A 56,077-nucleotide genomic window follows, 5' to 3' on the forward strand; every position below is an offset into this window, starting at 1 on the left:
CCAAGCGTCCTCGCCATCCTCATGCAGATGCACGCCTTTGACACCCGATAAAAGCGCCACCGCTTCTGGATTGGGGCGATCAAGGCACAGATGCACCTCCGCCGCGCCCATTTCCAAATGATGCCCGGCCCAAGCCGCCAAAAGCGACGCCGGTTCATCGGCCATCGCGACAACCGCCCAAGACACCATCTTCACCCCCGAAATGCCTTACTGAAATGTGAGCCGATTCCGTTACCGCAAGCAAGACGAACCACATTTTGCATTTTGTGATCACAGTTCCAAAAGGCGTGATCACAAAACCGAATTTCTTCGCACTTCGCCTAGCTTTTGCGCATTTATCATTTTGTTACATGCGGTGAATGTGCCACACCAAGGTCAAAGAAAACAGCGTGGGAACCAAGCCATGAATATTCACGAATATCAGGCCAAGCAGCTCCTCAAGAGCTACGGCTGCCCGGTCTCGGAAGGGCGGGTCGTGCTCAAGGCCGACGAAGCGAAATCGGCGGCAGGGGAGTTGGACGGCCCGCTTTGGGTGGTGAAGGCCCAAATCCATGCGGGCGGTCGCGGCAAAGGCCATTTCGTTGAGCCCGAAGCCGGCGAAAAAGGCGGCGTGCGCTTGGCGCGTTCGGTGGCCGAGGCCGAAACCGAAGCCCGCAAGATGCTGGGCCGCACGCTGGTCACGCACCAAACCGGCCCGGCGGGCAAACAAGTCAACCGTGTCTACATCGAAGAAGGCTCGGACATTGAGCGCGAGCTTTACCTCGCCCTTCTGATCGACCGCAAAACCTCGCGCGTGTCTTTTGTCTGCTCGACCGAGGGCGGCATGGACATCGAGGAAGTGGCGGCCTCGACCCCTGAAAAAATCCTGTCCTTCTCCGTTGATCCGGCCACCGGCCTGAGCGATTTCCACGGCCGCCGCATCGCCTTTGCGCTGGGGCTGGAAGGCGTGCTGATCAAACATTGCGTCGCGCTGATCAAAAAGCTCTACAAAGCCTTCCTTGAGAAGGACATGGAGATGCTGGAGATCAACCCGCTGATCGTCACCACCGACCATCACATCAAGGTGCTCGACGCGAAACTTGGCTTTGACAACAACGCCCTTTACCGCCAGCCCGATATCCTTGATCTGCGCGACGTGACCGAAGAAGACCCGAAAGAGCTGGAAGCCTCGCGGTTCGATCTCAACTACATCGCGCTCGATGGCGAGATCGGCTGCATGGTGAACGGCGCGGGCCTTGCGATGGCCACGATGGACATCATCAAGCTTTACGGCTCGGAACCGGCCAACTTCCTTGATGTCGGCGGCGGCGCCACGAAAGAGAAAGTGACCGAAGCCTTCAAGATCATCACCTCCGACCCGAAGGTGAAAGGCATTCTCGTCAACATCTTTGGCGGCATCATGCGCTGTGACATCATCGCCGAAGGCGTGCTGGCGGCGGTGACCGAAGTGGGCCTGAAAGTGCCGCTGGTCGTGCGCCTTGAAGGCACGAACGTCGAACTCGGCAAAGAGATCATCGCGAAATCCGGCCTTAACGTGATTGCGGCCGATGATCTGGCCGACGGTGCCAAGAAGATCGTGGCAGCGGTGAAAGGCTAAGGCGAAAGCGCGCATGGAAACGAAAATTCTACCGACAAAGAAACTGGGGACAGCCGAACTGATGTTTGGCCTCACCATCTTTGTCTTGGGTCTTCTTCTCGCCCTGAACATCATCGCACTGCGCGGCGCAAGCCGCTCGGATGCAGAGATCATGACCGTGATCGGTTTGGTGTTCATGGCGATTTCCATGCCCCCTTTGCTTTTGGGACTGCGTCAAAAGCTACGTCCGGCAGGCATGCTCCTGAGCCCGACGGGTTTCCACGACCGCCAGGTTACCAAGCGGGAAGTTCCGTGGAGCGCGTTGAAGGAAATACGTTTCGACACCCACGCCAAAATGGGGCGCATCGTATTTCTGAAGGTTGATCACCCTGCCTTTTCGCAAGCTGGCATCCGCATCTCGGCTTGGTTGGCGGCCTACAACAAAGACAAAGGTCTGGGCTACTCAGGCCGTAGCGTTGAAGGCACCGTCGACGACTTCGCCCACGAGCTTCATGCCTACGCGTCTCAAGCGCTTGGCCAAACGAGATAAACCGCGGGCTGCATCTGGCCCGAGAGAATTAGGATCAAGGCGCATGTGTCGCCGATTTCATAGGGAGAACGCCACATGGCAGTCCTCGTAAACGAAAACACCAAGGTCATCTGCCAAGGGTTCACCGGCAGCCAAGGCACCTTCCACTCTGAACAAGCCATCGCCTATGGCACCAAAATGGTTGGCGGCGTGACGCCGGGCAAAGGCGGCTCCGAGCACCTCGGCCTGCCGGTCTTCAACTCGGTCCACGAAGCCAAGCACGTTACCGGTGCCGATGCGACCGCGATCTACGTGCCCCCGCCCTATGCGGCGGACAGCATCCTTGAAGCGATCGACGCCGAGATGGAACTGATCGTTTGCATCACCGAGGGCATTCCGGTGCTCGACATGATGCGGGTGAAACGCGCGCTGGTGGACAGCAAATCGCGCCTCATCGGCCCGAACTGCCCCGGTGTGATGACGCCCGACGCCTGCAAGATCGGCATCATGCCCGGTTCGATCTTCAAGCGTGGCTCGGTCGGCGTGGTGTCGCGTTCGGGCACGCTCACCTATGAAGCCGTGAAGCAAACCACCGACGTGGGCCTTGGCCAATCCTCGGCGGTGGGCATCGGCGGCGACCCGATCAAAGGCACCGAGCATATCGACGTGCTTGAGATGTTCCTCAATGACCCGGAAACCACCTCGATCATCATGATCGGCGAAATCGGTGGCTCGGCGGAAGAAGAAGCCGCCGAATTCCTGATCGAGCAAAAGAAAAAAGGCCGCTGGAAACCGACCGCGGGCTTCATTGCCGGGCGCACCGCCCCTCCGGGCCGTCGCATGGGCCATGCCGGCGCCATCGTCTCGGGCGGCAAAGGCGATGCGGAAAGCAAGATCGAAGCCATGAAGAAGGCCGGGATCGTGGTGGCCGATAGCCCCGCAACGCTGGGCGAAGCGGTGCTGGAAGCGATCAAGAAGGGCTAAGGCCCACGGGGTCGCGGTTGCCAAGGAACCGCGACCCCGCTCGTTACCGCCAAGCGACCTTAGGCCGTTTCGCCGTATCGAGTGCCTCGGTTCACCGAGGATCAAAGGCCGGACGCGGTCAGAAACGGGAGGTTCGAATGAGATCGCACAAGATGATGGGCACCGCCCTTCTGATCAGCCTGTCGCTCGCCGGATGCGGCACCGCCAATTATGTTGGCGTGTCTGATACCACGGGTGCGACGATGGATGGCCGCGGTCAGGTTCTGCCCTCCGCTTATGGCCCGATCACCACCTACCCGATCGTGACGACGCAAAAAGTTCCGCAAGGCACCACGCCCACCGGCTCGACCGGCTATGCAATGGCGAATTCGGCGCGCAGCAATGCGACCATCGTCGATGGCACCGCCGCGACCTGTGGCCCGGAAAATGCAGGCGGCAATTATGACATTGCCTGCGCACAAGCCGCAGGTCTGCCGAGCGCCGCCTATCCCTATCGTAACTGATCTTTGGAGCCGTAATGCCCCGCCTTTTGTCGGCCCTTCTGGCCGCTCCCCTGATGCTAACTCTTGCGGCCTGCGACGATAGGCCGTGTTGCACTGCGCCCAGCGCAGCAGGGGCGATGGCGCCGCCGATTCCGGCGGGACGTCAGTCAAAAGTGGATTTCGAGGCATTGACCGGCATCCGCTCGGACGCGGTGGCCGCCATCACCGGCACGCCGAATGGCAGCTACGTCTATTACGACCCATTCGCAGCGCCGCCTGCCGCCGTGGAGGCCGCGCCCGCGCATCTGTGTGCGCAGCACGGAAAAGCGCTCAAAGAGAGCTATATCACCGAACCCGAAGACCATATGCCCGGCATGAAGGTGCTCGTCATCACGTGCCAATGACACCGAATTGTCGCGGCGCATTCCGCGCCGTGACGCCCACAGCCCCTCAACCCGATCTCGCAAGGATCATCAGATGAACGATCACTCTCCGAACGACCAGCTGCATGCTTCGTCCTTCCTGCAAGGGGCGAATGCAGATTATGTCGAACAGCTTTACGCCAATTACGCCAATGACCCGAATTCGGTGGACCCGGCTTGGGCAGCTTTCTTTGCCTCGCTGGGGGACAGCGAAGTAGATGCAAAGCGCTCGGCCCATGGGCCGAGCTGGGCGCGTGCCGACTGGCCGCCGAGCCCGGAAGATGATCTGACCGCCGCGATGACGGGCGAATGGCCGATGCCGGTCGCGCCGAAAGAAACCAAAGCGGCGAGCGAAAAGATTGCCGCAGCGGCGAAAGCAGCGGGCGTTGAAGCCTCGGAAGAGGCGATCAAGCGCGCCGTGCTCGATTCCATCCGCGCGCTGATGATCATTCGCGCCTACCGGATCCGGGGCCACCTGATTGCCGATCTGGACCCGCTCGGCATGCGCGCGGGCGACCCCCATCCGGAACTGGACCCGCGGTCTTACGGTTTCACCGATGCCGATATGGATCGCCCGATCTTCATCGACAACGTGCTCGGGCTGCAAATCGCCTCGATGCGCCAGATCATCGACGTGCTCAAACGCACCTATTGTGGCACCTTCGCGCTGCAATACATGCACATCTCCAACCCCGAGGAAGCGGGCTGGCTGAAAGAGCGTATCGAAGGCTACGGCAAAGAAATCCAGTTCACCCGTGAAGGCCGTCGCGCCATTCTCAACAAGCTGGTGGAAGCCGAGGGCTTTGAGAAGTTCCTGCATGTCAAATACACCGGCACCAAACGTTTCGGCCTTGATGGGGCCGAGGCGCTCATTCCGGCGATGGAACAGATCATCAAACGCGGTGGCGCGCTCGGTCTGAAAGAGGTCGTCATCGGCATGCCGCACCGGGGCCGGTTGAACATCCTCGCCACGGTGATGCAAAAACCCTATCGCGCGATCTTCCACGAGTTTCAGGGCGGCTCTTACAAGCCCGATGATGTGGATGGTTCGGGCGATGTGAAATACCACCTTGGCGCCTCGTCGGACCGCAGCTTTGACGGGCAAACCGTCCACCTGTCGCTAACCGCGAACCCCAGCCACCTTGAGGCGGTGAACCCGGTGGTTCTGGGCAAGGTCCGCGCCAAGCAAGACCAACTCAACGATGACCCGCGCACGCAAGTGTTGCCGGTGCTTTTGCACGGCGATGCGGCCTTTGCAGGCCAAGGCGTTGTCGCCGAATGTCTCCAGCTTTCGGGCATTAAGGGGCACCGCACCGGCGGCTGCATCCACATTGTTGTGAACAACCAAATCGGCTTCACCACGGCGCCGCACTTCTCCCGCACCTCGCCCTATCCGACGGATATCGCCCTGATGGTGGAAGCACCCATTTTCCACGTGAACGGCGATGACCCGGAAGCGGTCGTGCATGCCGCGAAAGTGGCGACCGAGTTCCGCCAGAAATTCGGCAAGGACGTGGTCATTGATATGTTCTGCTACCGTCGCTTCGGTCACAACGAAGGCGATGAGCCGATGTTCACCAACCCGGCGATGTATAAAAACATCAAAGGCCACAAGACCACGCTTCAGCTTTACACCGAGCGTCTGGTCGCGGACGGGCTGATCCCCGAAGGCGAAATTGACGATATGAAAGCCGCCTTCCAAGCGGTGCTGAACGAGGAATACGAGGCCGGCAAACAGTTCCGCCCGAACAAGGCGGACTGGCTCGATGGCCGTTGGAAGCACCTTGATCGGCAAACTTCGGATTACGATGCTGGCGTGACCCCGGTGTCGCCCGAACTCTTTGCCGAAGTGGGCAAGGCGCTGACCACCTACCCGGAGGATTTTGAAATCCACCGCACCGTGGCACGCCAACTCGAAGCCAAGAAAGCCATGTTCGAAAAAGGCGAGGGCTTTGACTGGGCCACCGCCGAAGCATTGGCGTTCGGCACGCTATTGGCCGAGGGGTTCCCGGTGCGTTTGGCGGGCCAAGACTGTGCGCGTGGCACCTTCAGCCAACGCCATTCGGCGCTGATCAACCAATCCACCGAAGAACGCTATTACCCGCTCAACCACATCAAACCCGGTCAGGCGAAATACGAAGTCATCGACTCGATGCTGTCGGAATATGCCGTGCTTGGGTTTGAGTATGGCTATTCGCTGGCCGAGCCGAACGCGCTGACGCTGTGGGAAGCACAGTTTGGCGATTTCGCCAACGGCGCGCAGATCATGTTCGACCAGTTCATCAACTCGGGCGAACGCAAATGGCTGCGGATGTCGGGGCTGGTTTGCCTCCTGCCGCATGGGTTTGAAGGCCAAGGGCCGGAGCACTCCTCGGCGCGGCTGGAGCGTTTCTTGCAGCTTTCGGCGGAAGATAACTGGATCGTCGCCAACTGCTCAACGCCCGCGAACTACTTCCACATTCTGCGCCGTCAGATTCACCGCAACTTCCGCAAACCGCTCATCTTGATGACGCCGAAATCGCTTCTGCGTCACCCGCTGTGCACCTCTAAGGCCGAAGATTTCACCACCGGCTCGTTCTTCCGGCGCGTGAATTGGGATGATGCCGATGGCCAACATCACGGCAATTCGGAACTGACGCTCAAACCCGATGCCGAGATCAAACGCGTCGTGATCTGTTCGGGCAAGGTCTACTATGATCTGCTGGCCGAACGCGACAAACGCGGGCTCGAAGATGTCTACATCCTGCGGCTTGAACAATTCTATCCGTTCCCGGCGCATTCGATGGTGACCGAGCTTGGCCGCTTCAAGGATGCCGAGGTGATCTGGTGCCAAGAAGAGCCGCGCAACCAAGGCGGCTGGACCTTCGTCGAGCCGAACCTTGAATGGGTTCTGTCGAAAATCGGCGCCAAGCACGGCCGTCCGCGCTACGCGGGCCGGGCGGGCTCCGCCTCTCCGGCGACCGGTCTCGCCTCGCGCCACAAGGCCGAGCAAGACGCGCTCGTCAACGACGCGCTGGAGGGCTGATATGACCGATGTTCGTGTCCCCACGCTTGGCGAAAGCGTCACCGAGGCCACCGTGGCCACTTGGTTCAAAAAACCGGGCGAGACGGTCAATGCCGACGAGATGCTGTGCGAGCTTGAAACTGACAAGGTGACGGTCGAGGTCCGCGCCCCCGAAGCCGGGGTGCTGGCCGAAATCGTGGCCGCAGAGGGCGAGACGGTGGGCGTGAACGCCCTGCTTGCCACGCTGACTTCCGCAGGCGCCGGTGCGGCGCCCGCGCAACCCAAATCCGAAGGCAAGGCTGTCCGGGAAGAAGCCACGCCGGTTACTCAAGAGGTCAAGATGACGGATGTAATGGTGCCTGCGCTGGGCGAAAGCGTGTCGGAAGCCACCGTTTCCACCTGGTTCAAGAAAGCTGGGGACAGTGTCGCGCTGGATGAGATCCTGTGTGAGCTTGAAACCGATAAAGTCTCGGTCGAAGTGCCCTCCCCCGTGGCAGGCACGCTGAGCGAAATCCTTGCCGGTGAAGGCGAGACCGTGGCCGCAGGTGGCAAGCTGGCCATCGTCGCCGAAGGCGCGGGCGGCGCGGCTCCGGCCCCGCAAAAAGCTGCGGCCCCGGCGGCGGCCCCGGCCCCGGCTGCGGGCGGCAAAGATGTCGAACATGCGCCCGCCGCGAAAAAGGCGATGGCCGAAGCGGGTCTTTCGCCCGATCAAGTCACCGGCACGGGCCGCGATGGCCGCATCATGAAAGAAGATGTGGCCGCCGCCGCTGCAGCGACCCCGGCGCCCGCCCCCGCGACCACGCAAGTCTCGATCGCGCCGCCGCCGGCTTCGGTGCCGCGCGCCCCGGTGCCTGCCGAAGACGCCGCGCGCGAAGAACGGGTGAAAATGACCCGCCTGCGCGCCACCATCGCGCGCCGCCTGAAAGACGCGCAAAACACCGCCGCGATGCTGACCACCTATAACGAGGTGGATATGTCGGCGGTGATGGAACTGCGCAACGCCTACAAAGACCAGTTCGAGAAAAAGCACGGCGTGAAACTGGGCTTCATGTCCTTCTTTGTGAAGGCCTGCTGCCACGCGCTCAAAGAAGTGCCCGAGGTGAACGCCGAAATTGATGGCGGCGACATCATCTACAAAAACTACGTCCATATGGGCGTGGCTGTGGGCACGCCGTCGGGGCTTGTTGTGCCGGTGGTGCGTGATGCCGATGCCAAAGGCTTTGCGACGATTGAAAAAGAGATCGGCGCACTGGGCAAACGCGGCCGCGATGGCAAGCTGACCATGGCGGAAATGCAAGGCGGCTCCTTCACCATCTCGAACGGTGGCGTTTACGGCTCGCTGATGTCGAGCCCGATCTTGAACCCGCCGCAATCGGGCATTTTGGGCATGCACAAAATCCAAGAGCGCCCGATGGTGATCAAAGGCCAGATCGTGATCCGCCCGATGATGTATCTGGCGCTGAGCTACGACCACCGCATCGTCGATGGCAAAGGCGCGGTGACCTTCCTCGTGCGCGTCAAAGAAGCGCTCGAAGATCCGCGCCGCTTGCTAATGGATCTCTGATCTCACGCTCAGGGGCGGCCCCGCGCCGCCCCTTCTTTTCCACCCCCTTCGACTTGGTGAAAATATCCTCGGGGGGTCTCGGGGGGCAGACAGCCCCCCGGCGCGATCAGTCAAAAAGGACGAAACCCATGGCAGAATTCGACGTTATCGTGATCGGCGGCGGCCCGGGCGGCTATGTCTGTGCCATTCGCTGCGCCCAATTGGGGCTCAAAACCGCCTGTGTCGAGGGGCGCGGTGCGCTTGGCGGCACCTGCCTCAATGTGGGCTGCATCCCCTCCAAGGCGCTGCTTCATGCCACGCATGAACTGCATGAAATGCATGAGAACTTCGACAAAATGGGCCTCACCAATGCCAAGGTGAAGGTCGATTGGGCGAAGATGCAATCTTACAAACAAGACGTGATCGACGGCAACACCAAGGGCATCGAGTTCTTGTTCAAAAAGAACAAGGTCACCTATCTGCAAGGCTGGGGCTCGATCCCGGCGGCGGGTCAGGTGAAAGTCGGCGACGAGGTGCATTCGGCCAAGAACATCGTCATCGCAACCGGGTCTGAGGCCGCAAGCCTGCCCGGCATCGAGATTGACGAGCAAACCGTGGTCACCTCCACCGGTGCGCTGAGCCTGCCGAAAATCCCCAAATCCATGGTGGTGATTGGCGCGGGCGTGATTGGGCTTGAGCTTGGCTCGGTCTACAAACGTCTTGGCGCCGATGTGACTGTGGTCGAATATCTCGACGCGATCACCCCGGGCATGGATGCCGAGGTCGCCAAAGGCCTGCAAAAGATCCTCACGAAACAGGGGCTCAACTTCGTTTTGGGCGCCGCCGTGAGCGGGGTCGAAAAATCGAAGAGCAAGAACACCGTCAAATACACCCTGCGCAAAGATGACAGCGCCCACGAGATTGAGGCCGAAGTGGTGCTGGTGGCAACGGGCCGCAAACCCTTCACCGGCGGTTTGGGGCTTGAGGCGCTCGGCGTTGAGATGCTGCCGCGCGGTCAGGTGAAAACCAACGACCATTGGGCGACCTCGGTCCCCGGCCTCTATGCGATTGGCGATGCGATTGTGGGCCCGATGCTCGCCCACAAGGCCGAAGACGAAGGCATGGCCGTGGCCGAAGTGATTGCGGGCAAACATGGCCATGTGAATTACGACGTGATCCCCGGCGTCATCTACACCACGCCCGAGGTTGCCTCGGTCGGCAAAACCGAAGAGGTGCTGAAGCAAGAAGGCCGCGCCTATAGGGTGGGCAAGTTCTCCTTCATGGGTAATGGCCGCGCGAAAGCGGTGTTCCAAGCTGATGGGTTTGTGAAACTGCTCGCAGATGCGACGACGGACCGGATTTTGGGCTGCCACATCATCGGCCCCGGCGCGGGCGACCTGATCCACGAGGTTTGCGTGGCGATGGAATTTGGCGCCTCGGCCCAAGACCTCGCGCTGACCTGCCACGCCCACCCGACCTATTCGGAAGCGGTGCGCGAAGCCGCCCTTGCCTGCGGCGACGGCGCGATCCACGCGTAAAGATCGAAGGGCGGCCTTGCGGGGCCGCCCCTCATTACAAGGTCACGTTATGAAACGCTTTTTTATTCAGACCTTTCTGACCGCTTCGCTTGTTGCAAGCCCCGGCGCGGCGCAAGACCGGGTTCAAGCCTATCTCGATATGTTTGACACTTGGTGCCTGTCGCGGCTTCAAGACCCAACGCAGGATTGGGAAGCACACTACCCTAAGGCAGGGCACGGCGTTTCGTCCCATTTCGAAGTCAACAACATTCCCCAAAGCACCTACAAGCGCGTTTATGAGCCGTTTGGTCTTGCCCTTGAGCAGGAAAAACATACCTGCAGGGTCAGCGAAGAGGACCCAAAATTCACTCTGCAAGAGGGCATCGCCCTGCAAGATGGGCTTACGCGGCTCATGGCACGCCGTTACCCGGACCTTCTGGTGCAAGACGACCGAAGTTTGTCGGCGTTTGATCTTAACCGGACATGGACAGATGGCCCTGCCAGAACAGAGAAAGCCCATTGGGGCGTGATCTATCTGAAGTTCGGCGGCGACCTAGAGGGAACCAGCACAACCCTCGCCCTTCCCCGCGGGAGCGGGCTTTAGTCGGTTTTCCCCAACGCGGCGGCTTCCATCTGCGCTTCGTGTTCGCGCCGCAGCGCCTTGCGCAGTTCCGCCGCTTTCCAGCGCAGCTTCTCGGTTTCGTTTGCAGGTTCAAGCGGCGGCACCGGCACGGTTTTGCCCGCCTCATCCACCGCCACCATGGTGAAATAGCAGCTGTTGGTGTGGCGTCGCGTGCCCTCGCGGATGTTTTCCGCCTCCACCCGGATGCCAATCTCCATCGACGAGCGCCCAGTGTGGTTCACGCTGGCGCGAAACCGCACCAATTCGCCCACATGGATCGGCTCTTTAAAGATCACTTGGTCGACCGAGATCGTCACCGCGTAGCGGCCCGAATAGCGCGAGGCGAGCGAGAACGCGACCCTGTCGAGCCAGTTGAGCAGCGCGCCGCCGTGCACCTTGCCCGAGAAATTGGCAAGATCGGGCGTCATCAGCACCGTCATTTCAAGCGTTTTGCGTTCTTCTTCGGTGAGCGTGTTGGTCATGGCTGCCTCGCAATTCAAGCGGCCCCTGACTAACCTGCCGCTGTCAAACTTTCTACGCTCGATCCTGCGACCAAGCGTCTAACCCGCCAGATGGCGCAAGCCTTGCGTCACATCGGTGCGCACAGCCAGCCGCAGGCCCGGCTCATCGCCGGCACGCAACGCGGCCAGAATCAACCGGTGATGGCGCGGCGGCTCGTTGCGGGGCACCTTGTCGTAAAGGGCGCGCATCGTGGGGCCAAGCTGAAGCCAGACCGTTTCAAGCACCGCCAGCATCGCCGGGGCCTGCGCGCGCAAATAAAGCGTGCGGTGAAATTCCAAATTGGTGCGGATAAAACTTACCGCATCCGCTTTTGCAACGGCTTCGGCATTGGCGGTGTTGATCGTGGCCAAGCGGTCAATCAGCGCAAGGTGCGCGCGTGGCAGGGCACGCGAGGCCAGTTCCGGCTCTATCAGCGCGCGCAGCGCCGCCAATTCCTCGATCCGTTCATTGGTGAGTTCTGGCGTTGCCACCCGGCCAGAGGACGACAGCGTCAAAGCCCCTTCCGCCACCAAGCGCCGCAATGCCTCGCGCACCGGGGTCATGGACAGGCCGAATTGCTTGCCAAGACCGCGCAACGTCAGCGCCTGGCCGGGCAACATCTCCCCCACCAAAATTTGCTGGCGCAAGATCCGATACAGCCGATCATGCGCTGCCGCTTCCGCGGGCAAAGGTTTGGTGGGGCGTGGCAGGGTCTCAGACATGCGCCTTTGTGATCACAAACGCGGCACTCGTCAATGTGACCCAGCGTCCCGCGTCACTCTCGCAGCCGGATCGCCTGCAAGGCGCCGCCATGTGCCTTCAGCCAAGCTCGATGCGGCGCGTAGTCGGGCATGAGCCGCGCCACCACCGCCCAAAACGCCGGAGAATGATTCATCTCCGCCAAATGCGCCACCTCATGCGCGGCGACATAGTCGAGCACCTCGGGCGGGGCCATAATCAACCGCCATGAATAGCTCAGCGAGCCATCCGCCGCGCAAGAGCCCCAGCGCGAGCGCGTGTCGCGCAAGGTGATCCGCTTGAAGGGCCGCCCGAGCACCTTGGCATGACGCTCTGTCGCTTCTTGCAGGCGCATCCTTGCGCAATGCTTCAAGAAGGTCTCAAGCCGCGCGCCGAGGCGTTCTTCCCCACCCGGCACCAAGAGCCGGTCGCCCTCCACCTTTGGCGCGCGCAACCGGGCCTCTTCAATGCGCAGATCCCGCCCCTCAAAAGGAAGTGTCTCGCCAAAGCCGGGACGCCGCACCGAGGGCAACTTTTCCAGCGCCCCACGCAGCCAAGCGCTTTGCCCTTGCGCAAAGGCCACCGCCTCCGACATCCGTGCCCGCAACGGCATGGTCAGCGTCACCGCGCCATCAATCCGGCTCACCCGCAACGAAAACCGCCGCGCCCGGGTCGAGCGGCGCACCGCCACCATCACGCCGGGCAGATCGGGCAAAACAAGCGAGTTGTCGGTCATTTGAGAGCAGCTTTGAACAATTGGAACGCGAAAAGGCTTTGACACCCCGTTGCGGTTGTGGCAATCGGCTGCGACTCTGTGCGAACGAGCCTGCCAGGAGACTTCCATGCCGAAAGAGGAATGGGGCGTCAAGCGCCTCTGCCCGCATTGTGCGAGCCGGTTCTACGATCTGACCAAGGACCCGATGACCTGCCCGGTTTGCGGCAACAGCTTCACGCTGGAAAGCCTGACCGCTGCGGGCCGTGGCCGTGTGATGGTGGCCGATAAAGCCGCGCCGCGCGAAACCGAGGTTGATGTCGAGGATCTGACCGAAGACGATCTCGATGATGATAGCGGCGACGTCGATCTTGACGACGATCTGCTTGAAGATGACGAGGACGATAACGTCTCGCTCGATGACATCGCTGATGTCGCGAGCAATGAAGATGAGAGCTGAGCCAAGCGGCCAAGCCATCTGACGAACAGGGCGCAAGGGCAACCTTGCGCCTTTTTCTTTGCCACATGGGACGCGCTGCGGGGTGATGAAAAAAATTCTGTGCCAGCGCCGAAATTCCTCTTGCGCCCGCCCGAGCCTCCCCGTATAGACCCCCCACGCAAGACGCACAGCGGATTGCAGACCTCACGGTGGGGCCATAGCTCAGTTGGGAGAGCGCTTGAATGGCATTCAAGAGGTCAGGGGTTCGACTCCCCTTGGCTCCACCAATTTCACATACATTAGTGAAATCAAGCACTTACGCGGTCATGCTGACCATGCTGACCGCCCCATGCTGACCAACTCTGCTTGAAGCCTTCCTGCTCATTGGACGGTTCTTCCCGAGGCCGCAGACGCGTCCACGACTCACGCTAGATCGCATCTTATTAGCCGCTGCGCGAGGCTCCACGCTGTCCGAGATGCGCGTAGCGATAGAGCGAAGACCCCGCACCTCCGAAGCGCACAGGCTGCCCCCTTGGCGGCATTGCAAACGAACCGCCGGGTGGCCCTTGTCGCGCCCGCTCCGGTGCCCGCAAAGGCTTCGCTGGGTCCGCGCGCAGCTTTAACAGATTGACGCCCCCACGAAGAGTTTCGGCCAGAACTTCTCGCCCCGGCCCATGCCTTCAATGACCGCCAGCGCCCACAGGCTGCCCCGTGAGCGCCATCGCCGACAAACCCGAGCCACGCCAAGGCCATCCGAAGATGGTCCCCAGCGCGGCCCGAGCGGTCACCCTAGCGGGGTTCGATGTATTGCACCGATGCGGTCTCAGTAGCCGCGTTCACGCGCAAGGGCAGCTTCTGCGCCCCGTGCTTCACGATAGGCGCGCGTGTCGGCGGCTTCATTGAACGGGTTGCCGTTGTGGCCACGCAGCCAAGTGAAGGTGACGTTCCGCCCAGCGGCAGCCGCTTCCAACCGTTCCCACAGGTCGCGGTTCTTCACAGGCTTCTTGCTGGCAGTCATCCAGCCCTTGGCCTTCCAGCCCGGCAGCCAATCATTCATGCCGTTGGGGACGATGTTGGCGTCCGAGAACACGGTGATCGGTTCATCCGTGACTTTGCCGAGGCTTTCAAGCGCGACACAGGCAGCGGTCATTTCCATTCTGATGTTGGTCGTGTTGAGGTCGCGACCGCCGCGTTCCATTTGCTTGACGATGTCGCCCGCCGCAGTCCGGCGCAGGATGATTGCCCCGTAACCGCCCGGTCCGGGGTTCCCGACGGCAGAGCCATCCGGGTAGATTTCGATGCGGGTCTGGCTGTCCTGCGGCAAGGCCCCGGCGGTGATGTTTTGCATGTTCATTTGGTTTTCCTTTGGATGTGTTGATCGGTTCGCCCAAGGGCGTCAAAGAGGGTCGAAAAGGGGAGCGATCTGGCACCCCATAGAAACTAGCATTTTGCTAGGTCTAGGGTTCAGAACGCGTCGTCGGTGTCGGGAGTGCGAAGGTCTTCGTGTTCGTCGGCGAACTCGTCGCGTTCGGCGAAGAGGTAGTCCGTCATGCTACGCAGGCGCACTGGTCCGAAGGCGTAGTTCAGCGCCTCGGCTGCGATTGTTTCATCCTGTAGCGTCAGCTTTCCCATCGCTTGACGCAGCTTCTCGCCAGCATCGACAATCAAAGCGTTGCGGGCTTCGTCGGTCATCTCGGACTGCTCTTCCCGGTCAGGAAGTTCATCCACTCGATCTCGCGACCAATCCCCCGTTGGCTCACTTCCAGCTTCGCGCATCACGCTCAACCGCTTGCGCATGTTGCCAACCGTGCGGGCTGCCACGCCCCAAGAGCGGGCGATTTCCGGGATGGATGCGCGCTTGCCCGGCAAACACACGGTGCGCCATGCGCCGTTGGTCCGCTCCTGATTGTTCAGCGCGATTGAGACCCGAGAGTTCGCCTTCCCGGCCCGCGTTGCGGCTTGCTGCGGTGTTCCTTTGATGATCGTTGCGGGGATGACAGCATCGGTGCCCCGTGCGGTCGCGTAAGCGTTCAGCCTGTGGTTCCCGTCAAGGAGGACCAAGCGGCCTGTTTCTTGGCCTTCTGCGTCGGTTTCCTGCCAAAGCAAAATCGGGTCGAGTTCTCCCATCTCTCGGACAAGGCGGGCTAGGTCGCGGACGTGCCAATCGTAGATGCTCGTCTGCCGAAACTGGAAGTCAGAGCTGGTGGAAATTTCGCGGGGACGAATGAAGCGGACGGCGTCAACGTCGGCGGGAGTGAGGGCATGCGGAGGCAGTTGCATGTGGTTTCCTTCTGGTGGGGGCGTGTTTGCGTTGTGTTATGGCTAAGGGTGGGGTTATTGCCGCACCGCCCCCGCAGAAGGCTTATGCGCCCCACTTCTCCAACGCCTTCACGGCCTCGTCGGGATTGTCGATCACCCGCCGTACCGCGCCCCGTGACAGGCCCAGTTCCTTCGCGATGGCCAGCGTTGCGACCCCGTTCCGGTTCATCTCAAGGATGCGTTCAAGCGTCGGGCGGTCATAGCTGGGCTTGCGTCCGCGATAGGCGGTGATGTTTTCCCGTGCAGCGGCGATGCCTGCGCGCTGGGCTTCCTTGATCGCTTCCGCCTGTGCCTGTGCCGTTGCTGCCATGAAGGCAATCAGCGCATCTCTCACGGCTTCCTGCATGGGGTCCGTTGTGGCCCCGTCAAAGGTCAGCCCATTGATGACAGTGCGGATGACCACGCCCTTGCGCATGAAGTGGCGGATGGTGTCGGTCACGTCCTGATAGTTCCGGCCCAGCCGATCAACCCAGCGCACGACAAGAACGTCGCCCCGGCGCAGCACATCAAAGAGCCGCTTGCCTTCTGGTCTGTCCGCCAGCGCGGTGCTGACGCCAGAGACGCCATGATCGGCGATGACCTCGTCAATCTGAAACCCGGCGCTCTCGGCCTGCGCCTTCTGAATGTCGATGTTCTGTTCCACGGTCGAGACGCGGGCGTAAAGGATGGTCGCCATGAGATTTCCATGTGGCTACAAAGGTGATGGCTTTTGATAAGGTGGCCGCTGAATCATGTCAACAATCAACGGCCACATCTTTGCGGCCAATACTGGGTGGCCCTTAAGGTACACCCTAGCGGCCCATCAACAGGACCAAGAGACAGACAAGCCGGGAAGGTCGAGGATGCCCGCTCCTTTGCCCTCGCGGGTGATGCCGTAATAGGCGGCGGGCGCTGTCTCGCGCTGGGCGAAGACCTCGAACCGACCGAGGCGCAGGGACAGATGAGAACGGGAAGCGTCAAAGCTGAACGTCACGGGGCTTACTCCTGATGATTAGGCCGAGGGACTGCCCCGGCCATCGCCTTAGTGAGTCCCTGCCAGAAAACTGTCAAGCCATTGAAAACATACACATATGAAACATTCTCGCGCATGGATAGAGTGCCGAGACCCCCACCCCGCCGGGGGATACGCGCAGGCGTCAGATATCCATCTCCGGGTCACAGAAATCTGCGACGGAATATTCCGAAGCCCCGTCTTGCGGATGGTAGGCAGCACCTCGCGGGTCACCCAATCTTGGAAGGGCTTGGCCTCGGCCTTGTCGCTGCGCATGACCAATTTGTAGAGGGCACTCTCGGACAAGAGAGCCAAGTGAGGCTTACGCCCTTCGAACAAAGAAGACAGCGCGTCTGGCGCGCTTACTTTCTTAAAGACCTTTGTTTCTTGGTCTTCTAAGAAGGCACGGGCGCTCACCCCTGTCGTCTTACCGAACAGCAGGACATAGATATCAACCGCCACGAACCACGGCTCACCTTCGAGTGTCACCACGCGCACCTTCTGACCATTGAAGGTGATGGGGGAGATGGCCGCTTCGGGTTCCGCAACGGGGGCGGGCAATCCAAGCCAAACGTTTATCCGATATGGTCACATCGTACCGCGCGATGAAGTCGACGACTTTTTCAGGTGAGCTATTGAAGGAAGCCCCCCAACTGCAAATGCCAAGCGCTATAGCATCTATCAGATCAAGCAGATTGAAGGGCTTCTCGGTGTCGCCCTTTAGCGGTGGCTTCGTGCCACGCTCGGCGATATATGGCGCTATGCGCGCAACCTCTCCTTTGATAACTCTTCTAGAGTCGAGACTGGTCATGTGGAGTACGGCGTTTCGGTACTCCCAAAGCTCTTCCGGTGTTAATCCAACAAGGGACAGATCGCAGTAACGCGAAAGCCAGTCAGCAAAGTTCCCCCGCACATCGCCGAACTCAACGAAGGCGAGAGTATCAATACATGACATGAGTAGCTTAGACGCTGAGACGTAGTGCCCAGCGTTAAAAAGCACTCTAATGGCGTCGAAAAAATCGTCGTTAATCAGCCTGTCAAAGTGGAAAACTGGCCCATCGGTGTACTCAACAAGGTAGTCGGGCATATGCCCCTCCCGCCCAAAGTCCGTAACATCCTCTCCGCGAAGCGGGCCGGGGCCGCTAACTTGGTCCCATAAAGGGACGCCGTCCAAAACAGGCGTGAGGCAGTAAAGGAAGCTCCTTCTAGGCGCATTCAGTACTGCTACTATCGGGTCAAGAAGCGGCTCCGCGCCATTGATGCGAAGCTGCGCCCTCCATTGCTCTGGCGTAAACTGCCGAGGAAGATCGTATCGCCTTGCTCTTAAAAGGTCGGTGGTTATTTGCGACCTCAGGAAATCCGTTTTCTCGGCGTCCGAGCCTGAGCGCTTATGGAACCAAACACCAAGTTGCCGGGCTACACCTCTTTCGAAATAGACAAAGAAGTTGAATATCCGCTCGTTTAAGACCGACACATTGCTCCCTCCCTCCCCGATACGTGCCCGAGCATATTCCATATGGAGACCTAAGTCCGGGCGAATTGCAAAGGCGCACATCTGCGCCCCCGCCCCTCAGCCCACCTTCACGGCCTCCACGCATTCCCGCATCTGTGCCCCTGACGAGGCCGCGATGTAGGACGCGCGGGTGACGTTCTTCTTGTCGGGAACGTGGCCGATCACGTCCTTGATGACAGCTTCCCGGATGCCCGCCCGGTCGGCCTTCGTGGCGAACCAGCGGCGGGCCGAGTGGAAATTGACCAGCGACCGCCGCACCCCTTCCCGCTTGTCATCCACGCCCACAGCCTCACGCCACCGCTTGAACCGCTTGCCGTAGGTATCGCCGGGGTTGGGTTGGTCGGCGAGTTCGTGGAACAGCCATTCCTTTCCGCCTTTGCCCCGTCTGCGGCGCTCAACGATTTCCATGAGGTCGGGGTGAACGGGCACCTTGCGGGCCGCTGCGTCGGTCTTGCCTTGCTGAATGTCGAAGACCAGCCCTGCGCCGCTTTCCCCCTCGCGCACTTCCTCAACCCAGAGCGTCAAAACCTCCGCCTGCCGCATACCCGAAAGCAGGCTGATTTTCAGCACATCGCGCATCAACTCTTCAAATTCAGCATTCAGCGGGAAAGGCTTATCAAGCAACGCCGCCACTTCGTCATCAGTGAAGGGGCGCTCGGTTTCTTGCCGGGAGCCACGCTCGACCCGCTTGCCGCGTTTCTCGATCTGTTGGCCGTTCCAAGGCCATCCCATGTCGAGGCTAACACCTTGCGGCAGCGTGACGTGCCCGCGCTGTGCCAAAAACTTCCAATACGAACGCAGCGCGCTTAGGTGTTTCGTCTGCGTCGCCGGGTGCATCGGGTCGATGACTTCGGAAACGTACCGCCCAGCACTGCGCCTATCGACCCGGCCAAGCTTCACCCGCTTTTCGCGGCACCATTGGGCGAACCGTCCGATCAACCCGCGCCGCTCGTTCACTGTCTTCTCAGCAAGGCCCGCTTTGGTGAGGTACTCGTTCAAGTGGTGGTCAACATCGACCCGCCCAGCATAGGCGTCGTAGAAGGCTTTCCGCTGCGAAGGCTTGAGAGCATCGGCCTCCGCCTCGGCGGCAAAGGCGATCAAATCGGCCTCCTCCTCGTCAAAGGCTTCCGCAAATGCAGCACGCGACAAAGCCCCACGCTCCGCAGCCGACGGGGCCAGCTTCACGGGCGCGAAACCGGGCAACTCAAGGGCCGTTCTGGTCCCCGAGGCGATCTGCCGAAACTGCAAGCTCGTCGCGGCTTCGAGGTCATCTCGCAGGCGCTTCGCGCGCACCACATCGGAGGTCTGCAAGTTCACAAGAAGCCATTCCCTATCGAGGGCCAAACGGGCCGCTTTGGGCACCTGTCGGCGAAACCACCAACTGTTCCCTCTCAGCTTCAACAGGCGCTCCGCGCCCTTGCTGCTTTTGCCCGCCATGACCGCTCCAAATCCCATGCTGACCAACGCATGCTGACCACTCCATGCCCCGCAAGGCACTGAACATCAATAGAAAAAGGGCGCAAAGACGATTTGGTTACTCCTCCCCTTGGCTCCACCAAATCTCCTCATAGATCAACAAGAACAATAACTTGCTGAAAATGAAGAGCTATTTTCCAAGGGTGCTACGCTGAGGTGTTACAGTGGAGCGCCTTACGAAGATGCCAGGACACACCCGACTGTACCGTCGCGGAGCCGTCTACTACCACCGCGCAGCCGTCCCCACAGACATCGCCGCAACCTATGGCAAGCGAGAAGAAACCTTCTCCCTGAAAACACGCGACTACGCAGAAGCTGTTCGCCGGGTCAGGATTGTGCACTCTCATCGCCAAGCGCATTTCTTAGCCTATATTAGCCTTGACGTTTGAGCGCCGCGCTTCGAGAACATCTTGGCACCGCGCGTTGGATCAGGGATAGGCCGATGAAGTTTCACTTTCCAATCGTCATCATCGACGAGGATTTTAGGTCTGAAAACACGTCCGGCTTTGGCATTCGCGCTTTGGCCCAAGCCATCGAAAAAGAAGGCTTTGAGGTGCTGGGCGCGACGAGCTATGGCGATCTGTCGCAATTCGCGCAGCAACAAAGCCGCGCCTCGGCCTTTGTCTTGTCGATCGACGATGAAGAGTTCACCCCCGGCCCGGACCTTGATCCGGCGGTTTTGAACCTGCGCAATTTCATCGAAGAGGTCCGCTCGAAGAACGAAGACGTTCCGATCTACATCTACGGCGAAACCAAAACCTCGCGGCACCTGCCAAACGATGTGTTGCGCGAGTTGCACGGGTTCATCCACGCTTTCGAGGACACGCCCGAATTTGTCGCCCGCCATATCTTGCGCGAGGCGAAGAACTATCTCGAATATATCCAGCCGCCCTTCTTCAAGGCGCTTTTGGATTACGCCGAGGATGGCTCCTATTCATGGCATTGCCCCGGCCATTCCGGCGGGGTCGCCTTTCTGAAATCGCCGATCGGGCAGATGTATCACCAGTTTTATGGCGAGAACATGCTGCGCGCTGATGTCTGCAACGCGGTGGAAGAACTCGGCCAGTTGCTCGACCACAATGGCGCCATTGGAGAGTCTGAGAAGAACGCCGCGCGGATTTTCAACGCCGATCATTGCTACTTCGTCACCAATGGCACTTCGACCTCGAATAAGATGGTCTGGCACCACAATGTGGCTCCCGGTGATGTGGTGATTGTTGACCGCAACTGCCACAAGTCGATCTTGCATGCCATCGTGATGATTGGGGCGATCCCGATCTTCTTGAAACCGACCCGGAACCATTGGGGCATCATCGGGCCGATCCAGCGGTCCGAGTTTGAGCCCGCGGCGATCAAGGAAAAGATCCGCTCGCATCCGCTGCTGAAAGGCATTGATCCCGAGACGGTCAAGCCGCGCATCCTCACACTCACGCAATCCACCTATGACGGCGTGCTCTATAACACCGAAGTGGTGAAAGACCTGCTCGACGGCTATGTCGACACGCTGCATTTTGATGAGGCTTGGCTCCCCCACGCCGCTTTCCACCCGTTTTATGGCACCTATCACGCGATGGGGCGCAAGCGGGCTCGGATGAAGCATTCGGTGACCTATGCCACGCAATCGGTGCACAAGCTGCTCGCCGGGATCAGCCAAGCGAGCCACATCTTGGTGCAAGACAGCGAAGAGACCAAGCTCGACCGGCATCTGTTCAACGAATCCTACCTGATGCACACCTCCACCAGCCCGCAATACTCGATCATCGCAAGCTGCGATGTGGCGGCGGCGATGATGGAGCCGCCGGGCGGCACGGCGCTGGTGGAAGAAAGCCTCGCAGAGGCGCTCGATTTCCGTCGCGCTATGCGGCAAGTCGACGAAGAATACGGCAACGACTGGTGGTTCAAGGTCTGGGGGCCGGATGAATTGTCCGAAGAAGGGGTCGGCCGCGCCAAGGATTGGGAGCTGAAAAAGACCGACAGTGAGGCGGTCGAAAGCTCTGGCCAAGACGCGTGGCACGGCTTTGGCGATATGGCCCGCGGCTTCAACATGCTTGACCCGATCAAGGCGACGATCATCACGCCCGGCCTGAATATCGACGGGCGGTTTGAGGAAAGCGGTATCCCGGCGTCTATCGTTTCAAAATACCTCGCCGAACATGGCGTCGTGGTGGAAAAGACCGGGCTCTATAGCTTCTTCATCATGTTCACCATCGGCATCACCAAAGGCCGCTGGAACACGCTTCTGGCCGCGCTGCAGCAATGCAAGGACGATTATGATCGCAACCAGCCGCTTTGGCGGGTGATGCCCGAGTTCTGCGCCAAACAACCCCGGTACGAACACATGGGGCTGCGCGATCTTTCGCAGCACGTTCATGAGCTTTATGCCAAATATGATGTGGCGCGGCTCTCGACCGAGATTTACCTCGGCGATCACCATCCGGCGATGTCGCCCACCGAAGCGTTTTCCCATATCGCACGGCGCAAGACCCAGCGGGTGCCGATCGACGAGTTGGAAGGCCGCGTGACCACGAGCCTCGTAACGCCCTACCCCCCCGGCATTCCGCTGCTGATTCCGGGCGAGATTTTTAGCAAAGAGATCGTCGATTACCTGCGCTTCAACCGCGAATTCTCCCGCGAATGCCCGGGCTTCGAGACCGACATCCATGGTCTGGTCCAAGTGAAGGGAGAAAACGGCGAAGTCAGCTACTTCTCTGACTGCGTCGCGGAGTGACGAGGGAAAGGGACAAGTCAAAACGCAGGCCGCATCGGGAACACGAAAACCAATGCGTTAGCCTGCGCTTAAGTCCGAAGCAGGCATTATCCTAACGCTGGTTAGTCCGCATTTCGCGGCCAACAGACTCCCAAGTCGCCCCCTGCATCATAATAAGAAACTCGCCTTAACCGCGCGCGAAGCCGCGCGGTTAATTGCGCGTGGTTTCCGGGCAGGGAGCCGCGGCACATGTGGCTTACAGCCCATCCCCGCCCGAAACACCACTCCCAACGCAATGCATTGCGCGACAAAAGGCCCAAAGAAACTATTGTTTCAATGTCGGCTTGCGGTGGACAATTTTCTTCATTCTTTATATCGAGCGGCTTGCAGCACTAGGAGGTGCGCTGAAACAAGGGCCCTCGGGTCCGAGCCACAGGATAAGACAGATGACATTTGGTGGAATCGTTGGGAAAACTGCGCTGGCGACCATTTTGGCAAGCGCAATGATGGTGAGCGCGGCTGCCGCAGAGACACTGCGCCTGTCGCAAAACACCGGCGACACGACGACTTGGCAAAAAGGCGCCGAGAAATTCGGTGAGCTGATTGCCGAGGCAACCGGCGGCGACATGAAAGTGCGCGTGTTCCCCAATGCGCAGCTTGCGGGCGGCGACCAAATGAAACAGGCCGAAATGGTTGGCCGTGGCGCGATTGATCTGGTGGTGAGCTCGGCGATCAACGTGACGCCGCTTGTGCCCGAAATGGCGGCCTTCTCGCTGCCCTATCTGTATGCCGATTACGCCGAAGTTGATGCGACGACCCAAGGCGAGCCGGGCAAGATCTTGTCTGAGATCCTGAAGGAAAAAGGCATCATCGTTTTGGCTTGGGGCGAAAACGGCTTCCGCGAAGTGACCAACAACGTGCGCCCGATCAAGACGCCCGAGGATATGAAAGGCCTGCGCATGCGCGTGGCGGGCCCGATGTATATCGACGTGATGAACGCGCTCGGCGCCAACCCGCAGCAAATGCAATGGAGCGAAACGCTCACCGCGCTGCAACAAGGCGTGGTCGATGGCCAAGAAAACCCGATCGGTGCGGTGATCATTCCGCAGCAAGTCTATGAAATGCAAAAGTATCTGACCACTTGGCATTATTCGTATGACCCGATCTTCCTTGGCATCAGCCAAGCGAAATGGGACAGCTTCGACGACGAAACGAAAGCCAAGTTCCAAGCCGCCGCGGATGAGGCGATGGCCTATCAGCGCGAAATCTCGCGCGAGGCCACGGCATCGGGCGTCGCCTTCCTGCGCGAAAAAGGCATCGACGTTTACGAGCCCTCCGCAGAAGAGCTTGCCGCCTTCAAAGCGGCCACCCAACCCGCCTTTGACAAATGGGCGGAGAAGGTTGGCCCGGAACTGGTGGCCTCGTTCGAAGCGGCCATTGCTTCGGCACACTAAACCACCGCGTCGATAAAGACTTGCGAGGCGTCCCGCAAAGGGGCGCCTTACGCCATCGACAGACCTCGGAGCCCCTATGTCCCTCTTCATGTTTCTCTTGCGTGATGCAGAGAAGATCATCTGCGCGGTGATCTTCTTGGCCATGACGCTTCTTGGCTTTGCCAATGTGGTGGTGCGCTATGGCACCCATTATTCTTTGGCGGCCACGGAAGAACTGCTGACCAACGGGTTCCTGCTCTTGACCATTTTCGGCGCGGCGATCGCGGCGCGGCGCGGCGAGCATCTGGCGGTGGAACTGGTGAATGACATGCTGCCGCGTGCTCTACAGCGGGTGGTGTTGCTGCTCTCGGTTGCGGCCTCCGTCACGCTTTTGGTGCTGTCAGCCTATTTTTCGTGGGATGCGTTGCAAAACCTTCTGTCGAACGGCATGCGCTCTTATGCGCTTGGTATTCCGGCATGGTATTACCAAGCGGCAGTGCCGTTCGGTTTTGCGCTGATCTTGATCCGCTATCTGCAGCATGCTTGGGAAGAGTGGCGCAAAGGCCATGCGTTTGGGGTGGTTGGCGATGTATGATCTGATCCCCGGCCTCGCCACTGGCACCGAGATGGTGCTGTTGTTCTTCATTTTGCTTGCCCTTCGGGTGCCTGTTGCCTTTTCGCTCGGGCTTTCGGCGATTTACGCGATGTGGCAGATGGGCTTTGGGCTTGATCTGGTGGGCGATCTGATCTCCGCCGGGATCACCAAGTTTTCGCTTTTGGCGATCCCCTTCTTTATTCTCGCCGGTACGCTTTTGGGCACGCTCGGCATTGCCGAGCGGATGATCCGTTTCTTCCGCGTGCTCATCGGCTCGGTGCCGGGGGGCATGGGGCTTGTGGGCACGGTGGTATGCCTGTTTTGGGGTGCGGTAAGCGGCTCTGGCCCCGCCTCGGTGGCAGCCATCGGCCCGATGATCATCAAGGGTATGGAAGAAGACGGCTATCCGCGCGCCTATTCGGCCGGGCTTGTGTGCACCGGGGCCGCGCTCTCGATCGTGATCCCGCCTTCGATTGGCTTGGTGATTTACGGCGTGATCGCGGAAACCTCGATCTCAAGTCTGTTCTTGGCCGCGATCCTCCCCGGCATCTTCATGGGCTTGATGATGCTGCTCACCTTGCCGTTTGCAAAAACCAAAGGCGCTGCGGTTTCGTCCAAACTGCAAGAGCTGAGCCCAATGCCCTATGCAGGGCACGCTTACCCGCGCCGCCTGATGCTCGCTTTCAAAGACAGTTTCTGGGGGCTGATGACCCCGGTGGTCATTTTGGGCGGCATTTATTCGGGCATGTTCACCCCCACCGAAGCGGCGCTGGTCGCCACGGTCTACGCGCTTTTGGTGGGTGGGCTGGCCTATGGCACGCTGACACTGAAAGGCCTCTATGCAGCGCTAACCAATGCCGCCGCCTCCTCGGCCATGGTGATGCTGGTGGTGGCCTATGCAAGCCTGTTTGGCTGGGTCGTCTCTGTCGAGGATCTGGTGGGATCTTATTCCGGCGCGCTGCTCGGGCTTTCCGAGAATGAGGCGGTGATCCTTCTTGTCATCATGGTGATCTTGCTGATCGCCGGGATGTTTATGGATGCGGTCACGGTGATGTTCATCTGCCTGCCGATTTTCCTGCCCGTCGCGCGCGAATTGGAATGGGATTTGGTCTGGTTTGGCGTGCTGATGATGGTGAACCTCGCCATCGGCTTGATTACGCCGCCGGTGGGCATCAACCTCTATGTCGCCGCCAATGTCGCGCGTCTGCCAATTGAACGGATCGCAAAGGGCACCCTGCCCTTCTTGCTGGTGTGCCTGATTGGGCTGGTCGTCATCGCGGCCTTCCCGGCACTTTCGTTGGTGGGCTCTGCGGGGAACTGACCACAGGGACGCGCGGAACTCATATGCGCGCATAAAATGAGGGCCCGAGCAGCAGTGCTCGGGCCCTTCAACAATCAGCTATTGTAATCAGCGTCGGCCACTTTTTCGAGCCAGGTGACCGCGGACCCATCAATGCTTTCTTGGATCGCGATATGGCTCATCGCGGTTTCCGCCGAGGCGCCGTGCCAGTGTTTTTCACCAGCCGGGAACCAGACCACGTCACCGGCCGAGACTTCTTCCACCGGGCCGCCTTCGCGTTGCACGCGGCCACGCCCGAAGGTGATCATGATGGTTTGGCCCGCCGGGTGGGTGTGCCACGCGGTGCGCGCACCGGGTTCAAAGGTGACATGGCTGCCGCTGGTGCGGCCCGGCTCTTCGGCCACAAAGAGCATATCCACGCGGACGGTGCCGGTGAACCAATCTTCGGGGCCTTTCATCGAATGCGTTTCGCCGGAGCGGATGATTTTCATGGGAGGGGTCCTTTCTTCTGCTCTGCGCTTAATTGCGCAGTTTTTCAAAACGGTATGTGAGGGCGGGGCCACCGGGCTGGTCATAGGCAAGCACGGCGGTGACCATGGCAAAGGGTTCCACAAAGCGGGCCGTGCGCAGCCCACCTGCAGGGCAAGGCGCAAAGCCGATGTCGCGTATCAGTCCATGGGCCATCTCTAGCGCGTCGCTGTCATCGCCATAGACCAACAGTTGCGGCGGGTCGTCTTGCCCTTTGCGGGCGAAAACAAGGTCTAGGCTTTCAGAGGGTGAGGTGTTGAAGCAGCCCACCCAGCGCGCTTTCGGGCAGCGCGCCAAAAGCACTTCGGCCCCGGAAGTATCGGGGCCGAGCACAAGGTTGGTATCCGTCTCATCGAGCGGGACGCAGCAGTTTAGCACCACCTTGCCCGCCAGATCGCCCGCTTCGGCGAGCACATCGTCGACTTGGCGCCAATGCACGGAAAGAAGAAGCACCTCAGAGCGCGCCACCACCTCGGCTACCGAGCCACAGGTGCCGCCCGTTTCTTGGGCGAGCGCGTCAAGCTTGCCGGGGGTGCGGGCATAGGCAAAAGCCACCTCATGCGCTGCACGGGCCCAAAGCCGGCCCAGCGTGCCCCCCATCAAACCCGATCCGAGAATGCCGATCTTCATGGCGCGTCTCCGTTACTGCGCGCGGCTTTCAAACACGGATTTCGCCACCGGCAGCGCCGAGAAGACTTTCGGCCAACCCGCATAGAACGCCAGATGCGACAGCATCGCGCCAGCTTCTTCTTGCGTCAAACCATTGTCCATCGCGCGGTTCAGGTGGAAGGTCATTTGCTCGGGCTGGCCAGCGGCAATCAGCGCCGCCACCGTCACCATCGAACGGTCGCGCGGCGCGAGCGCCGGGCGCAGCCAAAGATCGCGGAACAGAATATCGCGCGTGGTGTCCACCACACCGGGCGAGACCGATCCGAAGGTGCTCGACACGAAACTATCGCGGGCGTCTTCGGCGTCTTGATCGAGCGGCAATAGGTCCGCTTCCACCGGCGGCAGCGCATCGGCGGTGATCCCGCGCGCGTCATAAACCGGGGCCAGCGCCTCAGTTGCCGCAATTGCATTGCCCCAGCCGGTGTAGAAAGCCAGATGGGTGATGGTTTCGGAAAGTTCTGCAGGCGTCACACCCGCGTCGAGCGCCAATTCGCCATGCGCGGCAAGGTTGCCCGCTTCATGGCGCGTCATCAGCGCGGCAAAGGTGACGAGTGCGCGGTCACGGGCAGAAAGCTCTTCGCCCGCCCAAACCTCGCCTAGCAGGTTTTCAGTGGCATAGGCTTGCAGCGCAGGGGCCACACGGCCAAGGCTGTCGGGCATGGTGCGTTGCAAAGCTTCGCCCGAAGCGCCAGTGGCAAACAGGGCAATCGCGGATGCGGCGAGGGTGGATTTCATCGGAGCCTCCATCAGGTGGTCGTTACCCAGCGTCATGTGACCTTTTCGGACCCGAAATTAATGGCAAAAATGGTCACGCCACTTATGAGCGACATTCATGGAACTGTTAGGCCTGCGCCACGTTGGGACAATCAGGCGCGTTCGCGCAGAGCGTCCAAGACGGCTGTAAAGGCGGAGGAAGGGCGCTGGCGGCTTGGGTAATAAAGATAAAACCCCGGAAAAGCGGGCGAGTAATCTTCAAGACAGGCCTGCAAGGCGCCACTTTCCAAATGCGCCGCCACCATCCGGTCGGGCAAAAGCGCAAGACCATGCCCATCAAGGGCTGCACGCATCACCGGCGTGACGGTGTTAAAGCAGCATTGGCCCCGCACCTTCACGCGGATTTCATTGCCCTCTTTGTCTTCAAACTCCCACGCATAAAGCGCGCCATGGGTCGAGAGACGCAGATTGATGCATTGATGCTCGGTCAACTCTTGCGGAATTTGCGGCACGCCCGCCGTTTCAAAATAACTCGGTGCGGCCACGCAAAGCATCCGCTCATCCGGGCCAATCCGCGTCGCAATCATCCCCTCGCTCACCGCATCGCCATAACGCACCCCGGCATCGCATTGCGCGGCGGCAAGATCGGTAAAGCCGTAATCCATCACCAATTCGATATTGATGCTTGGATGCTGTTTTAGCAGCGGCGAGAGCTTGGGCCAAAGCACGGTATCAATGGCATAATCGGTCGAGACAATCCGCACCGTACCGGTGGGCTGATCGCGCGCATCTTCCAGCGCCCGAAGCCGCGCCTCAATCGTTTCAAAGCAGGGGTTGAGGGTGGCAAGCAGATCTTCGCCCTCAAGCGTTGGTGCAACCGAACGCGTGGTGCGGGTCAAGAGCCGCAGCCCAAGCCGTGCCTCTAACGCCTTGATCGTATGGCTCAGCGCCGATTGGGACACGTTGAGCCGCGCCGCCGCACGGGTAAAGCTGCGCTCTTCGGCGACTGTGGCCAAGGCTATCAGGTCGTTGATGTTTTCACGCAGCATGGCAGAAATGTCGGTTGGGATGGCAGGCGGCATTGATCGTCCTCAGGATATATGCGCCCTGCTCATGAAGTCCATGGATTGATGGGCGCGCCGGGAACATAGCGCGGCGCTCGCCCCCGTTTAATGGCGCATCCCCGCAGACATTGATGAGGCCCGCTCATGGATGCTTTCGCCTTTGCACCGATTATCTTTCCCGTGTCTTGCACCATTTTGAGCGAGACCGGCGGCGCCCTCGCCGCCTCCATCCCGTTTCCAACGCAAGAGGCAAACCCCACATGTGCCAATCGTGCAATGACAAGATCGAGTTCCTGACCCGCGAGGGCGAAGACCGGCGCAACTTCCTGCGCAATGGTGCTGCACTCGCTGCCGCGCCGCTCGCCGCCACCGCGCTTGCGGGAACCGCGTCGGCGCAAGAAGGCGGCAACGCGCTTGCCGGAACCGCGTCGGCGCAAGAAAGCGGCAACGCGCTTGAGGCTTCGGAAGTGCAAGCTTGGGCCACCAATGACACCTCGGGCAGCTTTGCGCCGCAAACCATCAAGCGCCGCGCCGCTGGGCCGAAAGACGTGGTGATCGAGATCATGTATGCCTCGATCTGCCATTCCGACATCCATACCGCCCACGGTGATTGGGGCATGCCGACCTTCCCGCTGGTGCCGGGCCACGAAATGGTGGGCCGCGTTGTCGGCGTTGGCGCAGAGGTGATCAAATTCCGCGAAGGGGATTACGCGGGCGTTGGCTGCATGGTCGACAGCTGCGGCGAATGCGCGAACTGCTTGGCCGACCGCGAGCAAAACTGCCTCAACGGCACCACCTTCACCTATAACTCGGAAGACAAGGTCTCGGGCGGCGTCACCTATGGTGGCTATTCGAAAAAGATCGTCGTCACCGAAGATTTCGCGCTGCGCATCCCGCCGGGGGTGGACCTTGCCGGGTTCGCGCCGCTTCTGTGCGCGGGCATTACCACTTTCTCGCCGATCAACCACTGGGATCTGAAACCCGGCGAGCGTTTTGGCGTGATCGGCATGGGCGGGCTTGGCCATATGGCGGTGAAACTTGCCGTCGCCAAGGGGGCCGAGGTCGTGGTCTTCACCACCACCGAAGATAAGATCGCCGATGCCCTCGCCTTTGGCGCGAAAGAGGCTTACCTCTGGACCGACGAAGAGGCGATGAAAAAGAACATGGGCAGCTTCGATCTGATGGTCTCGACGGTGCCGGTGGCCTATCCGATGCAGCAATTCATGAACCTGCTCAAGCTCGACAAGACGCTCGTCAACGTTGGCGCGCTGTTCCCGATTGAAGGCGCGCAGGGCATGTTGATGGGCTTTGGCCGCCAAAGCCTTGCCGGATCGATGATCGGTGGCATTGCCGAAACCCAAGCCGTGATCGACTTTGCTGCCCATCACGGCATTGCGGCGGATTACGAACTGATCTCGCCCGACCAGATCGGCGAGGCGTTCAAGAAAGTCGTCAACAAAGAAGCCCGCTATCGCTATGTGATCGATATGACGAAGGCCTGATGGCCCTGCCGGGGTGGGGCCGCCTGCCTCGGCTTTCAACACCAAGAAAGGAGCCGCCATGTATCGCCGCGCGTTTCTCTGCCTGACGCTTTTGGCGTTTGGTTGGGCCGGGCCGATGCAGGCCGAGCCCTCTGCCGCGAAGGATACCACTGCTATGACCAAAATCCGCGTGATCTTGCCCGATGCCACGCTCACCGCGACGCTGGACAACAGCGCCGCAGGCCGCAGTTTCGCGGCACTTTTGCCGATGGATCTGACCTTGAACGATTACCACGGGATCGAAAAAATCTCGGACCTGCCGGGCAAGCTCGATACGACCGGCGCACCGCGCGCCTACAAGCCCGAAACCGGCGACATCACGCTTTATGCGCCTTGGGGCAATCTCGCGATCTTCATCAAACCGTTTTCGAGCGCGGCAGGGCTGGTGCGGCTTGGCACCTTTGATGGCGCGATTGCGCCTTTGCAAAAATCTGGCGCGCTCTCGGCCCGGTTTGAACTGGCCGAGTAAACGCACCTATATGGCATGAAAAACCGGGGCCGCCGCTGGGCAGCCCCGGTTTTTGTTTCATTGCGCTTACTCGGTATATTCAGCGTCGGTCACATGCTCGCCCCAGGTCACGGCAGAACCATCGACCGTTTGCTGAATGGCCAGATGGGTCATGGAGGTGGTCGCGGTCGCACCGTGCCAATGCTCCACCCCCGGCGGGCACCACACCACATCGCCCGCTTGGATCAGTTGCTTCTCCTGCCCGCGCTCTTGCACCCAACCGCTGCCCGCCGTCACAATCAGCTTTTGGCCTGCCGGATGGGTATGCCACGCGGCGCGCGCACCGGGCAGGAAGGTCACCTCCCCCGCGCTAACGTCGCCCATATCGGGGCCAAAGACCGGCGCGACCAAAGCCGTCCCGGTGAAAAACTCCGGCGCGCCAAGCTGCGCCGCGCGGCTTTCTGCCGGGGTTACGGTCATGTCTTGTGCCAATGCAGCCGGAGCCGCAAGCAGCAGGGCGAAGGTCGCGAGGTGAAGTTTCATCTGGTGATCTCCCTTAAACGTCAAACGGCACTTCGGCCGACAACCGGGGGGCGCCCGCTTGCGGAAGATCAGCTAGCCCATGGGCAGGCGGAGAAAATGCGCCGATCCGGGAGGCATTCATGAGCCCATTTCACGAAACCAACCCGCGCTTGCTGCGTTGCGGGCTGCTATCGCGCACTAAAAAAGGGGGGCGTATGGGCCACACCCCCCTTTGCAGGCCCCGCGAGGCAAAGCCGGGCCTGTTACCAGGGCAGAGCACCCTGATCGTTGAAGAAGCCGCCGGTCGGGCCGTCGTCTTCCAAAAGCGCCATCTGCAAGATCACCACGGCGGCTTGGTCCACGGTGCGATCGGGCATGAAATTCGTCGCGGCGGTAGCGGTGTAGCCGGGGCAAATCGCGTTCACTTTGAAACCTTTGTCGACCAGCGCTTTCGCATAGCCAACGGTCAGCGCGTTGACCGCCGCTTTCGAGGCCGCATAGGTCGGCATGATCTTGTCATGGTGGTCCCAGCTCGGATCATGGCGCAGCCCAAAGGAGGCCAGTTCCGACGACACATTGACGATCCGCGGCGCGGCGCTTTTTTCCAACAGCGGCAGCATCGCTTCGGTCAGGCGCAGCCCGCCCACCACGTTGATCGCGAGCGTCTGTTCCATCTTTTCAACCGCGCTCATGCCGGGAACGTAATCAAGCCCCACACCGGCGTTATTGATCAAAATATCAATATGGCCGTAATCGGCTTCCAGCTTTTCGGTCAGCGCGGCAACGCTCAGCGCATCGGTGACATCGAGCTGCACCGGGGTGACCGAGCCGCCCTCGGCACACAACGGCGCGGCGACCTCTTCGCCCGCTTTCAAATCGCGGCAGCCCAAGAGCACATGCACGCCCGCGCGCGAAAGCCCCGCCACAACCGCCGCCCCAATGCCACGGTTGGCGCCGCTGATAAGCGCAATCTTTTGGTCTTTGTCTGACATTACCCTGTCTGCTCCGTGTCTTGCGCGACGCGGGAGCAGTTTGCCCCGGCCCGCCAAAGTCCACCCCGGCAGTCCTCTGTCGGGGGGCTTGCACCCACAAGCCGACACATCGTATAAAACCTCAAGTTAGGTTGAGGTCAAGCGAGGAATGCGATGACAGCAGCGACAAATGCGCCCAATGCGAAACCAGCCCGCGCGCCAGCGGCGGTGCTGACTGTGGGCCAAGTGGCCGAGCGGGCGGGCGTTGCCATCTCGACGCTGCATTTCTACGAAAAGAAGGGGCTGATCGCGGCCCTGCGCAGTTCGGGCAACCAGCGCCGCTATGCGCGCGATGTGTTGCGCCGAATCGCGATCATTCGCGTCGCGCAAGATTTGGGGTTTTCGCTTTCTGACATTGCCGCCCTGTTGCGCCCTTTCCCGCCAGATAAAACGCCCGATGTGCATGAGGTGCGCGAGATGGTGGCCGGATGGAAGGCGGCCATTCAAGCCCGGATCGAAGGGCTGACCGAATTACGCGACACCCTCGATGGCTGCATTGGCTGTGGCTGTTTGTCGAAAGAAATCTGCCCCTTACGCAACCCAGACGACAGCTTGGCCAGCGAAGGCAAAGGCGCGGTCCTGCTTACCGCTGGGCGACGCAGCCCAGGCATTGATGAATCTCAGTCATGAGTTCATGCCAGTGTAGCGAGATTATCCTGTCCCATACGCTGCACTATATCCGCTTCACAAGGACGCAGCCGCGTTCAACCGGATAGGGCCGCTCAGGCCGAAACTACAGGAGATGAGACGATGCTCAAAGACACCATGACCCTGCCGAATGGCGTTGCGATCCCCAAGCTCGCTCTGGGCACCTGGATGATTGAGGACGACAAAGCCGCCGAAGCGGTGAAAGCCGCCATCGAAATCGGCTATCGCCACATCGACACCGCGCAAGCCTATGCCAACGAGCGTGGTGTGGGCGAAGGCGTGCGCACCTGCGGCGTGCCCCGTGAAGAGATTTTCGTGCAAACCAAACTCGCTGCTGAAATCAAAGACTACGAAGGCGCCAAAGCCGCGATCCAAGGCTCGCTCGACACGCTCGGCCTTGAATATATCGACCTGATGATCATTCACAGCCCGCAGCCGTGGGGCGAATGGGCGGTGGAAGACCGCTTCTTTGAAGGCAACCTTGCGGCATGGAAAGCGCTGGAAGAGGCGCTCGCCGCTGGCAAACTCCGCGCCATCGGTGTGTCGAACTTCCAAAAACAAGACCTCGACAACCTGCTGCAAAACGCCACCGTCAAACCGATGATTAACCAAGTGCTGGCCCATGTCGGCAACACGCCGTTTGAGCTGATCGACTATGCCCACGCCAATGGCATGCTCGTTGAGGCCTATTCGCCGATCGCGCACGGCAAAATCCTCGACAACCCGGAAATTGGCGCGATTGCCGAGAAATACGGCGTGACGATCCCGCAGCTGTGCATCCGTTACATCTTGCAACTGGATTGCCTTGCCCTGCCGAAAACCGCCAACCCGGCGCATATGAAATCGAACGCCGAAGTCGACTTCGAAATCTCGGCCGAAGATATGGACGCGTTGAAAGCGATCAACGCGAAAGACTACGGGGACGCCAGCGTCTTCCCGGTGTACAGCGGCAAAGCCTAAGGCCCAGCCTTACCACACGCGAACAACAGAAACGCCCGGAGAGTTCTCCGGGCGTTTTCTTTGGGGGAAGCTAACCGTTTCAGAGCAATGAACGGGCTCCCCCCCCATTCGGGGCTGACCTTGCTTCACGCGCGCCTCAACCCCACTCCTCCACAAACTCGCGCCACTCGCCTTTGCTCATGCCAGAGGTCTCTTGCGTCACCGCCTCGCCTGCCAAGCGGCGCTTGAGCACCTCTTTCGCCTTCGACGACACGCTCACCGCGCCAAGGCGGTAGTCTTCAAACGCCTCATAGGCTTGCGGCACCCAGTCTTTGACGATGTCGCACATGGTCTGGGCATAGACGCGGATTTCGTATTGGGCATGCACATCGGCGCGCAGGCGCAAGAAGTGGAACAGATTGTGCAGGTCGATCTTCCAATACCACTGGGTGTAGATATTGGCGGGCAAGTTCATCCGCGCCAGTTCGCGCGCAAGGCCCAGTTTGCCCGCGTCTTCATCGGGCGTCAGCATGTCTTCGTAATGGTCATAGGCGCGCATCGCATCTTCGCGCAGAAGGTCAAGCACGCGCGCCGCCTCGGCGCCCTCCAGCACCTGCCCGCGGCCCTGATTGTTCACCACCGATTGTGCCGCCAGTTGATCGGGCGCGGGAATGTAGAATTCGCGATCCAAGATCGAATAGCGCGCGGAATATTCGTTCACATTGGCGGTGCGGTGGCGGATCCATTGCCGCGCCACGAAGACCGGGAGTTTGACGTGGAATTTGACCTCGCACATTTCAAACGGCGTCGAGTGCCAGTGGCGCATCAGGTAACGGATCAGGCCCCGGTCATCGGACACCGCCTTGGTGCCCTTGCCATAGCTGACGCGGGCGGCCTGACAGATCGCGGCATCATCGCCCATATAGTCGATCACCCGCACCAGCCCGTGGTCGAGCACAGGATGCGCGGTGTAAAGCCGCCCCTCCATTCCCGCGGAGGTGGCGCGCAAGGTCGGCGTGGTGGTGGCACGTTGCGCGTCGATCTCGGCAAGCTGTTCGGGGGTAAGCGACATGGGGGCCTCCAGGGGTAAGAATCGGGCAGACTATATCTACCCAAAGCGCTTCACGGAACCGCGAGATGATGTGAGACGCAAAGGAGAGTGTCGCAGATGGGGCACGACGCCTCAGACAAGCTAATCAAAAGTTTATGCAAATTGACTTTTCTACCTATTTTCGGCACGCTTTGCGCAAAAGAGCAGTCAACGAAAGACATAACAATGATCAGACGGGTTATTCCGTTTGCAGTGCTTTTGGGCATTGCGTCTTGCAGTGGTGCGGCCGTGAACGGCCCTGCCGGGGGCTCAGGCACTGAAACCGGAACGGATGATGGTACGACGGAAACCTCCACCATCCCCGATACGCTGGCCGTAAACCTGAAATCCGTTAGCTTCGATGGCACCAATCTGCAGGTGACAATCGACTCGCTCGATTCGACCCCGGTTTCCGTGACCTATCTGCGCGATAGCCGCTTGGATTTGTCGGGCTATACTGCTTTCCGGATGCAAGAAGACGCGCTGGATCGGCTGTTCGTCGCGTTGGGGGCTGTGTCGACCGATGGGTCGGTGCAAGCTGTGACCGTTGGCGATGGCGGCCAGTTCAACACCTATTTCGCGGGTGGCGCCTATGACCGCTCGGGCACTTTTGATCGCCCCACGGGCGATGGAACGGCGGGCTCCGGGCAGGTGTCTTACGCGGGCAGCTATGTTGCGGTGACCAATATGGGCGCGCCGCGTGATGGCGGGGCCGATGATGTTGCCTTGCCGATCACCGCTGGCACTGACACCTCCCTCACGCCGCGCCAGCCGGTACGGGTGCAAGGGGATATCTTCCTCAATGCGAACTTCTCGGACAATTCGATCAACGGCGCGATCTACAACCGTCAATTGGTAGATACGAATTACGCGCTGGTGGATGTTATTTTGGTACCCGGGACGATCAATGACGACGGCACCTTCGAGGGCGTGGCCGAGTATGATACCCGCGCGCCCATAGGCACCTATGGCGGGATTTTTGGTGGGACCGACGCGCATTCGGTCGCCGGGCTCGTGCATCTGACCGAATTTGACACCACCATCGACAATGAGCAGGAACATGGTGTCTTCGTGCTGACCCAATGCGGCCCAGACAATACTCTGCCGGTTTGCACCAATGTGGCGAGCCCCTGACCGCGCGCTGCGGCTTGGGCTGACCGTTGCCACCCTATGCCTTGCCGCAGGCGGGGGGGCGACGCCTCCCGCCTTGGCTGAGGCGCCACCTCCCCAATCTTCGCGAAGCGAAACCATTTCGCTCGCCGATGCAAGCACAGAGCAAATCGCGGTTGCGGCAACGCAGGCACTCGCGGCGCAGCAAACCGACCTTGCGGTTATGCTGGCCGAGGTGCTGTTGCAGCGTGATCCAAAGAACCCGCTTGGTCATTACATCTTCGCGCGAGCGTCTTTGCTCGTGCGCGATACGGCCACGGCACGAGAAGCGGCACGGCGCAGCTTTTTCACTGCGCAAACGCCCGTGCAGCATTACGAGGCGGCGCGTCTGGCAGGGCAAGTCGCTGTGGCGGATCAGCGGCTTGGTGCTGCACAGTTTTGGGCACGCCAAACGATCCAATTTGCCCCCGATCCACGCGCCCGCGCGGTCGGAATCTCCGATTTCCGTCGGCTGCGTGCGGCCTCCCCCACGGCCTTCCGGTTCAAGCTGGGCATACGGCCCTCAAACAATGTCAATGGCGGCGCGGAAGAACGCACCAACGTGATCGACGGCTTCGACGCGGTAGGCTGGCTGAGTGATGATGCCATGGCACTGCCGGGCGTTGTAGGCACCCTAGATGCCGAGGTCAGCCGCCGGATTGCACACACCCCCGAAAGCGAAACCCGGCTTGGGTTCAGCCTTTATGCGCGCGCGGTCGATTTTGAAGGCCGTCCAATGATGGTCCCGGCCTATACGCCGGGGGATCCGGCCCCTGATCCTGTTGAAATCCGCAATTCGGATTATTCCTCGACCTCGCTTGGCACACATCTGGAACATAGCCGCAGCTTCGGGACCACATTCGGGCTGCAAGCACGGCTGGAAACGGGCCGGAACTGGCAAGCCGGGCAACAAGCCTATGACTGGATCGGCGCAGAGGTTCAGGGCACGAAGATATTAACGGGGGGCAATCGGCTCAGCTTCGCACTCGCGCAGGAAGAGCGGAACTGGCAAGGCTCACCCCGCAATGACACGCGCCGTGCGCTTAGCCTAGGGCTGTCGGGGCGCCGTACAGCGGACCATCTCCCCGGCGATTGGCGCATTGGGGTGAGCGCAAGCCAACTTGAGAGCAATTTCACTCAAGCACGCGACTGGACGCTAACCGGAAGCGCAGGCTTCACACCGAAGGCGCAGCTAGGCCCATTGGCTATGACCTTTTCGGCGGGGTTTTCGACCAGCGTTTATCCCGATTACACCGTGATCGGCTTTCACCCCGATGGCGGACGGCAAGACGAAACGGCCTTTGCCGAAATCGGAATATGGGCTCCGAAAGTCGGCGTTGCCGCCTTTACCCCAGAGATGCGGCTGCAAGCGGTGCAGGTGGAAAGCAATATCTCGCGTTTCACCCGGTCGGAGCTTTCGATGACATTGGGCTGGCGGTCGTCTTTCTAAGCGCATGTGGTTCGCCCTTGCCCCCGCCGGTGAGGGCGCTACCATCCCGCCCGAAAGGAGATTTCCATGCAAATCCGCTATCTTCACACCATGCTCCGGGTCGCCGACCTCGACCGCACGATCGCCTTTTTCGCGTTGCTGGGCCTCAAAGAAACCCGCCGCACTGAAAGCGAAGCGGGCCGGTTCACTTTGGTGTTCCTGGCCCCGCCCGGTCAGGAAGATTGCCCGGTGGAGCTGACCTATAATTGGGATGGCGACGAAGGTCTGCCCTCTGACAGCCGCCATTTCGGGCACCTTGCTTATGAGGTCGAAGATATCTACGCCATGTGCGCGCATCTGCAGGCCAATGGCGTGGAGATCAACCGCCCGCCGCGCGATGGCCGCATGGCCTTTGTGCGCAGCCCCGACAATGCCTCGACCGAGCTTTTGCAAATGGGCGAAGCACTTGCACCCGCCGAGCCGTGGCTGTCCATGCCCAATACCGGGCATTGGTGAGCGGCATGGGCAAGCCTTAGCGCTTGAACTTATCGGCCAGCTTTTCGAGCGCCGAGCGGGTATCTTCCGGCTCGGCGTTTTCTTTGGGCACGGGCTTCGGTTCGGGCTTGGCGCGCGGACCAGCGGGTTTCACAGCTTCGGGCTTGGTGCCCGTTGAGGCGCGCGGCGGCGCGGTGCACAGGGCCACAGCATTGAGGAATTTGCTCCCCTCCCCCGCCGCCAAAGCGGGCGCGCCGTCAGAAATCCCGCGCAAAAGGTCATCCAGCCAGTCAGCCTCGGCTTTCGCAAAATCGGCCAACACATAATTCGCAACCCGGTTTTTATCGCCCGGATGGCCGATGCCCAGCCGCACGCGCGCATAGGCCTCGCCCATATGCTGGTGAATCGAGCGCAGCCCATTGTGCCCCGCATGGCCGCCGCCTTGTTTCAGGCGGCACTTACCGGGCGCAAGATCCAGCTCGTCATGAAACACGGTGATCTCTTCGACAGGGATTTTGTAAAAATCCGCCGCCGCGCGCACCGATTGGCCAGATAGGTTCATAAAAGTCTCGGGCTTGAGCAAAAGCACCCGCGCCGCGCCAAAGCGCCCCTCGCTCACCTGCCCCTGATACCCCTTGCGCCACGGTGCAAAGCCATGATCGGCGGCAATCCGATCTACCGCCATGAAGCCGATATTGTGCCGATTTGCGGCATATTTCGCGCCGGGATTGCCCAGCCCAACCCAAAGCTGCATCGTGCTTCTCCTTTGGCGGTGGTTCTAACGGGCGGGACTGCGGGGGGCCAGCCCCTGTGTCGACGTCTCGCCTTGGATATTTGCACAAAGCCGAAGAGATCAGGCCGATGAGCGCGCGAAACGACGCCGCCAATCCGAGGGCGCAAGACCATAGCGGGCATGAAACGGGCGGCGCAACGCGGCGGCGGAGGCGAAGCCCGCAATATGGGCAATCGCTTCCAAATCGGCACGGCTCGTTTCCAACAATTCCGCCGCGCGGGCCAGTCGCGCCTCGGTCAAATAGCGCGCAGGCGTGGTGCCCGTAGCCTCATGGAAGCGGCGCAGAAAGGTGCGCTCTGACAACCCCGCCTTGGCGGCGAGTTGCGCCGCGGTGGGGGTCTCTTGCAGGTTGTCGCGCAGGCTGGAAAGGATCGGCGAAAGCCTATGCGCCTCATGATCGCGCGGCACCGGGCGCAGCAAGAACTGCGCCTGCCCGCCATCGCGGCTTGCGGGCATCACCAAGCGCCGCGCGACAAGGTTTGCCGCCTCGGCCCCGAAATCGCGCCGGATGATATGCAGCCCCAAATCCATCCCCGCCGCGGACCCTGCCGAGGTGAGGATATCCCCCTCGTCAATGAACAAAACATCGGGGTCGGCCTGCACTTTTGGGAACCGATCTGCCAAAGCGGCCCCATAGCGCCAATGCGTGGTGGCGCGGCGGCCATCCAAAAGCCCTGTTGCCGCCAGCACAAAAGCCCCCGAGCAGATCGAGGCGAGCCGCGCGCCTTTGGCATGAGCATTTTGCAATGCCGTGATGAGGCCCGCCGGCACCGGCACATCCAGCCCTTTCCAACCGGGCACAACGATCAACCCAGCCTCTTCCAGCAACTCCAACCCGCCATCGCAAGAAAAGGTCAGCCCCCCATGCGCGCGCAAGGGGCCGGGCTCAATGGCGGCGGTTGCAAATGCATACCAATTTGGCCCCATCTCGGGCCGCGCCAGTCCGAAAATCTCTGCCACAATGCCAAATTCGAAGATGCACAGCCCATCATAGGCCAACGCCACGACCCGGTTGTTTGGGATCGGCGGCAGATTGAGATTTGGCAGATTTTGCACGATCGTTGTCATACCGCCACCTTACGCAGAGGCCGCGCCGCTGGCAATCTCAATTCCAGACAGCCAAGGAGAGCCCCATGAACCCCGTTCTTGCCCGCCCCGCCCCCGCGCCCGAAAGCCTGATTGCCGCGCTCGAAGCCCAATGTGCGCTCCATACCGATTGTTCGGACGTGCATGCCACCTTCAAAGCGGGGGGCGATCCGGGCTTTGTGCTGCTGCATACCATGGGCACGCCCGAAACCTTCGCCCGCCGCCATGTGCCGAACGCGCATTACCTGCCGCATCGCCAGATCACGGCAGAGCGGATGGCGGAATGGGCGGAAGACACGCTGTTTGTCGTCTATTGCTCTGGCCCGCATTGCAACGCCGCCGAGCAAGCGGCTTTGGCGCTCGCCCGCCTTGGGCGGCCCGTCAAAATCATGCTCGGTGGGCTGATGGGCTGGGAATATGAGGGCTATGCCTTCGCCGCTGGCGCCTAAGCCGCCCCTCAACCGTGCCACACAAACAAAAACGCCGGGCCAAGGCCCGGCGTTCTGCATTCCCTAGGCGGGAAATTACTCTTCGGATTCTTCGTTATCCGAGGAAACGAGGCCCGACGGCGCCGTGATGTTGGCAACCACGAAGTTGCGTTCGATCGTCGGCTTGCAGCCTTCCGGCAGCGGGATGTCGTTGATGTGGATAACTTCGCCGATTTGACGGCCGGTCAGGTCCACGGTGATGTGATCCGGGATATCGCCGGCCATCACTTCAAGCTCCACCTCGGGGCGCACGATCGTCAGCGTGCCGCCACGCTTCAGGCCGGGGCTCGCTTCGGCGTTGTCGAAGTTCACGTGGATGAACAGGTTGATGCGCGAGGCACGGTGGGTGCGCATGAAGTCGATGTGGGTCGGCAGATCCTTCACCACGTCTTTTTGCACGCCACGGCAGATCACGCGCACATCTTCTTGGCCGTCGATGTGCAGGTTGAACAGCGTCGACAGGAAGCGGCCCTTGCGCAGGCGGGTGAGCAGCTTGTTGTAGTCGAGGTTGATCGCGAGCGGTTCCTTGCCATCGCCATAGACGATGCCGGGCACCTTGCCCTCACGACGTGCTGCGCGAGCGGCCCCCTTGCCCGTCCCCGTGCGCACCTCGGCTTCAAGAGTTTCGATCTCTTTGGCCATTTGGTATCTCCAATATGAAAAAGGGCCCCCTCCAAGGGTGTGGGCCCGTTGAGGGCTCGCGCATACAGCGCCTACCCCTTTTTGGCAAGGCAGAATCGGGGGCCAAATCGGGGCGCGGGTCATGGTGGCAGCAAGCTGCGCCGAAATCACCCAGCCAAGGGGCATATCAAGCCGCCGAAGGCTGCGCTAGTCTCGCGCCGCTGGGCGGCTTGCGGCCCGGTACAGGAGAGCGCGCCCCAAGGGCGCCAGAAGACAAGGAAGATACCCGTGGCACCCGAGGCGCATCCCGAACTGGTCGAAACCCTAATCGCCAAGGTCGATGCCGGCGCGCATCCCGCCCCCTTGGTGCGCGCCTTGGCTGAAGACATTGCCGCCGGGCGTTTCAAGGCTCCCGATGTGGCGCTCGTCGGCCTGCAAGGCGCGCTGGACGCTGCGGCCGAGACGAAAGCCTGTGATGACCCGGTGCTGGCAGAGGTCGCCGCGCTGAATGACTCCGGCGCGCGCGCAGACGCCGCCGGTTGGTTGGAGGCCGCATTGGCCGCAGGCGCAAGCGACGCCGTGCAAGCCGCCGCGTTCCGCCAAGACCGGATTTGCAATGCCCCCGAGCGCGCCGCTGCCCGCCATTTGGAGGCGCTCAAAACCGCCGCGCCCGCTGGCGGCGTGATCCGCGCCGCCGTTGAGCTGCTTTACGAAAAGCTGGAAGCGGGCGAGGCAGCGAATGACCCGTGGGAGCTTTTGGTCGCGCTTGAACTCGCCAAGGCGCTTTTGAAGCGTGCCAAGGGCCGCGATTTGGGCCAAGCGCAAACCAGCCTTGCCAATTGCCACCAAGTGATCGGCCAATTCCGCCCTGGTCGGAAGCATTTGGACCTTGCCGCCGATCTTTTTGCCGCCGCCGCCAAAGCGGCCAGCCGCACCAAACAGCCCGAAAACTGGGCCTTCGCGCAGCATAACCTTGGCGGCATTTCCGAACTGATCGGCCTGCGCCACCAAGACGGCGCGATGCTGAAAAAGGCCGCGAAAGCCTATGGCAATGTGCTGGAGATTTTCAACGCGCAGGGCAACCCGGTGGAATGGGCGAATACCACCAGCGCGCTCGCCAATGTGAAAGCCGCGCTTGGGCGGATGGCGCAAGACCCTGTGGCGATTCAAGAGGCGGTCGAGATGTTCGACGATGTGTTTGACGCGCTTGAGGGCGAGGATCTTGCCCAAGATCGCGCCAGCGCCCGCGCCAACCTTGCGATGGCCAACCGCCATTTGGGCGAGGTGACGGAGGATGATGCCCTGCTTCGCACCGTGCTCGAAGATTTTGCCGAGGCGCTTGAAGACATCACCGCCCCCGCCCCGCGCGCACGGCTGCTGCACGCCCGCGCCCTCACCCATTTGGCGCTAAAGGATCTCGACGCTGCGCCGGCGGATTTTGAGGCCGCGCTGGCCTTGGGCAGCCGCGACTTTGCCGATTACCGCGCGGGCGCGAACCATATTGGCTTGGCCCGTGTCGCACTGGCACGGGGCGATAAGGCTGGGGTGGACACCGCCTTGACCACGGCAGAGGTCGCCTTTGCTGCGGAGCCTGCAAGCGCGGCGCTGAAGGAATGTGAGGCGTTGCGGGCGGAGATCGCCACCAACTAGCGCTCAGCGCATCGCTTGACCGAAGCACCCAAAGACCGCAAGCTTTCCGAAAAGCCTTTGGGAAAGCGGTTTTGAGCACATCGCAACACGCAGCCAATGTTCTGGTGTCGGTGCTGGCCACGGCCAGCGCCAACAGTTTGGCCAGCGGGGCTGGGGCCGCGGTCTCGGGGCTCTTTTCCCTTGCCGAAGTCGTGCATGCGCTCCGCCGTAAGCCTGAAACATGGGCTGAAAGCATCGCTACGCGGTTGGATACGGCCTTTCAGGCCCATCACCTTAGCGACACCGAGCAGCTTCATCTCCGGCAGATGATCGAACAGGCCCGCCGCGTGGCCCCTGCCGAAGTGATGGCGGTGGGCCGCGACCCGGAGCGGCTTTGCACGCTGATGATGGCGGGCTTGCGTGACCCGGCCTTGACCGGGGCCAGCAGTCGGGCGCGGTTCACACAGATCGTTGCGCCGCTGTTGCGTGATCTGATGGCCCAGCCCGAAATCATGGAGGCGTTGCGCCCGGCTTTTGAAGAAGCAGTGCTGTCGGCCTTGAACTTGATTGCCGCGCAGGTTGAGGCGCTGACCATGCAGATGCAGGACACCGCCATGCGATTGGGCGAGCAAGAGGCGCTGGTGCGCGACCTCGCGCGCCGCTACGCCCCCGGCAGCGAAGGCAGTTTTGACAGCGCAAGAATCGGGCTGGAACAGGCGCTGGAAGCAGCACAACGTTTGATGGCGCAGGGCACCCTGCCCTCCAACCTTGATGCTGCCGTGCAAGCGGTGCAGGCCGAGGTCGCGCGCCGCGTGGCCGTGCAGGATTTGGACGGGGCCGCCGACATTACCGCGCGGGAGTTGGAGCGCTTGGCTGAAGAAGTGGCCCAGCGCCAACAAGCACAACTGAAGCTGCTCGACACCGCCATCGACCTCGCCCGCGCTCGCAACCGCCCAGAAGAGGCGGCAGAGTATGTGTTGGCGAAGCTCCGCCTTGAGGGGCAGGCGGAGGCGTTTCAAGCCTGCGGAAGCGTTTTCCAAGGCTGGTATGAGCGTGGGGCCCAACGTGCTCAGGACTTTGACCTACAGGTTGCCCTCGCGATCACGGAGCACCTCGAACGCTTGGCGCAGTCCCCCACAGAGCGTAATGACGCCCTCACTGCGCGCGGAATGGCACTCAACGCCTTGGGGAGACGCGCCATGCACCCAGAACAGCTGATCGCCTCCATAGACACCTATCGACGCGCCCTTACCGAGGTCGACCGCACTTTGCAGCCCAACAAATGGGCAAGCACCCAACACAACCTTGGCAACGCACTCCACGATCTCGGGCTACGCGAAGAAGGGACAGCCTCCTTCGAAGCTGCCATATCGGTGCTTCGCTGCGCTTTGGAAGAAAAACGGCGCGATCTAGAGCCGCAAAGCTGGGCGCGCACGCAAACCAGCCTCGGGAACGCGCTGATGGCCTTGGGGCGGCGCCAAGAAAGTGTCGCGCCCTTGGAGAAGGCGTTAGAGGCTTATCTTCTTGCCTTAGAAGAACAGCCCCGCGCAGAAGACCCGCAATCCTGGGCGCGTACGGAAAACAACATGGCTGGCACGCTCGCCATTATCGGCTTGTTCAGCAGAGAGCCGGACCTGCTTGTGCAATCACTTGAGGCTTATCACGCCCTGCTCGCAGAATGGGACCAAGAGCGGATGCCGCTTTATTGGGCACACACCAATGACAACATTGGCTGCACCGAACTCGATCTCTTTGAGATGACAAACGACCCAACGCTACCGCAGCAGGCGCTAGATCGTCTTTTGTCGGCGCGGGCCATTTATGAAAGCGTTTCGCCCTATCATCTCGAAAGATGCGACGCGCAGATTGCCCGCGCGCGCAAAGCGCTCGAGAACCTTACGCGTTGAAGAGGAAGTGCAGCACGTCGCCGTCTTGCACTTCATAGGTTTTGCCTTCCACCCGGAACTTGCCCGCCTCTTTCGCGCCGCTCTCGCCGCGGTATTGGATGTAATCCTCATAGGCCACGGTTTCAGCGCGAATGAAGCCGCGCTCAAAATCGCCGTGGATGACGCCTGCCGCCGCCGGGGCCAGCGTGCCCTTGCGGATGGTCCAAGCGCGGGCCTCTTTCGGGCCGACGGTGAAATAGGTTTGCAGGCCCAAAAGGTCGTGGCCCGCGCGGATGAGCCGGTCCAGACCCGCTTCTTCAAGGCCCAGTTCACCCAAGAACATCTCGGCCTCGTCTGCATCCAACTGACTGATCTCTTCTTCGATCTTGGCGGAAATCACCACCGTCGCGGCGCCGCTCGCCCGCGCCATTTCGGCCACGCGCTCGGATTGCGCATTGCCTTTGGCGGCGTTTTCTTCCTCGACGTTGCAGACGTAAAGCACGGGCTTTGCGGTCAGCAGTTGCAGCATGTTCCAAGCTTTGCGGTCATCATCGGCCACCGCGACGGTGCGCGCGGGGCGACCGGCCTCCAGCGCCTCTTTCGCGGCGGTCATCAGCCGCGCATCTTCTTTGGCTTGCTTGTCGCCTGCGTTGATTTTGCGGCCAAGGTTCGCGAGCCGTTTTTCAAGGCTCTCAAGATCCGCGATCATCAATTCGGTCTCGATCGTCTCGGCATCGGCGAGCGGATCGACGCGGCCTTCGACATGCGTCACATCGCCATCCTCGAAACAGCGCAGCACATGGGCGATGGCATCGGTTTCGCGGATATTGGCCAAGAACTGGTTGCCCAAGCCTTCGCCCTTAGAGGCACCTTTCACAAGGCCCGCAATATCGACAAAGGTCATCCGCGTCGGGATGATTTGTTTGGAGCCTGCAATTTCGGCCAGTTTATCAAGGCGCGTGTCGGGCACGGCGACCTCGCCCACATTGGGCTCGATCGTGCAAAAGGGGAAGTTCGCCGCTTGCGCCGCGGCGGTTTTCGTCAGCGCGTTGAACAGCGTCGACTTGCCCACGTTCGGCAAGCCCACAATCCCCATGCGAAAGCCCATGTCACTCTCCTATCTGCTTGCGCGCCTCATACGCGGGGCGGGCGTGCAAAGCAAGCGCGGCCCTTTCGCCATTGATTTTCGCGCGGGCTTTCTGCAAACCGCCAAAAGCATATTCGGGGGAACGCCATGACTCGTATCGACGCCAAATTCGCCGCGCTCAAGGCCGAGGGCAAGAAAGCCTTTGTCGCCTATATCATGGCCGGGGACCCGGATCTGGAAACTTCGGCCGAAATTCTGGCCGGAATGCCAGCGGCAGGGGTTGATATTATCGAGCTAGGCCTGCCCTTCACCGACCCGATGGCAGATGGCCCGACGATCCAGTTGGCCGGACAACGCGCGCTTGATGGCGGGCAAACGCTGCAAAAGACGCTCGATATGGTCACCGCGTTCCGCAAGACCGATGACACCACGCCGATCGTGCTGATGGGCTATTACAACCCGATCTATAATCGCGGCGTGGCGAAGTTCTTGGCCGATGCGAAAGAGGCCGGGATTGACGGGCTGATCGTTGTGGACCTGCCGCCCGAAGAAGATGCCGAACTGTGCATCCCAGCAGCGGAGGTGGGGATCAACTTCATCCGCCTTGCCACGCCAACGACCGATGACAAGCGCCTGCCCAAAGTGCTGCAAAACACCTCTGGCTTTGTTTATTACGTCTCTGTCACCGGGATCACCGGCTCGCAGGCCGCGCAGGTGAACGACGTAGCCCCCGAGGTGGCACGGATCAAAGCGGCGACCGATCTGCCGCTCATTGTGGGCTTTGGGATTTCCACGCCCGACGCCGCGCAAACTATCGCCAGCGTCGCCGATGGTTGCGTGGTGGGCTCGGCCATCGTCAAGGAAATCGGCGCGGGCAAAAGCCCTGCTGAGGTGCTTGAAGTGGTCGCCGCCCTTGCCAAAGGCGCCCATTCGGCCTGAGACTTCCGCGCCTCTGACCTTTGGGAAAGGGCTGCGCATGTCGCTTGATCGCACCACAAGCTTGGCCTCGCTCATTGTGTTGGCAACGGGCGTGGCTTGGGGGTTTTATTGGCTCTCTGTCCGCGCACTGGACGCAAACGGGCTTGCGGGTGCTTGGGGCACGGTTGCAATGACCCTTGCCGCTTCCCTGCTGATTGTGCCTTTTGCCCGGTTTGGGCGCTCGGCCCCCTCTGCCCCGCTCAGTTCTTATGCCTTTGTCGCTTTGGGGGGCGCAGCCTTTGCGCTTTACTCCATTGGCTTTGTACAAGGCCGGGTGGCGATGATCATCCTGTTGTGGTTCTTCAGCCCAGTCTGGAGCACGCTGATTGGCCGCTTTATCATGGGCTGGGCGATCTCGGCTTTGCGCATTGCAGCCATTGTCACGGGGCTTTCAGGGCTTGCGATCTTGATGGGGGCCGATGGGTCGCCCCTGCCGGAAAATGCAGGCGAGGTGATGTCGCTTCTGGGAGGGTTTCTTTGGTCGATCTCCACCACGGGCATTCGCGTCAAACCGCCCCTCGCCCCGGCCAAGGCGGCGTTGGTCTTTGCCTTTGGGGCCACCGCAACGGCGCTTGCCTTGGCGCTGATCTTCGCACCGCCGCCATTGCCAGAGATTGCGCATCCGGGAGCTACGGCCCTGATTGCCATTGCAGCAGGCGGGTTTTGGTGGGGGCTCACGCTGGCGGCACTAATGTGGGCGGCGGTGCGGCTTGACCCCGCGCGGGTGAGTATTTTGCTGATGAGCGAGGTGCTGGTCGGCACCCTCTCTGCGGCGCTCCTTGCGGGCGAACGGATGAGCGCGTTTGAGCTTTTGGGCGGTGGGCTGATCCTTGCTGCCGGGGTGTTGGAAATTTGGCCCACCCAACGCGCGGCACCCCGCAAACAGCTTTAAACAAGCCAATCTGCCCTCAATTTCGTGCCTTACAAAGAATGATCCATCTTCGGAGCATCTTAAGTTTTCATCCTTAAGTTGCACTCAGCCAACCTAGTAGTTCGGTACGAGGACCTCTATGTTTTCCAAGATGAATATGCCGGATCTGTCCCGGCGCTTGCCGATGATGATGACGCTGATCGCACTTGTGGCAACGCTGTGCACGGCTGTCCCGGCTTGGATGATCACCCGCCAGTCCCTTATCAACAGTTCAGAAGACACGCTGGCGAACCTTTCGCGCGGCCCCGAACAGGCGCTGGAATTGCTGCTCAATGGCACACGGGCGGATCTTCTGTCGATGGCGCAAGACCGTTCGATTCAGCGTGCGCTGCACGACTTTTCTAGCGCTTATGCCGCGCTGCCGGATGCGCTTGGAGCGCTGCAAGAAACCTATATCCATGACAACCCCAACCCACTGGGCGAAAAGAACCTGCTTGTAAGTGCGCAAGATGGCAGCGCCTATGATGCGCTGCATGCGGATGTGCATCCCGGCCTTGCCACGCGGCTTGCAGAGCGCGGATTTTACGACATTTTCCTGATCGATACGGCGGGGAACATCGTCTACACCGTGTTCAAGGAACTCGATTTCGCGACCAATCTGAACACGGGCGAATGGAAAGATACCGACCTTGGCGCGGTGTTCCGCGAAGCGATGGACCTGCCCGCAGATGGCGCGGCGGCGTTTCGTGATTTTGCGCCATATTCCCCCAGCGCAGATGCGCCCGCCGCCTTTATTGCCGCCCCGGTCTTAGGCGCCGAGGGCACCCGACTCGGGGTGATTGCGATTCAGCTGCCCATCCGGGCGATGAACATGGCGGTGCAACGGGTGACCGATGGCACCGATTCAAAAGCCGCCTACCTCCTGGGGGCCGATCTGCTTTTGCGCTCTGACCTTTTGGCGACCGAGCAAGATGACATCCTGACCACCCGCGAAGACAATGCCGCCGTGCGCGCGGCTTTGGCGGGCGAAACCGGGGTGATTCGGGTCAACGATAGCGCCGGTGACCGTTTCATCTCTTATCGCCCTTTCACCTTCCTCAACACGCAATGGGCGCTTTTGACGAGCGAGTCTTCGAACGAATTGCTTGCCCCGCTTTGGCGCATGACATGGACCTTCATGGCGATTGGTGCCTTGGTGATGGCGGCCGCAGCGGCGCTTGCGATCCGGCTTTCGCGCTCCATCAGCACTCCGCTCACGGAACTGACCTCGGCGATGGGCGAAGTCGGCCAAGGACAACTTGATCACGATGTGCCGCATCGCGATCGCAGCGATGAAATTGGCCGGATGGCCCGCACGCTGGAACAGTTCCGCCTTGCCTTGGTGGAGGCGCGCGAGACCGATGCCCGCCTTGCCGCCGAACGCGAAGCAAGTGCAGAGCGTGAACGGCAACGTATCTTGAAAGAGGCGGAGCGCGAACGCGCAGAACAAGAGCGCGCCCGCGAGGCCGAAGAGGCGCAACGCGCCGCCGAAGATGCGCAACGCGCCGCGATTGATGATGAGCGCGCCCGCGCGGATGCCGCCCTGAAACAGGTGATCCAAGCGCTGAGCGCGGCACTGCGGGCGCTTGCAGATGGGCAGCTAGATGTCTCGATCGAGCAGTTCTTTGACGAAAGCTACAAGGCGCTGCGGATGGACTTTAACGCCGCCGTGAATAGCCTGTGCGAGATTGTGACGGAAATCTCGATCGCTGCCAGCACCATCCGAACCGACAGTGATGATATCGCGAATGCGGCGCTCAACCTGTCGCGGCGCACCGAATCCTCTGCCGCCTCGCTGGATGAAACCTCATCGGCGATGCAGGAAATGCTGAGCACGGTCACCCATACCAACTCGAGCATTAACAGCGTGCGCACTTTGGCAAACGAGGCCTGCGACCGGGCCGGGCGCTCGCAACAAACGATGCGCGCCGCCGTTGAAGCGATGCAGCGGATCGAGGCTTCCTCCGATGCAATCACGCGGATCATTGGGGTGATTGATGATATCGCCTTCCAAACCAACCTTCTGGCGCTGAACGCAGGCGTTGAAGCCGCGCGAGCGGGCGAAAGCGGGCGCGGCTTTGCGGTTGTGGCCTCGGAAGTGCGGGCCCTTGCCCAACGCGCCGCTGAATCGGCCGCAGAAATCGGCTCGCTGATCGCCGACAGTGGCAGTCAGGTCCGCGAAGGCGTGACGCTGGTGCGCGATTGCGGCACAGCGCTGGAAAGCATTTCGGGCGCTGTGTCCGATATTTCGCTGCGCGTCACCGAAATTGCCTCAAGCGCCAGCGAGCAAGAGCAGGGCATTTCCGAAGTGACCCGTGCCTTGGGTCAACTTGATACTGCCACGCAAGAAAACGCCGCGATGTTTGAACAAACAACCGCTGCGACCAGTTCGCTCGCCACCGCCGTGGGCGATTTGGGCACGCTGATTGCCCGGTTCCGTGGCTGGGAAAAGGTCCAAGAGACGAACTCAAGGGTCGCCTAACCTTGAAGATACGCCTCGTGAGACGCGGGGACCTGCGTTTCACGAGGCGAACCCGGTGCGTGCCCCGTCAGGAGGCGCGCACCAGTAGTTTATCCGACGCCAGCCAAAACGGCGCGAGGCACAGCGGCGTGTTGCTCATCGGCAAGATGCAGTCGTCAAGCGCCACACCGATTTCATCCGCCATGAACACGCGCCGCGCGACGATCCGGGCGGCCACCTCCGGGTAGAGCCGCGCCAGATCGGCGCGCATCTCGGCATCGGCAAAGGTCACCGCATCTTCGTTGTTGAGCGCTTGGCCCACCGGCATCGGCACCGGGATCACATCCACTTGGAACGGCATGCCCGAGCGCAGTTTCTCGGTGGAGCCGGGGGTGATCGGCGTGTGCAGCCATTCATCATGGCCAACGAGGTGGCCGGGGTTCAGCGCGGGCTTGAGGTCCGATCGCGCCAGCGTTTCGCGCACGGCAGCGTCAATCTCGCCGCCAGTCACGCCGATTTTCGCGGTTTCATACCAACGAATAAGCCCCGCAAAATAGCCTTTGGCCTTTTCAAGGAAAGCGTCGTTTTCGGTATCAAACAGCGCGGCACGCGAGGACAGGCCACCCCAATAGCTGACCGCCGTGGTGACGCCATCGCCCTTTTGCAGCTTGCGCCCGCGCGGGCTGCGCAGCCCAACCACCGGCGTGCCAAGGGGGGCAGAAGCAAACATCACATGGGCCGAAAGTTCTTCGCCCATATAGCCCATGCGCGCGGCGGCAGTGAATTCATCATCGCCCTCGCGGACGCCCTGCACGATCCGCCACACCGCATCAGAGGCACGCGCGGCGCCCCATTCCCAAGCCGCGATTTGGTGCACATCGACCACCGCCCGCAGCCCGGTTTCGGGGTGCATCAAGATCGGGGTCGCTTCGGTGAGCGTGCCTTGCGGGCCAACCGCCGCGCGCAGCGAATCCACAAAATAGGCCGAGGCATGGAAGCTTGGCGCTGCCCCGCCCCACTCCGCGCCCGAGAGGTATTTCCACCCCACAACGCCAATGCTGTCACCGGTTTTGACACCAATTTCGGCCAAGACAACCGACAGTGCCGGAGCAACAGAACGGTCTTGCCCCATCAGGCTGCAGCTTTGGCACAGCACAACTTCAACACCGGGCAGGCGCGACAGCGGTGCGTAATCGCGGCTTTCATTGCCGCAAATCAGCACCCGCCGCCCCGCCGGACCAAGCAGCAAAAATGCCTCTTCAAAGCGCGGCTCAAAAGCGGTGAGGAAGGCGATATTGGCAAGGTGCTCGCGGTCTGCATAGACCGCGACCCAATCCGTGCCCGCCGCCGCGAAGAGTTGATCGCATCGCGCGGCATAGACCTCTGTCGGGATTTCCGGGCAACGCGCGGGGGTGCCAAAGCTCGGAACAGAGAGCGATTTCAGGACGATGCTCATGCCTCCACCTCAACGGCGTTGGTGGCAATCGACGCCTCGGTCACATCCCAATTCATATCGGGATCAAGCGGGTAGCAGGGGCGCGGCAGCAGCTTGTATTCCAGCCGCGTGACATCGAGCGCCGAGGCGCCATCGGACAGAAGCAAAATGAACCGCTCGGCGATGTCTTCCAATTGCGGGTGCAGATAGCCCAGTTTCACCACATAGATGCGGTGATCGGTCGGCGCGATGCCCATCATCTGGAAATGGGCGGGCGTAGTGATCCCGATCGAGGCATCGTGGAAGGTAGCAATCACATGGCCGATGCGCACCCGCGCCCAAGCCCCGCCGCTGCGCAGATAGGGTTGGAACCCGTCGGGCTGCAATTGGTCGCTCGCCGCTTCCACCACAGCTTCCACCTGACGGCGCGGACCGCCAGCGGGTTGATGCTCGGCGCCAAGGTCAAGCGTGATCGTTGCCCCCTCGCCCGCCGCAGCGCAGGCGGCAACAATGCCCGGCGCGGTGATGCCAGCCACGACCACATCTTCCAATTCCGGACGATCCAGAATGGCTTGCAACATCGCCGTCGAATGGCCAGAGGCCCCGGCGGTGGTGTTATCACCAGAGTCGGTAAGGAACAGCGGGCGCTCGGGCGCCTCAGCCGCCAGCGTCAGCCCCGCCTCAACCTCGGCATGTTCCATGCGCAGCTTGTATTCGGCGCGGTTCGCCCAGACCCGACGCGCCAGATCACTGGCCACTTCGCGCGCTTGCTCCATCGAGCGGCGCGATTGGCCAATGGCGCTCGCCCCGATCCACGGCTGGTCATTCCACGCAAAACCGACCAGCAAGTTGGCCTCAACCATGCCGTCAATCGCGTCATAATCAGGCAGCGAGCCATAGATTTCACGCGAGGGCTCGGCAGTGGTGACGCAAATTTCACCGGGCAGCAGGATCGGCACATGAACCCGCGCAATATGCTGGCGTTGGCCGGTGCGGATCACTTCAAGCAGTTGCTCGGCGCAGCGATAGCCGGTCGATTGGTCATCGCGGTGCGGCGCGGTGCGCAGAACCGACAGCGCGCTGATCCGGTCCAGCATCCCTTGCGTCACTTGCCCGTGCAGATCGAGGCACAGACCAATCGGCACATCTTTGCCCACCGCTTCGGCAACGTGATTGAGAAAGTCGCTATCGGGATGCGCGTCGAGCCCGCGTACTTCCATCGCGCCGTGGTTGACCACGATCACGCCATCGAGCGGCCCCGCTGCGCGCAGCCCGGCCACCGCCTCATCGCGCACGGTTTCATAAATCTCGCGGGTGAAGCCGCCACCGGGCAGCGCCGTGCCCCACAGGATCGGCACCAATTCAACATCGGTTTCCTTGGCCAAGCGCTCTTCAATGCCGCGGATCATCCACAGGCCAAGCCCGATCATCTTTTCGCCGCGTTGCACCTCCATCGTGGTAGTGGGCACGGGCGAACGCAACAGGGCTTCATAAGAGATCCCGGTAACGGCTATACGCATTTTCTGCGGTCCTTTTCATTGTGCCCGGGGCGGCAGCCCCAAAACTGGGTCCGCGCAGGGCACGTCTTCACTTTCAAACTTATTTCGAGCTGCCACCGAGCAGGCCGCGCACGAAGGCTTTCTGGAACAGCAAGAACGCCAGAAGCATCGGCAGAACGGTCAGGATGGCCGAGGCCATGAGCGGGCCATGCTGCACCTGAATGGCGCCGACAAAGCCGTTGAGTTTTGCGGTCACGGGCATCACATCATCGCTGGCGGTCAGCGTCATCGCGAACAGAAGGTCGTTCCAGACCGAGCGGCTTTGCACGATGGCAAGCGCCGCGATCCCGGTGAAGCTGGCGGGCATCAGGATTTTGAAGAAATAGCCCGCCGGACCACAGCCATCGACCTGCGCCGCTTCATAGATTGAACGCGGCACGGTGGCGAAGAAGTTGCGCATGAAGAAGGTGCAGATTGGCACACCATAGGCCACGTGCACCAACCACAGGCCCGGGATCGTGTTGTAAACCCCAATCGCGCGGGTCACGAAGAAGACCGGGATCTGCACAATCTGGAACGGCACGAACATGCCCGAGAGCAGCAAGAAATAGATCCAGCGGCCCTTTTTCGGGTCCATCATCGAAAGCGGATAGGCCGCCATCGCCCCGATCAGCACCGACAGCACCACCGAGGGAATCGTGATCATCAAGCTGTTGAGCACCGCGGGCCCCACCTCGGCCACCGCAATGCGGAAGTTTTCGAGCGTCGGTTCCGAGGGGAGCGACAGAACCTGCGTCAGTTCAGCGGGCGTTTTGAAGGCGGTGTTGAGCGTGACCAAAAGCGGCACGGTGAACAGCACGCAAACAAAGATGGCGGCGGCATAGCGCAGGACACGCGCGGGGCGCAGCGGCGCGGCGGGAGCAAGGCTCATTCGGCGGCCTCCTCGACGTTGCGGGTGATATAGGCGATGTAGGGCAGGATCAGCACCGCCGCGAGGCACAGCTGAACGATGCCAATGGCGCTGGCTTTGCCCATTTGGAAGGTGGCAAAGGCCACGTCATAAAGCTGGGTGGCCAACACTTCGGAGGCGCGCGAGGGCCCGCCGCCGGTCATTGACCAGACAAGGTCGAAGAGCCGCATCGCCTCGATCCCGAAAAGGCCAAGCACGAGCACGGTCGAGGGCCACAGATGCGGGATGGTGATGCGGCGAAAGATCGTGAAGGCCGAAGCGCCATCAATCCGCGCGGCTTCAAAAAGCTCTGCCGGGATCGAGCGCAGGCCCGAGAAGAAGACGAGGAAGGAAAAGCCCGTCGTGCTCCAAAGCGCGGCCGCCATCACCGAGTAAGAGGCAATATGGCGATCACCGAGCCAGTTGGAGGCCACGCCCGAAAGACCGATGCCGTCGAGCACGGTGTTCACAAGGCCGCCATCGGGCAGGTAAAGCCAACGCCACACAGCGGCCACCGCCACGGGGGTGATGATATAGGGCAGGAAGATCAGCGTCTTGATCACGCCTTCGCCCTTCAGCTTGCCATCGACCAAAAGCGCGAGTGCAAGGCCAAGCGTGCTGGGGGCAACCAAGTAGAAAGCGAGCCACTTCAGGTTGTTGGCAACCGCGTGCCAAAACCGCGACTGGCCCATCAACGAGCCGTAATTATCAAGCCCGACAAAGCGCATCGTGGGGGAGATCCCATCCCACGAATGCAGCGACACGAAGCCGGTGTAGCCCACCGCATAGACATAAGCGGTCAGGAAGAAAGTCACGGGCAGCGCCAGAAACAGCGTGTAGGTCAACGCTTTCTGGGCCCGGTGATCGCGCGGTCCTTTGATCGGCATGATGGCCTCTGGTCGTTTCGGCGGAGGGGCGGAAATGGGGCAGGTGCAGGCGGCACATATCGCCGCCTGCACCAAAGGATTTTACCAGGTCACGAATTCGCCGGCTTCTTTGACCTCGACACGCATATCTTCGAGCGTTTCGAGCATCTCTTCAGCGGCTTCGGGCGACGGGTCAGCGGCATAGGCCGAAACCAGCGTGCCGAATTCGTCGCCAAGGCGCACCGGCAGGAGGTTTTTCATGTTCGGCACAACCGCACCGCGCGGGCTCGCCGCCTGAATTTCCTCAAACGCGGCTTGACCATAGGCCGAGTAACCGGCGCTGCTGGCAAGCGGGTTCGCCGCCACCGAGCCTTTGACCGTGTTGAACGCTGCTTGGCCTTCGGGCGAAGCCGCCGCGCGCATGAAATCTTTGCCGATTTCAGCCGCTTTGCCTTCCACACCGCTGGTCAGCGCCATCAGGTCCATTTGCATGACAACGCCGCCATCCATGCCCGGCGCCGGGAAGAAGCCGTATTGCTCGCCTTCGGTCCAGCCCGCATCAGCAAGGTAGGCCGAGAGCCAGTCGCCCATTTGATACATGGCCACTTCGCCTTCGGCGAATTTGGCACCGGTGTCGGACCAAGTGTAGCCGGTCCAGTCATCCATGAAGTGATCGGCATAGGCATCGGTCCACGAGGCCAGCGCCGCTTTCACACGCGCATCGGTGAAGGGGATCTCGCCCGAACCGAAAGCGTAGTAGCCGTCTTGGCCCAGCGCGTTGTAGAGGAAGCTGTAGAAGGTATAGAGCGTCCAGCCCGGGCCACCGGCGTTGCCCATCGCTTGGTAACCAGCGGCTTCGATTTTGTCGGCCACGGCGTCAAATTCTTCTGCCGTGGTGGGGACTTCGAGCCCAAGCTCGTCGAAGATCGCTTTGTTGTAGAAGACGTTCGAAACCACGTGCAGGTTCAGCGGCACGCCGTAAAGGTGGCCATCCACGCTGACGACTCGGCGCACACCATCGGCGATGTCGGCAAAGCCCGGGACATCCGAGACAACATCATCAAGCGGCGCGATCCGGCCCGCATCGGCGAAGCTTTTCAGCTCTTGCGCCATGCCCGATTGATAGACTGCCGGGGGCTGCCCACCAAGGAAGGCGGTTTGCAGGGCGCGGCGCATCTCGGCGGTGTTGCCGGTGATCACGCGGGTGCCAATCGGTGCGCCCGGGTATTGTTCGTCATAGACGCCAATCAACGCGGTCAGGGCGTTGGCTTCCGCGCCGCTGGCCCAATAGGTCCAGACTTCGGCCTCTTGCGCCATCGCGGGGCTTGCGAGGGCAAGAAGGACAGCGCCGGTCGCGAGCGCATTTTGTTTGAGGGTCGTCATATTTTACCATCTCCTGCTGGGCTTCTCAGTTGGTCCCCGCAGACATGCCTGCCATCCGAGGCAGCAGACACAAGATTTATCACGACACCAATCATAAATATTCCAACACCATACACGATAAGCCCTATTTTTGAGCATTTTTTCGCCATATCTGCATATTTTTGGCGCTAACATGTCTATTTTTGATGTGACGTCAGAAAAATTCGGCCGAAATCTTGGCTTCGGCGGCGTTTTCAGCGGAGTTATGACGACACACAGAAAAAAGGTTCGCCACCGTGCACCCATCCTATGTCAGGCAATACAATGCGACGCGCATCTTCCATGCGCTGCGGGCAA

General features: G+C 60.9%; 56 protein-coding genes and 1 tRNA gene (2 of these 57 only partly in view). 30 read left to right on the forward strand and 27 right to left on the reverse strand.

Translation table 11 applies throughout. The annotated features are described in order from the left end of the window. Positions 1-189 carry the 5' end (the start) of a glycosyltransferase family 2 protein gene (locus tag BW967_RS03460; RefSeq protein ID WP_076483669.1) on the reverse strand. Its footprint begins 867 nt before the window's first position, so only the first 189 of its 1,056 coding nucleotides appear in the window; it begins with the start codon at positions 187-189; its stop codon lies beyond the left edge, outside the window. A 214-nt stretch (positions 190-403) separates the two neighbouring features. Between BW967_RS03460 and sucC the strand changes: the two genes are divergently transcribed. The 9 genes from sucC (at position 404) to BW967_RS03505 (ending at position 10,661) form a co-directional block, all read left to right on the forward strand. After that, complete coding sequence (gene sucC / locus BW967_RS03465) at positions 404-1,597, forward strand: ADP-forming succinate--CoA ligase subunit beta (protein WP_076483670.1); 1,194 nt, start codon at positions 404-406, stop codon at positions 1,595-1,597. 13 nt (positions 1,598-1,610) lie between these two features. Continuing rightward, positions 1,611-2,126 (forward strand): hypothetical protein, encoded by a 516-nt coding sequence (locus tag BW967_RS03470; protein WP_076483671.1) that lies wholly within the window; start codon positions 1,611-1,613, stop codon positions 2,124-2,126. A gap of 75 nt (positions 2,127-2,201) precedes the next feature. Continuing rightward, entirely contained in the window at positions 2,202-3,089 is an 888-nt protein-coding gene (gene sucD, locus BW967_RS03475; RefSeq protein WP_076483672.1) for a succinate--CoA ligase subunit alpha, read from the forward strand. A 137-nt stretch (positions 3,090-3,226) separates the two neighbouring features. Next, the gene (locus BW967_RS03480) at positions 3,227-3,592 is read left to right on the forward strand and encodes a hypothetical protein (protein ID WP_139327788.1); all 366 of its coding nucleotides are present in this window, start codon (positions 3,227-3,229) and stop codon (positions 3,590-3,592) included. Between the two features lie 116 nt (positions 3,593-3,708). Next, on the forward strand, positions 3,709-3,975 hold the full coding sequence (locus BW967_RS03485) for a hypothetical protein (protein WP_076483674.1): 267 nt from the start codon (positions 3,709-3,711) through the stop codon (positions 3,973-3,975). Positions 3,976-4,048: 73 nt separating this feature from the next. Then, entirely contained in the window at positions 4,049-7,018 is a 2,970-nt protein-coding gene (locus BW967_RS03490; protein ID WP_076483675.1) for a 2-oxoglutarate dehydrogenase E1 component, read from the forward strand. Position 7,019: 1 nt separating this feature from the next. Beyond that, entirely contained in the window at positions 7,020-8,561 is a 1,542-nt protein-coding gene (gene odhB, locus BW967_RS03495; RefSeq protein WP_076483676.1) for a 2-oxoglutarate dehydrogenase complex dihydrolipoyllysine-residue succinyltransferase, read from the forward strand. Positions 8,562-8,689: 128 nt separating this feature from the next. Beyond that, on the forward strand, positions 8,690-10,078 hold the full coding sequence (gene lpdA, locus BW967_RS03500) for a dihydrolipoyl dehydrogenase (protein WP_076483677.1): 1,389 nt from the start codon (positions 8,690-8,692) through the stop codon (positions 10,076-10,078). 49 nt (positions 10,079-10,127) lie between these two features. After that, entirely contained in the window at positions 10,128-10,661 is a 534-nt protein-coding gene (locus tag BW967_RS03505) for a hypothetical protein (protein ID WP_076483678.1), read from the forward strand. On the opposite strand, the gene BW967_RS03510 is transcribed toward BW967_RS03505, so the two are convergent. The 3 genes from BW967_RS03510 to BW967_RS03520 all read right to left on the reverse strand — a co-directional run bounded on the left by BW967_RS03510 (position 10,658) and on the right by BW967_RS03520 (position 12,654). Continuing rightward, positions 10,658-11,161 (reverse strand): acyl-CoA thioesterase, encoded by a 504-nt coding sequence (locus BW967_RS03510; protein WP_076483679.1) that lies wholly within the window; start codon positions 11,159-11,161, stop codon positions 10,658-10,660. The genes BW967_RS03505 and BW967_RS03510 overlap by 4 nt on opposite strands. A gap of 78 nt (positions 11,162-11,239) precedes the next feature. Beyond that, positions 11,240-11,902 (reverse strand): GntR family transcriptional regulator, encoded by a 663-nt coding sequence (locus BW967_RS03515; protein ID WP_076483680.1) that lies wholly within the window; start codon positions 11,900-11,902, stop codon positions 11,240-11,242. Between the two features lie 53 nt (positions 11,903-11,955). Continuing rightward, complete coding sequence (locus BW967_RS03520) at positions 11,956-12,654, reverse strand: M48 family metallopeptidase (protein WP_076483681.1); 699 nt, start codon at positions 12,652-12,654, stop codon at positions 11,956-11,958. 106 nt (positions 12,655-12,760) lie between these two features. On the opposite strand from BW967_RS03520, the gene BW967_RS03525 reads away from it, so the two are divergent. Then, positions 12,761-13,090, forward strand: a complete 330-nt coding sequence (locus tag BW967_RS03525; RefSeq protein ID WP_076483682.1) for a TIGR02300 family protein — start codon at positions 12,761-12,763, stop codon at positions 13,088-13,090. Positions 13,091-13,280: 190 nt separating this feature from the next. After that, positions 13,281-13,356 (forward strand) — tRNA-Ala (locus tag BW967_RS03530). A 536-nt stretch (positions 13,357-13,892) separates the two neighbouring features. Here BW967_RS03530 and BW967_RS03535 read toward each other — a convergent pair. The 7 genes from BW967_RS03535 to BW967_RS03560 form a co-directional block, all read right to left on the reverse strand. Then, positions 13,893-14,423, reverse strand: coding sequence for a ribonuclease H family protein (locus BW967_RS03535; protein ID WP_076483683.1), 531 nt, complete (start codon positions 14,421-14,423; stop codon positions 13,893-13,895). A 110-nt stretch (positions 14,424-14,533) separates the two neighbouring features. Further along, positions 14,534-15,349 (reverse strand): ParB N-terminal domain-containing protein, encoded by an 816-nt coding sequence (locus BW967_RS03540; protein ID WP_076483684.1) that lies wholly within the window; start codon positions 15,347-15,349, stop codon positions 14,534-14,536. An 82-nt stretch (positions 15,350-15,431) separates the two neighbouring features. Continuing rightward, on the reverse strand, positions 15,432-16,064 hold the full coding sequence (locus BW967_RS03545; protein WP_076483685.1) for a recombinase family protein: 633 nt from the start codon (positions 16,062-16,064) through the stop codon (positions 15,432-15,434). 126 nt (positions 16,065-16,190) lie between these two features. Then, the gene (locus BW967_RS18665) at positions 16,191-16,361 is read right to left on the reverse strand and encodes a hypothetical protein (protein WP_175610413.1); all 171 of its coding nucleotides are present in this window, start codon (positions 16,359-16,361) and stop codon (positions 16,191-16,193) included. A gap of 48 nt (positions 16,362-16,409) precedes the next feature. Beyond that, positions 16,410-16,871 (reverse strand): BRO-N domain-containing protein, encoded by a 462-nt coding sequence (locus tag BW967_RS03550; protein ID WP_217696368.1) that lies wholly within the window; start codon positions 16,869-16,871, stop codon positions 16,410-16,412. Further along, the gene (locus BW967_RS18480; protein WP_139327789.1) at positions 16,852-17,466 is read right to left on the reverse strand and encodes a hypothetical protein; all 615 of its coding nucleotides are present in this window, start codon (positions 17,464-17,466) and stop codon (positions 16,852-16,854) included. The genes BW967_RS03550 and BW967_RS18480 overlap by 20 nt, the downstream gene beginning before the upstream one ends. A gap of 483 nt (positions 17,467-17,949) precedes the next feature. Beyond that, positions 17,950-18,993 (reverse strand): tyrosine-type recombinase/integrase, encoded by a 1,044-nt coding sequence (locus BW967_RS03560; RefSeq protein ID WP_217696369.1) that lies wholly within the window; start codon positions 18,991-18,993, stop codon positions 17,950-17,952. A gap of 557 nt (positions 18,994-19,550) precedes the next feature. Here BW967_RS03560 and BW967_RS19080 point away from each other — a divergent pair. The 5 genes from BW967_RS19080 (at position 19,551) to BW967_RS03585 (ending at position 25,424) form a co-directional block, all read left to right on the forward strand. Further along, positions 19,551-19,757: a DUF6538 domain-containing protein gene (locus BW967_RS19080; RefSeq protein ID WP_139327790.1), complete on the forward strand. Its 207-nt coding sequence runs from the start codon at positions 19,551-19,553 to the stop codon at positions 19,755-19,757. A 53-nt stretch (positions 19,758-19,810) separates the two neighbouring features. Beyond that, on the forward strand, positions 19,811-22,096 hold the full coding sequence (locus BW967_RS03570; RefSeq protein WP_076483689.1) for an arginine/lysine/ornithine decarboxylase: 2,286 nt from the start codon (positions 19,811-19,813) through the stop codon (positions 22,094-22,096). Positions 22,097-22,521: 425 nt separating this feature from the next. Next, positions 22,522-23,529, forward strand: coding sequence for a DctP family TRAP transporter solute-binding subunit (locus tag BW967_RS03575; RefSeq protein WP_076483690.1), 1,008 nt, complete (start codon positions 22,522-22,524; stop codon positions 23,527-23,529). A gap of 76 nt (positions 23,530-23,605) precedes the next feature. Beyond that, a complete protein-coding gene (locus BW967_RS03580; RefSeq protein ID WP_212710118.1) occupies positions 23,606-24,103 on the forward strand; it encodes a TRAP transporter small permease in 498 nt (165 codons plus the stop codon). Next, positions 24,075-25,424 carry a TRAP transporter large permease gene (locus tag BW967_RS03585; RefSeq protein WP_245826420.1) on the forward strand — a complete coding sequence of 450 codons (1,350 nt, stop codon included), beginning with the start codon at positions 24,075-24,077 and terminating at the stop codon, positions 25,422-25,424. Before BW967_RS03580 ends, BW967_RS03585 begins: the two co-directional genes overlap by 29 nt. A 74-nt stretch (positions 25,425-25,498) precedes the next feature. Here the strand turns inward: BW967_RS03585 and BW967_RS03590 are convergent, their stop codons facing one another. The 4 genes from BW967_RS03590 to BW967_RS03605 form a co-directional block, all read right to left on the reverse strand. Next, on the reverse strand, positions 25,499-25,894 hold the full coding sequence (locus BW967_RS03590) for a (R)-mandelonitrile lyase (RefSeq protein WP_076483692.1): 396 nt from the start codon (positions 25,892-25,894) through the stop codon (positions 25,499-25,501). A 28-nt stretch (positions 25,895-25,922) separates the two neighbouring features. Then, entirely contained in the window at positions 25,923-26,561 is a 639-nt protein-coding gene (locus BW967_RS03595) for an NADPH-dependent F420 reductase (protein WP_076483693.1), read from the reverse strand. 12 nt (positions 26,562-26,573) lie between these two features. Beyond that, the gene (locus BW967_RS03600) at positions 26,574-27,371 is read right to left on the reverse strand and encodes a carboxymuconolactone decarboxylase family protein (RefSeq protein ID WP_245826421.1); all 798 of its coding nucleotides are present in this window, start codon (positions 27,369-27,371) and stop codon (positions 26,574-26,576) included. Between the two features lie 95 nt (positions 27,372-27,466). After that, positions 27,467-28,396, reverse strand: coding sequence for a LysR family transcriptional regulator (locus BW967_RS03605; RefSeq protein ID WP_245826422.1), 930 nt, complete (start codon positions 28,394-28,396; stop codon positions 27,467-27,469). A gap of 242 nt (positions 28,397-28,638) precedes the next feature. On the opposite strand from BW967_RS03605, the gene BW967_RS03610 reads away from it, so the two are divergent. Together BW967_RS03610 and BW967_RS03615 are read left to right on the forward strand one after the other, a co-directional pair. After that, the gene (locus BW967_RS03610) at positions 28,639-29,880 is read left to right on the forward strand and encodes an NAD(P)-dependent alcohol dehydrogenase (protein ID WP_083951910.1); all 1,242 of its coding nucleotides are present in this window, start codon (positions 28,639-28,641) and stop codon (positions 29,878-29,880) included. Positions 29,881-29,938: 58 nt separating this feature from the next. Then, a complete protein-coding gene (locus BW967_RS03615; RefSeq protein WP_245826423.1) occupies positions 29,939-30,388 on the forward strand; it encodes a cyclophilin-like fold protein in 450 nt (149 codons plus the stop codon). 66 nt (positions 30,389-30,454) lie between these two features. On the opposite strand, the gene BW967_RS03620 is transcribed toward BW967_RS03615, so the two are convergent. Both BW967_RS03620 and BW967_RS03625 read right to left on the reverse strand, forming a co-directional pair. Continuing rightward, complete coding sequence (locus tag BW967_RS03620) at positions 30,455-30,910, reverse strand: (R)-mandelonitrile lyase (protein WP_076483694.1); 456 nt, start codon at positions 30,908-30,910, stop codon at positions 30,455-30,457. Positions 30,911-31,152: 242 nt separating this feature from the next. After that, entirely contained in the window at positions 31,153-31,881 is a 729-nt protein-coding gene (locus BW967_RS03625; protein WP_076483695.1) for an SDR family NAD(P)-dependent oxidoreductase, read from the reverse strand. 153 nt (positions 31,882-32,034) lie between these two features. Between BW967_RS03625 and soxR the strand changes: the two genes are divergently transcribed. Together soxR and BW967_RS03635 are read left to right on the forward strand one after the other, a co-directional pair. Continuing rightward, positions 32,035-32,550, forward strand: coding sequence for a redox-sensitive transcriptional activator SoxR (soxR, locus tag BW967_RS03630; protein WP_076483696.1), 516 nt, complete (start codon positions 32,035-32,037; stop codon positions 32,548-32,550). A 120-nt stretch (positions 32,551-32,670) separates the two neighbouring features. Continuing rightward, positions 32,671-33,528 carry an aldo/keto reductase gene (locus BW967_RS03635; protein WP_076483697.1) on the forward strand — a complete coding sequence of 286 codons (858 nt, stop codon included), beginning with the start codon at positions 32,671-32,673 and terminating at the stop codon, positions 33,526-33,528. A 136-nt stretch (positions 33,529-33,664) separates the two neighbouring features. Here BW967_RS03635 and thyX read toward each other — a convergent pair whose 3' ends face one another. Next, the gene (gene thyX / locus BW967_RS03640; RefSeq protein WP_076483698.1) at positions 33,665-34,579 is read right to left on the reverse strand and encodes an FAD-dependent thymidylate synthase; all 915 of its coding nucleotides are present in this window, start codon (positions 34,577-34,579) and stop codon (positions 33,665-33,667) included. Positions 34,580-34,783: 204 nt separating this feature from the next. Between thyX and BW967_RS03645 the strand changes: the two genes are divergently transcribed. The 3 genes from BW967_RS03645 (at position 34,784) to BW967_RS03655 (ending at position 37,691) form a co-directional block, all read left to right on the forward strand. Further along, positions 34,784-35,731, forward strand: coding sequence for a hypothetical protein (locus BW967_RS03645; RefSeq protein WP_076483699.1), 948 nt, complete (start codon positions 34,784-34,786; stop codon positions 35,729-35,731). Continuing rightward, positions 35,715-37,196 (forward strand): hypothetical protein, encoded by a 1,482-nt coding sequence (locus BW967_RS03650; protein ID WP_076483700.1) that lies wholly within the window; start codon positions 35,715-35,717, stop codon positions 37,194-37,196. Before BW967_RS03645 ends, BW967_RS03650 begins: the two co-directional genes overlap by 17 nt. 66 nt (positions 37,197-37,262) lie before the next feature. Continuing rightward, positions 37,263-37,691: a VOC family protein gene (locus tag BW967_RS03655; protein ID WP_076483701.1), complete on the forward strand. Its 429-nt coding sequence runs from the start codon at positions 37,263-37,265 to the stop codon at positions 37,689-37,691. Between the two features lie 16 nt (positions 37,692-37,707). Here the strand turns inward: BW967_RS03655 and pth are convergent, their stop codons facing one another. Both pth and ftrA read right to left on the reverse strand, forming a co-directional pair. Beyond that, on the reverse strand, positions 37,708-38,424 hold the full coding sequence (gene pth / locus BW967_RS03660; RefSeq protein ID WP_076483702.1) for an aminoacyl-tRNA hydrolase: 717 nt from the start codon (positions 38,422-38,424) through the stop codon (positions 37,708-37,710). Between the two features lie 99 nt (positions 38,425-38,523). Beyond that, a complete protein-coding gene (ftrA, locus tag BW967_RS03665) occupies positions 38,524-39,531 on the reverse strand; it encodes a transcriptional regulator FtrA (RefSeq protein WP_076483703.1) in 1,008 nt (335 codons plus the stop codon). Between the two features lie 65 nt (positions 39,532-39,596). Here ftrA and BW967_RS03670 point away from each other — a divergent pair, with 65 nt between their 5' ends. Beyond that, positions 39,597-39,998, forward strand: a complete 402-nt coding sequence (locus BW967_RS03670; protein ID WP_076483704.1) for a rhodanese-like domain-containing protein — start codon at positions 39,597-39,599, stop codon at positions 39,996-39,998. 75 nt (positions 39,999-40,073) lie between these two features. On the opposite strand, the gene BW967_RS03675 is transcribed toward BW967_RS03670, so the two are convergent. After that, complete coding sequence (locus BW967_RS03675; RefSeq protein ID WP_076483705.1) at positions 40,074-40,679, reverse strand: 50S ribosomal protein L25/general stress protein Ctc; 606 nt, start codon at positions 40,677-40,679, stop codon at positions 40,074-40,076. A 267-nt stretch (positions 40,680-40,946) separates the two neighbouring features. On the opposite strand from BW967_RS03675, the gene BW967_RS03680 reads away from it, so the two are divergent. Then, positions 40,947-42,308, forward strand: coding sequence for a hypothetical protein (locus BW967_RS03680; protein WP_076483706.1), 1,362 nt, complete (start codon positions 40,947-40,949; stop codon positions 42,306-42,308). Between the two features lie 71 nt (positions 42,309-42,379). Continuing rightward, the gene (locus tag BW967_RS03685) at positions 42,380-44,194 is read left to right on the forward strand and encodes a tetratricopeptide repeat protein (RefSeq protein WP_076483707.1); all 1,815 of its coding nucleotides are present in this window, start codon (positions 42,380-42,382) and stop codon (positions 44,192-44,194) included. On the opposite strand, the gene ychF is transcribed toward BW967_RS03685, so the two are convergent. Next, entirely contained in the window at positions 44,184-45,281 is a 1,098-nt protein-coding gene (gene ychF / locus BW967_RS03690) for a redox-regulated ATPase YchF (protein WP_076483708.1), read from the reverse strand. The two genes, BW967_RS03685 and ychF, sit on opposite strands and share 11 nt — an antisense overlap. A 126-nt stretch (positions 45,282-45,407) precedes the next feature. On the opposite strand from ychF, the gene trpA reads away from it, so the two are divergent. The 3 genes from trpA (at position 45,408) to BW967_RS03705 (ending at position 49,630) form a co-directional block, all read left to right on the forward strand. Further along, positions 45,408-46,199 (forward strand): tryptophan synthase subunit alpha, encoded by a 792-nt coding sequence (trpA, locus tag BW967_RS03695; RefSeq protein ID WP_076483709.1) that lies wholly within the window; start codon positions 45,408-45,410, stop codon positions 46,197-46,199. Between the two features lie 37 nt (positions 46,200-46,236). Next, complete coding sequence (locus tag BW967_RS03700) at positions 46,237-47,130, forward strand: DMT family transporter (protein WP_076483710.1); 894 nt, start codon at positions 46,237-46,239, stop codon at positions 47,128-47,130. Positions 47,131-47,248: 118 nt separating this feature from the next. Beyond that, the gene (locus BW967_RS03705; protein ID WP_076483711.1) at positions 47,249-49,630 is read left to right on the forward strand and encodes a methyl-accepting chemotaxis protein; all 2,382 of its coding nucleotides are present in this window, start codon (positions 47,249-47,251) and stop codon (positions 49,628-49,630) included. Between the two features lie 67 nt (positions 49,631-49,697). Here the strand turns inward: BW967_RS03705 and BW967_RS03710 are convergent, their stop codons facing one another. From BW967_RS03710 to BW967_RS03730, 5 genes are all read right to left on the reverse strand, one after another. After that, positions 49,698-51,065 (reverse strand): M24 family metallopeptidase, encoded by a 1,368-nt coding sequence (locus BW967_RS03710; RefSeq protein WP_076483712.1) that lies wholly within the window; start codon positions 51,063-51,065, stop codon positions 49,698-49,700. Continuing rightward, entirely contained in the window at positions 51,062-52,564 is a 1,503-nt protein-coding gene (locus BW967_RS03715) for a M81 family metallopeptidase (protein ID WP_076483713.1), read from the reverse strand. The genes BW967_RS03710 and BW967_RS03715 overlap by 4 nt, the downstream gene beginning before the upstream one ends. 79 nt (positions 52,565-52,643) lie before the next feature. Then, positions 52,644-53,474 (reverse strand): carbohydrate ABC transporter permease, encoded by an 831-nt coding sequence (locus BW967_RS03720; protein WP_076483714.1) that lies wholly within the window; start codon positions 53,472-53,474, stop codon positions 52,644-52,646. Continuing rightward, a complete protein-coding gene (locus tag BW967_RS03725; RefSeq protein ID WP_076483715.1) occupies positions 53,471-54,379 on the reverse strand; it encodes a carbohydrate ABC transporter permease in 909 nt (302 codons plus the stop codon). Before BW967_RS03725 ends, BW967_RS03720 begins: the two co-directional genes overlap by 4 nt. 81 nt (positions 54,380-54,460) lie before the next feature. Continuing rightward, entirely contained in the window at positions 54,461-55,741 is a 1,281-nt protein-coding gene (locus tag BW967_RS03730; RefSeq protein WP_076483716.1) for an ABC transporter substrate-binding protein, read from the reverse strand. Positions 55,742-56,016: 275 nt separating this feature from the next. On the opposite strand from BW967_RS03730, the gene BW967_RS03735 reads away from it, so the two are divergent. Further along, a protein-coding gene (locus tag BW967_RS03735) for an ROK family transcriptional regulator (protein WP_076483717.1) crosses the window boundary here: on the forward strand, positions 56,017-56,077 show its 5' end (the start). Its footprint extends 1,100 nt past the window's final position; the window shows 61 of its 1,161 coding nt (coding positions 1-61); it begins with the start codon at positions 56,017-56,019; its stop codon lies beyond the right edge, outside the window.

Source organism: Rhodobacter aestuarii (assembly GCF_900156655.1).
Taxonomy (GTDB): Bacteria; Pseudomonadota; Alphaproteobacteria; order Rhodobacterales; family Rhodobacteraceae; genus Rhodobacter; species Rhodobacter aestuarii.

Excerpts from the sequence above, each read along its gene's own strand:
- sucC (WP_076483670.1), top strand. The coding sequence starts at position 404 with ATGAATATTCACGAATATCAGGCCAAGCAGCTCCTCAAGAGCTACGGC.
- BW967_RS03470 (WP_076483671.1), top strand. The coding sequence starts at position 1,611 with ATGGAAACGAAAATTCTACCGACAAAGAAACTGGGGACAGCCGAACTG.
- sucD (WP_076483672.1), top strand. The coding sequence starts at position 2,202 with ATGGCAGTCCTCGTAAACGAAAACACCAAGGTCATCTGCCAAGGGTTC.
- BW967_RS03480 (WP_139327788.1), top strand. The coding sequence starts at position 3,227 with ATGAGATCGCACAAGATGATGGGCACCGCCCTTCTGATCAGCCTGTCG.
- BW967_RS03485 (WP_076483674.1), top strand. The coding sequence starts at position 3,709 with ATGGCGCCGCCGATTCCGGCGGGACGTCAGTCAAAAGTGGATTTCGAG.
- BW967_RS03490 (WP_076483675.1), top strand. The coding sequence starts at position 4,049 with ATGAACGATCACTCTCCGAACGACCAGCTGCATGCTTCGTCCTTCCTG.
- odhB (WP_076483676.1), top strand. The coding sequence starts at position 7,020 with ATGACCGATGTTCGTGTCCCCACGCTTGGCGAAAGCGTCACCGAGGCC.
- lpdA (WP_076483677.1), top strand. The coding sequence starts at position 8,690 with ATGGCAGAATTCGACGTTATCGTGATCGGCGGCGGCCCGGGCGGCTAT.
- BW967_RS03505 (WP_076483678.1), top strand. The coding sequence starts at position 10,128 with ATGAAACGCTTTTTTATTCAGACCTTTCTGACCGCTTCGCTTGTTGCA.
- BW967_RS03510 (WP_076483679.1), bottom strand. The coding sequence starts at position 11,161 with ATGACCAACACGCTCACCGAAGAAGAACGCAAAACGCTTGAAATGACG.
- BW967_RS03515 (WP_076483680.1), bottom strand. The coding sequence starts at position 11,902 with ATGTCTGAGACCCTGCCACGCCCCACCAAACCTTTGCCCGCGGAAGCG.
- BW967_RS03520 (WP_076483681.1), bottom strand. The coding sequence starts at position 12,654 with ATGACCGACAACTCGCTTGTTTTGCCCGATCTGCCCGGCGTGATGGTG.
- BW967_RS03525 (WP_076483682.1), top strand. The coding sequence starts at position 12,761 with ATGCCGAAAGAGGAATGGGGCGTCAAGCGCCTCTGCCCGCATTGTGCG.
- BW967_RS03535 (WP_076483683.1), bottom strand. The coding sequence starts at position 14,423 with ATGAACATGCAAAACATCACCGCCGGGGCCTTGCCGCAGGACAGCCAG.
- BW967_RS03540 (WP_076483684.1), bottom strand. The coding sequence starts at position 15,349 with ATGCAACTGCCTCCGCATGCCCTCACTCCCGCCGACGTTGACGCCGTC.
- BW967_RS03545 (WP_076483685.1), bottom strand. The coding sequence starts at position 16,064 with ATGGCGACCATCCTTTACGCCCGCGTCTCGACCGTGGAACAGAACATC.
- BW967_RS18480 (WP_139327789.1), bottom strand. The coding sequence starts at position 17,466 with ATGCCCGACTACCTTGTTGAGTACACCGATGGGCCAGTTTTCCACTTT.
- BW967_RS19080 (WP_139327790.1), top strand. The coding sequence starts at position 19,551 with ATGCCAGGACACACCCGACTGTACCGTCGCGGAGCCGTCTACTACCAC.
- BW967_RS03570 (WP_076483689.1), top strand. The coding sequence starts at position 19,811 with ATGAAGTTTCACTTTCCAATCGTCATCATCGACGAGGATTTTAGGTCT.
- BW967_RS03575 (WP_076483690.1), top strand. The coding sequence starts at position 22,522 with ATGACATTTGGTGGAATCGTTGGGAAAACTGCGCTGGCGACCATTTTG.
- BW967_RS03580 (WP_212710118.1), top strand. The coding sequence starts at position 23,606 with ATGTCCCTCTTCATGTTTCTCTTGCGTGATGCAGAGAAGATCATCTGC.
- BW967_RS03585 (WP_245826420.1), top strand. The coding sequence starts at position 24,075 with ATGCGTTTGGGGTGGTTGGCGATGTATGATCTGATCCCCGGCCTCGCC.
- BW967_RS03590 (WP_076483692.1), bottom strand. The coding sequence starts at position 25,894 with ATGAAAATCATCCGCTCCGGCGAAACGCATTCGATGAAAGGCCCCGAA.
- BW967_RS03595 (WP_076483693.1), bottom strand. The coding sequence starts at position 26,561 with ATGAAGATCGGCATTCTCGGATCGGGTTTGATGGGGGGCACGCTGGGC.
- BW967_RS03600 (WP_245826421.1), bottom strand. The coding sequence starts at position 27,371 with ATGACGCTGGGTAACGACCACCTGATGGAGGCTCCGATGAAATCCACC.
- BW967_RS03605 (WP_245826422.1), bottom strand. The coding sequence starts at position 28,396 with ATGCCGCCTGCCATCCCAACCGACATTTCTGCCATGCTGCGTGAAAAC.
- BW967_RS03610 (WP_083951910.1), top strand. The coding sequence starts at position 28,639 with ATGTGCCAATCGTGCAATGACAAGATCGAGTTCCTGACCCGCGAGGGC.
- BW967_RS03615 (WP_245826423.1), top strand. The coding sequence starts at position 29,939 with ATGTATCGCCGCGCGTTTCTCTGCCTGACGCTTTTGGCGTTTGGTTGG.
- BW967_RS03620 (WP_076483694.1), bottom strand. The coding sequence starts at position 30,910 with ATGAAACTTCACCTCGCGACCTTCGCCCTGCTGCTTGCGGCTCCGGCT.
- BW967_RS03625 (WP_076483695.1), bottom strand. The coding sequence starts at position 31,881 with ATGTCAGACAAAGACCAAAAGATTGCGCTTATCAGCGGCGCCAACCGT.
- soxR (WP_076483696.1), top strand. The coding sequence starts at position 32,035 with ATGACAGCAGCGACAAATGCGCCCAATGCGAAACCAGCCCGCGCGCCA.
- BW967_RS03635 (WP_076483697.1), top strand. The coding sequence starts at position 32,671 with ATGCTCAAAGACACCATGACCCTGCCGAATGGCGTTGCGATCCCCAAG.
- thyX (WP_076483698.1), bottom strand. The coding sequence starts at position 34,579 with ATGTCGCTTACCCCCGAACAGCTTGCCGAGATCGACGCGCAACGTGCC.
- BW967_RS03645 (WP_076483699.1), top strand. The coding sequence starts at position 34,784 with ATGATCAGACGGGTTATTCCGTTTGCAGTGCTTTTGGGCATTGCGTCT.
- BW967_RS03650 (WP_076483700.1), top strand. The coding sequence starts at position 35,715 with ATGTGGCGAGCCCCTGACCGCGCGCTGCGGCTTGGGCTGACCGTTGCC.
- BW967_RS03655 (WP_076483701.1), top strand. The coding sequence starts at position 37,263 with ATGCAAATCCGCTATCTTCACACCATGCTCCGGGTCGCCGACCTCGAC.
- pth (WP_076483702.1), bottom strand. The coding sequence starts at position 38,424 with ATGCAGCTTTGGGTTGGGCTGGGCAATCCCGGCGCGAAATATGCCGCA.
- ftrA (WP_076483703.1), bottom strand. The coding sequence starts at position 39,531 with ATGACAACGATCGTGCAAAATCTGCCAAATCTCAATCTGCCGCCGATC.
- BW967_RS03670 (WP_076483704.1), top strand. The coding sequence starts at position 39,597 with ATGAACCCCGTTCTTGCCCGCCCCGCCCCCGCGCCCGAAAGCCTGATT.
- BW967_RS03675 (WP_076483705.1), bottom strand. The coding sequence starts at position 40,679 with ATGGCCAAAGAGATCGAAACTCTTGAAGCCGAGGTGCGCACGGGGACG.
- ychF (WP_076483708.1), bottom strand. The coding sequence starts at position 45,281 with ATGGGCTTTCGCATGGGGATTGTGGGCTTGCCGAACGTGGGCAAGTCG.
- trpA (WP_076483709.1), top strand. The coding sequence starts at position 45,408 with ATGACTCGTATCGACGCCAAATTCGCCGCGCTCAAGGCCGAGGGCAAG.
- BW967_RS03700 (WP_076483710.1), top strand. The coding sequence starts at position 46,237 with ATGTCGCTTGATCGCACCACAAGCTTGGCCTCGCTCATTGTGTTGGCA.
- BW967_RS03705 (WP_076483711.1), top strand. The coding sequence starts at position 47,249 with ATGTTTTCCAAGATGAATATGCCGGATCTGTCCCGGCGCTTGCCGATG.
- BW967_RS03710 (WP_076483712.1), bottom strand. The coding sequence starts at position 51,065 with ATGAGCATCGTCCTGAAATCGCTCTCTGTTCCGAGCTTTGGCACCCCC.
- BW967_RS03715 (WP_076483713.1), bottom strand. The coding sequence starts at position 52,564 with ATGCGTATAGCCGTTACCGGGATCTCTTATGAAGCCCTGTTGCGTTCG.
- BW967_RS03720 (WP_076483714.1), bottom strand. The coding sequence starts at position 53,474 with ATGAGCCTTGCTCCCGCCGCGCCGCTGCGCCCCGCGCGTGTCCTGCGC.
- BW967_RS03725 (WP_076483715.1), bottom strand. The coding sequence starts at position 54,379 with ATGCCGATCAAAGGACCGCGCGATCACCGGGCCCAGAAAGCGTTGACC.
- BW967_RS03730 (WP_076483716.1), bottom strand. The coding sequence starts at position 55,741 with ATGACGACCCTCAAACAAAATGCGCTCGCGACCGGCGCTGTCCTTCTT.